Raw genomic sequence first — 57,671 nt, forward strand, 5'->3', positions numbered from 1 at the left:
TCTTTGGTTAATGTAGTAGTGTCCAGCACGTTCAGCTTCTTCTTTAACTGACTCTTGTGCTTGTTTTTTAGTACCTACGAATAATACTTTACCGCCTTCTTCAGAAACAGATTTAATAAAGTTGTAAGCTTCGTCAACTTTTTTAACTGTTTTTTGTAAATCGATAATGTAGATACCGTTTCTTTCTGTGAAAATGTATTTTTTCATTTTTGGGTTCCAACGGCGTGTTTGGTGACCGAAGTGAACACCTGCTTCAAGCAATTGTTTCATTGAGATAACTGCCATGATAATTCCTCCTAATTGGTTTTATTCCGCCATAAACACTTATTATAGAAACAACTTATTTAAGTTGCACCAATCCATAATTTCCGTGATTATGTGTGAATTTGGCTTTTATAGCCGTTTTCAAATATATCATATCTTATACTGTTCATCAAGTATTTTATTTAGATAAACCTAACTCATCTAAGAATTTTTCTTTTTTAATTCTAATAAATGTACCTTTCATTCCTAAAGAACGAGATTCAATTACGCCAGCACTTTCTAATTTTCTTAATGCATTGACGATTACAGATCTTGTGATACCTACTCTATCAGCAACTTTTGAAGCAACTAATAAACCTTCAGGTGCACCAAGTTCTTCAAAGATATGTTCAATTGCTTCTCTTTCTGAATATGAAAGTGAGTTAATTGCCATATTGATTGCAGCTTTGTCTCTTGCTTCTTGTTCAATTTCATTATGTTTTTCTCTTAATATTTCCATACCAATAACAGTAGCTGCATATTCACCAAGTACTAAGTCATTGTCATTGAAATCTTGAGATACACGTCCAACAACTAATGTACCTAAACGTTCACCACCACCAAGAATTGGGAAAATAGTTGTTTGACTATCTACGAATAACTCTTTGTTTTCTGGTGGGAATACTGTTAATACTTCTTCAATTCCGATATTTGATTTAGTTTGTTCTACATGCATTAATTGATCAGTATATTCTTTAGGAATATGTCTATCTTCTAACATTTTGATAATACGTTCATTGCTTAACAATTCATTTAAGCTTGAACCTAAAATTTTACCTCTTCTTGATACGATGAATACATTTGTCACCGTTACATCACTGATAGTCTTAGCCATATCTTTAAAATCTACAGCAATACCTTTATGCTTTTGTAATAACGTATTTAATTCTCTTGTCTTTGATAATAAACTCATTTAATTTTTTCTCCTTTTTTATAGAATAAATGCGCTTAAGTCTTTATTTGTCGCAATAGATTCTAATTTTTGATTAACATATTCAGGTGTTATATCTACAACTGCATTTGGCATATTCGATGCTTCGAAAGAAAGATCTTCTAGCATTTTTTCAAGTATAGTATGCAGCCTTCTTGCTCCGATATTATCTGTTTCTTGATTAACTTGAAAAGCAATTTCAGCTAAACGATTAATGGCTTCATCTGTAAAGTTGATTGTCACCATTTCAGTTTCCAACAATGCTTTGTATTGATCAAGAAGTGATTGTTTCGGTTCTTTTAATATTTTAACGAAATCTTCAGTTGTTAAACTATCTAATTCAACACGAATTGGAAATCTACCTTGTAACTCAGGTATTAAATCACTTGGTTTAGACATATGGAACGCACCTGCACCAATAAACAAAATGTGTTCAGTATTAATTGAACCATATTTCGTTTGAACGACACTACCTTCAACAATTGGTAAGATATCTCTTTGTACACCTTGTCGAGATACATCTTGACCACCGTTACTGTTGCTCACAGCAATTTTATCGATTTCATCGATGAATACCATGCCCATTTGTTCAGTTAATTGAATCGCTTCTTCATTAACTGACTCTTGGTCAATCAATTCATTCGCAATTTCATCTGTTAAAATTTTTCGCGCTGACTTAACTGGCAAGTTTCTTTCAACTTTTTTCTTAGGCATCATTTGACTAAGCATATCTTGCATTTGAGGGTTGTTTTCCATTCCCATCATGCCAAGTGTTTGTTGTTCTTGTTCTACTTTTATTTTGACGATTTCTTCTTCAAGTTCACCGTTTAATAATTGTTTCTTAATATCTTCACGTTTTGTTTTTATTTCTTCGGTTGGTGTTTCTTCGACTTCTTCTTGTTGATTGAAGTTCGGGAATTGTCCACCAAACAATGACTCTAATGGATTATTACTATTACTTTGTGCTTTTTTCTTCATACTTGGCACAAGCAATTTCACTAATTTTTCATTAGCTTTTTGAGTTGCCTCATCAAGAACGCCTTTTTTCTTTTCTTCTTTAACAAGTCGACGACCAACTTCAACAAGGTCACGTATCATACTTTCAACATCTCTACCTACATAACCTACTTCAGTAAATTTAGTAGCTTCTACTTTTACAAAAGGTGCACCAACTAATCTAGCCATTCTTCTAGCTATTTCAGTCTTACCTACACCTGTAGGTCCTATCATTAGAATGTTTTTAGGTATGATTTCGTTTCTAAGTTGTTCATCTAATAAACTTCGTCTATAGCGATTTCTTAAAGCTATTGCTACTTTACGCTTAGCATCTTGTTGACCAATGATATGATCATTTAATCGATCAACGATATCATGCGGTGTCATTTTTAATTGATTTTGTGACAACCTTAAACCCCTCCAATTATATTTCTTCAACTTTTATTTCATGGTTTGTAAATACACAAATATCTGCAGCCGTATTAAGTGAAGCTTCTGCAATTTCTTTAGCCGATAAATGAGGTGCATATGATTTAAGCGCTCTACCAGCACTTAAAGCGTAATTACCACCAGAACCAATTGCAATGATACCATCATCTGGCTCAATCACTTCTCCAGTACCACTTACGACTAATAAATCTGTTTCGTTCATAACAATGAGCATCGCTTCAAGTTGACGTAACATTTTATCTCCACGCCATTCTTGAGCAAGCTCAACTGCAGCTCTCGTTAAATTACCGCTATATTCTTGTAATTTAACTTCAAATTTTTCGAATAAAGTAAATGCGTCTGCAACACTGCCAGCGAAACCAGCAACAACTTTATCATGATATAATCTTCTAACTTTTCTTGCAGTTTGTTTCATGATGACTTGCTCACCTAATGTAACTTGACCGTCACCTGCCATTGCAGAATGACCATTATGTCTTATTGCAAATATAGTTGTAGCATGTAATGAAGAACTCATTATCAAATCTCCTTTACGCACGTGGATGTGCTGATAAGTATACTTTTCTTAATTGATCTTTTGTAACATGTGTATATTGACTTGTCGTTGATAAACTTTCATGTCCTAGTAAACTTTGAACACTTCTCATATCGGCTCCTTGATTCAACAAATGTGTTGCAAAAGTATGCCTTAATTTATGAGGGTGAATATGATACACACCTTGCGTTCTCTTTACGATTTCGTTGAGTGCATATCTTACACCACGTTCAGTTATAGGTTTACCTCTCATGTTTACTATCAAGAAATCATGATCTAAACGCATTTGACTTCTAAATTGTTCAATATAGTCAACGATTGCACTTTGACAATACTCTCCAAAAGGAACAATACGTTCTTTATTCCCTTTACCTAGCACTTTGACAAATGCATAATTCAAATCAATATCACTTATTTGAATATGAACTAATTCTGACACTCGAATACCTGTTGCATAAAGCAACTCAAGTATGACGCGATCTCTTATATTCGTTTTTTTACCATCATCTAGTGTCTTAAATAGCTTTTCCATTTCTTCTTCATAGAAAAAGCTTGGTAAATGATGTTCTTTTTTTGGATGTACAAGTTGAATAAATGGATTCTGAATATCACTATCAACACTCATCCAATATTGATATAAAGATCTTAATGTAGAAATTTTACGCGAAACACTCGTCCTTTTATGTCCTTTATCATACAAAAACGCAAGGTATCTCCTTGCATCTTTATATTCAAATGATTCTAAGGATAAATGTTCTGATTGTAAAAAATCATTAAATTCATTCAAATCAAGTTGATATGCATTTAAAGTATGGGTGGAAAAATGTTTTTCATAAGTTAACATATCAACAAACTGTTGTTCAATTGTATGTACCATAACTCATTCCTCCCATTTTATCTGAATTGTATCACAATTCTAAAAAATCTTAAAATAATTTACTAAAGCATTACTTTAAATGAATCTAAATGTTTTAATGCACGATTTGCAAGTGTTTCATACCGTTCTTTCTTATCTTTAATACGTTTTTCTAATGTAGGTAACAAACCAAAGTTCGCATTCATTGGTTGGAAGTTCTTATTATTATTTGCATGTGTAATGTAATAAGCCATACTTCCGATTACTGTTTCTCTAGGGAAAACAATTGGATCAAGGTCTGAAACGAGTTTACTTGCATTAATACCTGCAATTAATCCGCTTGCTGCACTTTCAACATATCCTTCTACACCTGTCATTTGACCAGCAAAGAATAAATCTTCTCTTGATTTTAATTGATAAGTTTCTTTAAGAGCATTTGGTGAATTAATGAAAGTATTTCGATGCATCACACCGTAACGTACGATATCAACATTTTCTAATCCAGGTATAAGTGAAATAACTTCTTTTTGCGCGCCCCATTTTAAATGTGTTTGGAAACCTACGATATTATATAAAGTTCCAGCTGCATCATCTTGTCTTAATTGAACAACTGCATATGGTCTTTTACCAGTTTTAGGATCTTCTAAACCTACAGGCTTCATAGGACCAAATAATAGAGTTTTCTTACCACGTTCTGCCATAACTTCAAATGGCATACAACCTTCAAAATAAATTTCTTTTTCGAATTCTTTTAAAGGCACAACTTCAGCATTTATAAGTGCATCATAAAAAGTATTGAATTCTTCTTCAGTCATTGGACAATTTAAGTATGCTGCATCACCTTTGTCATAGCGTGATTTCAAATATACTTTATCCATGTTAATAGATTCTTTTTCAATAATTGGTGCAGCTGCGTCATAGAAGTACAGTTGTTCTTCACCCGTAATGTTCATAATTTGTTTCGTTAAACTTTCTGTCGTTAAAGGACCTGTTGCAATAATTGTTGGCCCATCAGGTATCTTTGTAATTTCTTCGTTCTTTACTGTAATATTCGGATGATTTTTTAGCGTGTCTGTAATATATCCCGCAAAATCATGTCGATCGACAGCTAGTGCACCTCCCGCTGGTACACGCGCATTATCTGCTGCTTTTATAATTAATGAATCTAATTGTCTCATTTCTTCTTTTAAGACACCGACAGCATTTGTTAATTGATTACCTCTTAGTGAATTAGAACATACAAGTTCTGCAAATTTATCTGTATGATGCGCTGGTGTTTGTTTTACCGGTCTCATTTCATATAGATTAACATTGAATCCTCTCTTGGCAATTTGATATGCCGCTTCCGAACCTGCTAATCCAGCACCGATAACATTAATTGAAGTCATTATTTATGCCTCCTTGATTTTCGAATTTTTTATTCCATATTGAATTGTATAACAAATCTGAATTTAATCAAATGATAAAGTGATGATAAATTTTAAAAATTAGTGACGTTTTACTATTAAAACAATAAATCAAAAAACAAGTGCAAAAAGTTATGTTAAAAATAACTTTTTGCACTGTATGATAACTATTTTTGTTCTTGCTCTTTATAATCACAATTTGGACATATAACTTGAGCTGATTTTCCTTTCTTACGTTCAACAAGTACTGTTTCACATTTAGGACATGAACGATCTAAAGGTTTATCCCATGATGTATAATCACATTCTGGGTATCTTGAACAACCATAGAACACTCTGTTCTTTTTAGATTTACGTTCGACAACTTCTCCCTCTTTACACTTAGGACATTTAACGCCAATCGTTTTAATGATTGCTTTTGTATTTCTACAATCTGGAAAATTTGAACAAGCCATAAACTTACCGTATCGGCCCATTTTATAAACCATTGGTGAACCGCATAATTCGCAATCCTCACCGGCAGGTTCATCTTTAATTTCAATTTTCTCCATTTCTTCTTCTGCTCTTGCTACATCGATTTTAAAGTTTTCATAGAACATATCTATGACTTTCTTCCACTCAATTTCACCATCTGCTACTTTATCGAGCAATGTTTCCATATTAACTGTAAAGTCAACATCGATAATTTCAGGGAAGTATTCTTTAACTGACTCATGTACGATTTCTCCTAACTCTGTAGGCACAAATCGTTTCTGGTCTAATTTTACGTAGTTTCTTTTTTGAATCGTATCGATTGTAGGTGCATAAGTTGAAGGTCTACCGATTCTTAATTCTTCTAAAGTTTTAACTAAACGTGCTTCAGTGTATCGTGGTGGTGGTTGAGTGAAATGTTGCTTTGGATCGATTTTCTCAGCCGTAACGATATCACCTTTTTCTAACGGTGGTAATTTACCTTCTTTTTCTTCATCAGTATCATCTTTAGCTTCAACATATACTTTCATGAAACCTTTAAATTTGATTGTTTGACCATTTGCTCTGAATTTTAAATCGCCTTGTGTAATATCTGCTGCAACTGTATCAGCAATAGCAGGTGCCATTTGACTTGCCATAAAACGTTCCCAAATCAATTTATATAATCGATATTGATCTCTAGATAAGAATGTTTTCATTTGATCTGGTGTACGTTCCACACTTGTCGGTCTAACTGCTTCATGGGCATCTTGTGCGCCTTGTTTACCTTTTGTTGCTTTTGCCTTAGATAAATACTCTTTACCGTACTCTTTTTCAATAAATGATGCTGCTTCAGCTTGAGCACTATCAGCTATACGTGTAGAGTCCGTTCTCATATAAGTAATCAAACCAACAGTACCTTGTTTTTTCAAATCTATACCTTCGTATAATTGTTGTGCTAACATCATCGTTTTTCTAGCTTTAAAATTCAACTTACGTGATGCTTCTTGTTGTAAAGATGAAGTTGTAAATGATTTCGCAGGATATCTTAATTTTTCTTTCTTAGTGACTTGTGTAACTTCAAATTTATCTCCATCTAATTGTGTTGTAATTTTTTGTACGTCTTTTTCATTTTTTAATTTAACGGGTTTACTTTTCTCATGTAAAAACTTCGCACTAAATGTTTTAGTTTTATGTTTAAATAAACCTTCGATTGTCCAGTATTCTTCTGGATTAAAATTATTAATTTCGTTTTCACGATCTATAACGAGTCTTAATGCAACAGATTGTACACGACCTGCTGATAAACCTTTTTTAACTTTCTTCCATAACACTGGAGAAATGTTATACCCAACAAGTCTATCTAATACACGTCTCGCTTGTTGTGCATCAACTAATTCATGTTCAATTTCTCTAGGATGCTTAAAGCTATCTTTTACTGCATCTTTTGTTATTTCGTTAAATACGACTCTTGATTTTTTATTTTCATCTATATCTAATATATGTGCTAAATGCCACGCAATTGCTTCACCTTCACGATCGGGGTCACTTGCGAGATAAACGTTTTTTGCTTTTTTTGCATAGCGTTTTAAATCTTTTACAACTGGCCCTTTGCCGCGAATCGTAATATATCTAGGTTCATAATTATTTTCAACATCTACGCCCATTTGACTACGAGGTAAATCTCTAACATGCCCCATAGATGCAACGACTTTATATTTTTTTCCTAAATATTTTTCAATGGTTTTTGCTTTTGCGGGCGATTCAACGATGACAAGATTTTCTGCCAAAGTAAGTCCCCCTTGCTATTCTATTGATTACAAATGTAAATGATAAACTGATAAATTCAGCTTTGTCAATTAAAACATTTTATAAAATTTATTTTTGTTCAGTAAATATACAATAATCCTCAATGATATCTTGAGCATTTTGTACGAGCTTAGCACCTTCTTTTATTCTATTATTGCCACCTTTGCTTAAAGATTGAAAAATCGTGCCCGGGCAACAATAAACATTTCTATTTTGTTCCAATGCCAAGTCTATCGTGATTAAAGAACCACTCCGTTCATTTGCTTCAGTGACTAATACACCTTGTGACAATCCACTAATAATACGATTTCTTTCTGGAAAACGCCATTTTTGAACTTTCGTTGTTGGATAATACTCAGATATGACGAGGTAATCTTTACGCATCAGTTCACTTATATATTGTGTCGCTTTAGGATAATGATAATCTAAACCAAATGCAGCAACACCTATAGTTTGACCACTATACTCTATCGCTTTTAAATGCGCAAAATAATCTGCACCCATCGCCATACCAGAAACAATCGTAATATGCGACTTAACCAGTTCTGGCACGATAGCATCACAAATTTGTTCTGAATATTGTGTAGCCTTCCTTGAACCGACTATAGCCAATTTTTGTTTATTTTGCAATAACGACATATTACCCATTCCAAAAAGTACAAGTGGATAATCATAAATTTCCTTTAGTAAAGTTGGATAACAATCCTCATCAGAAAATACCATTTGAATATTTCTTTTCTCTAATGAAGCACGTATTTTATCTATATTACTATCATTATATTTGTGATACATCGTTAATATTGTTCTCTCTTTTAAACCACTTTTATGTACAAAATCAATAAACGTAGTTCTATATGAAAGAAAATTTAACTCAGAATCATAACGAATCATCTTGTGAATTTGATTAGTCGTAAAACCACTGTAAACTAATTTTAAAATTGATTGTTGATAATCATTCATAAATATACACCTCTTATAATGTAGATTTTTTCTATTTTTTGGCGGGCGGCTAACGATCTTGTTTTGGTTTCTTATATTTGGAAATTTATAAAATTCTGAGCGTAATAGTACTTGCGAGCGGTTTGGTATGTGGTTTCTTAGTGTAAATGTGGGATTTGAAAATACTAAATAGTGATGTATTGGTAGATTTAGATTTATTTCTTGAAGTATTGATTGGAGGGTATTTTTAGCTTTGTATAATTGTACAAATGGTGATGTGTAACGTTTATTATAAGAACTCTTTATATAGTTGTCATAGATTTCGAAATCACCATAGTAGTGTTTAACTTCTAATATACTTATTTGACTATTATGTATGATTAAAAAATCTATTTGTACTGCATTTGAAGATACAAATTCAAGATTATGACTAAACACAATTTGATGTTGTTGCTTTAGTAGATTTTCTACTAGTTGTTCGCCTTCATAACCTTTAAACTTATTCATGATTTCAGAATCATGACAGTCTTCACTTAATCTTGATGTTAGTGCATTTACATATGCTATTTCATAGTTGTGATTCATGCCTCACTCCTGTTTGTTAATATTTTACATATATTATAGTTTATGCATTTAATATTGTCCACGAAAAAACCACTAACAAACTAAAATTTAGTTCATTAACGGCTATATAAATTTAAACACCAAATAAGCACAGTGCTTTTCTATTGAAGAAAGACACTGTACTTATATATATGGTTATTATTTAACTGTTAGACATTTTTCGTATAAACCGTCTTCTTTTTTAATACGGTTTATAAGTGTTTCAGCGATAACAGATGGTGTATCTGCTGTATCAATACCACAGTCATTTAAAGTTTTGATTTTTTCAGATGCAGTACCTTTACCACCTGAAATGATTGCACCAGCATGACCCATACGTTTTCCTGGAGGTGCTGTTTGACCACCAATGAATCCTACTACTGGTTTTGTCATGTTAGCTTTAATCCATTCAGCTGCTTCTTCTTCAGCAGTACCACCGATTTCACCAATCATAACAACTGCATATGTTTCGTCGTCTTCATTAAATGCTTTTAATACATCAATGAAGTCTGTACCATTAACTGGGTCTCCACCAATACCAACAGCTGTCGTTTGACCGATACCTGCTTGAGTTAATTGATGAACCGCTTCATATGTTAATGTACCTGAACGTGAAACTACGCCTACGTGACCTTTTTTATGGATGTAACCAGGCATAATACCAATTTTACATTCATCTGCAGTGATCACACCAGGACAGTTTGGTCCTACTAAGCGTGTTTTCTTACCTTCTAAGTATCTCTTAACTTTAATCATATCAATAACAGGAATATGTTCTGTGATACAAATAGCTAAGTCTAATTCAGCATCTGCACTTTCAATAATCGCATCAGCTGCAAATGGAGCTGGTACATATATAACTGAAACAGTTGCGCCAGTTTCAGCGACTGCTTCTTCTATAGTGTTAAATACTGGTACACCTTCAACCACTTGCCCACCTTTACCAGGTGTTACCCCAGCAACGATTTGAGTACCATATTCTAGCATTTGTTTAGTATGGAAAAGTGCTGTTGCACCCGTAATACCTTGAACTAATACTTTTGTATTTTTATCGATGTATACACTCACGTAACTCTCCGCCTTTCTTATCGTTCTTGAACTAATTTAACAATTTTTTGAGCACCATCAGCCATGATAGATGCTGGCTCGATTGCTAAACCAGATTCTTTTAAGATTTGTTTACCTTGTTCAACATTAGTACCTTCAAGTCTTACAACTAAAGGCATGTCTAATTCAACTTCTTTAGCAGCAGCTACGATACCTTCAGCAATGACATCACATTTCATGATTCCACCAAAGATATTTACAAAGATACCTTCAACTTGTGAATCACCTAAGATGATTTTGAATGCTTCAGTAACTTTTTCTTTTGTTGCGCCGCCCCCAACGTCAAGGAAGTTAGCCGGATTACCGCCAAAGTGATTAATTGTATCCATCGTAGCCATAGCTAAGCCAGCTCCGTTTACCATACAACCGATGTTTCCATCAAGTGCGATATAAGATAAGTCGTATTTAGAAGCTTCAATTTCTTTTTCGTCTTCTTCTTCTAAATCGCGCATTTCAACGATATCTTTATGTCTGAATAAAGCGTTATCATCGAAGTTTACTTTTGCATCAAGTGCTAATACTTCACCACTTCCTGTTGTAACAAGTGGGTTAATTTCAACAATTGAGCAGTCTTTTTCTACAAACACATTATATAAAGACATCATTAATTTAACAGCTTTGTTAACTGATTCTTTAGGGATGTTAATATTAAATGCTATTCTTCTAGCTTGGTATGGCATTAATCCAGTAACAGGATCAATTACTTCTTTGAAGATTTTTTCAGGAGTTGCTGCTGCAACTTCTTCAATTTCAGTTCCGCCTTCTTCTGAAGCCATTAAAGTAATTCTGTCTGTAGCTCTATCGATAACGAACCCAATGTAATATTCTTTTTGAATATCGCATCCTTCTTCGATAAGAAGACGTTTTACTTCTTTACCTTCAGGGCCAGTTTGATGTGTAACAAGTACTTTGCCTAATAATTCTTTAGCATATTCACGTACTTCATCAATTGATTTAGCAATTTTAACGCCACCAGCTTTACCACGTCCGCCAGCATGGATTTGCGCTTTAACAACATATACATTTGAATCTAATTCTTTCGCTTTTTCTACTGCTTCAGCAGGTGAAAAAGCCACTGAACCATTAGGTACAGCTACGCCCATAGAGCGAAAAATCTCTTTACCTTGATACTCATGGATATTCATTCTCCATCCTCCTAATACATACAATAATGTTTGCTTACTTCTCAATTATAGAAAATGTAAGCGTTATTGTAAACAAGGAGAGTCCAATTTTACGAATTGTTAGACTAATATTTCACTTTTGATTTGATAGGTTCAAAAGTTTTACGGTGTATCGGTGTAATACCATAATTTTCGAGCCCTTCTAAATGTGCTTTTGTTCCATATCCTTTGTTTTTATCAAAATCATATCCAGGATAATCAATATGGTATTGAGACATTAATTTATCACGATATTCTTTAGCAATCACACTCGCTGCTGCTATTGAGACACTATTTAAGTCTCCTTTAATAATAGATGTTTGTGGAATGTCATTATCTAACTTCATCGCATCTATTAATAAGTGGTCTGGTTTGATTAACAATTGGTCTATTGCTCGCTGCATCGCTACCTTTGTTGCTTCATATATATTGAGTTCATCAATTTCTTCTACCGTTGCAATGCCAATACCTACTGCACGTGCACGATTATATATTTCTTGTTCGAAATAAGAACGTTTAGCTTGTGATAAAGCTTTTGAATCTGTAATGCCTAAATATTGATGGTTTTGTTCAAGAATAACCGCACTTGCTACGACCGGGCCTGCAAGTGGACCTCTCCCTACCTCATCAATCCCACAAATAACAGCATCTTTGTTTAAGTCTAATACTTGTTTTTCATATTGATTCATTTGAATATATTTATCATGAAGTTGTTCTATTTTTTCTAACTGCTTGATTCGCTTACTTAATGCACTTTGAACACCTTTACGTTCATCTTCGTTATAAGGTGATGCTTCAACTTCTTGAATCGTTAAATATTGTTTAATCTCTTCAACAATTTCTTTAATGCTCTTCTGTTTCATGCATGCCATCCTTCATTTCTTCATATATATCGAAGCAGTAATGACCAATTTTAGCATTACGTAAATCTCTAATGATTAACTCCGTGACAGACTCATAATCTACTTCGTTACCACGTTTTAACATACCTCTTCTTTTACCAATTTGATCAAACAAACCAATGACGTCACCGTCTTCAGGTAATTCAATTTGATAAAATTGTTTTAATTTTTCTGGATCATGATCGATTAAAAAGTTTAATCCATATATCGCAACTTCATCTAAATGTACAATACTGTCTTTAATTGCCCCTGTTAAACTCAGCTTTTTACCAATCGTTTGGTCTTCAAATTTCGGCCATAAAATACCTGGTGTATCTAACAATTCTAATTCTTTTCCTACTTTAATCCATTGTTGTTTTTTCGTAACACCTGGTGTATTACCTGTTTTAGCAATTGATTTTTTGGCTAATTTATTGATAAGTGTGGATTTACCTACATTCGGAATACCAACTATCATAGCTCTGATTGCTCTCGGACGAAGACCTTTACGTTTTTCTCTATCAAATTTTTCTTTAGTGGCAGCTTGTGCAGCTTTCATAAGCTCACCTAAATGTTTACCATGTTTCGAATCAATTTGAACTGGGAAAAAGCCTTGATTTTTAAAGTATTGTGTCCATTTATCTGTCTCACTTTGTTTTGACATGTCTTTTTTATTAAGTATTACAACACGAGGTTTTTGTTTAACAATGTCATCAATCATCGGATTTCTTGAAGATAGCGGAATACGTGCATCGACTAATTCGAATACCACATCTACCATTTTTAATTGTTCTGTTACTTCGCGTCTCGCTTTGGCCATATGACCTGGAAACCATTGAATTGTCATTTATATTTATCCTTTCTTATCTTAAACTATCGAAATATGATATATTAACCATATCTATATAGGAGGTTTGTTATGTTTATTTCAATTATAGTTCCTCTTTATAATGAGGAAACTAACATCTCTATTTTACATGAAAAAGTATCAAACGTCTTTTTAAATTTGCCGCATCAATTCGAAATCATTTTTGTTGATGATGGTTCTACAGATGCTTCTTTGAATTTAATTCAATCACTATCAGAAAAAGACAATCAAGTTAAATACATATCTTTCTCTAAAAATTTCGGCAAAGAATCTGCTATGTATTGTGGACTTGAACACAGTATAGGCGATGCTGTTATTATTATGGATTCAGACCTTCAACACCCACCCGAGATAATCCCACAAATGATTGAATTACATCTTGAAGGCTATCAACAAGTTGTCGCATTACGCAATCGCGACAAAGAGTCATTTTTCAAGAGAATTCCAGCTAAAATATTCTATAAATTATCTAGAAATATGATTGATGTTAAGTTAAAAAGTGGTGAAGGTGACTTTCGATTAATATCTAAAGAAGTTGTTGAGTCTATCATTAAAATGACAGAGTATAACCGATTCTCTAAAGGTATATTTGAATGGGTTGGTTTTAATAAGACAACTATTACATATGATCATCTAGATAGAAATCAAGGACGTTCTAAATATTCCAACTTTAAATTAATCGATTACGCAATTGATGGTATCGTTAGTTTTAATAATAAACCGCTTCGACTATGCTTTTATTTTGGTGGTATTACAATGTTTATCTGTCTTCTATATATTTTAATTACATTTATAAATATTATGATACATGGCATCGAAGAACCCGGTTATTTCACAATTATTTCCGCCATTTTATTCCTAGGTAGCCTTCAATTATTTAGTTTAGGTGTTATAGGTGAATACATTGGTCGTATTTATTATGAAACAAAAGATAGACCAAAATATATTATTCAACAAACAAACCTTAAATCTCACGAATAACACATATAGGTGAATCAAATGATAAATAAAATAAAAACATTTTTTTATAACAACGCTATTTACAAATACATTTTGCTTTTCGGTGTTTTAGCCATTTTAGGTCATACTTATATACTTTATCGCTATTTTAAAGATGGTATTATCTTTACTGGACCAAATGATGGTATCGAACAAATGTTACCAATTCAAATGTATTTATATGAACATTGGACACATGGAACATTTTTCTATTCAACTGATTTAGGTCTTGGTGGAGATATGTTTATGGATTTGTCCTATTACTTCTCTACGAATATTTTGTTCATTATCAATGTCATTTTTGTTTGGTTAGGCTCATTTATCTTCCATTTTAATACGGATCATATGTTATTTTGGGCTCAGAATGCCATTGTCATATCAATCGTAAAGTCATTTTTAATTATGAGTTTTACCTTTTTATATGTTAAGAAGATTGGCTTAAATCGAACTGCTTCAATAGTTGCAGCTTTTCTATTTGCAGTTTCTCCTATTTATTTTAGGTTTACTGTATATTGGCCATTCTTTAGCGATGTCTTTATGCTATTACCATTATTATTATTCAGTATTGAAAGATTTTTAAAAGATAAAAAGATTGGCATGTTTATCGTAATCGTTGCCCTAACGTTTATCAATAACTTTTATTTCGCATACTATCAGTTTTTAACAGGACTCATTTACTTTTTCTATCGATTTATTTTTCAACATAAGGCTGATATCGTACCAAGAATACAACAACTTAAATTACTTGTAGTAGCGAGTATACTTGGTCTTGGAAGTAGTTTATTTATTTTCTTCCACTCTGCCCATAGTTTCATTGGGAATAATCGTGCAATTTATAATGGAACGATTCCATTACTGTCTAACTTTAATAAACATGACAATATATTCTATGACAATTATTTAATTGTAGTACTTTTTATAGCCATTCAGGCGCTTTTAACAATAAAGCTTTACAAACATTATTATTATAGATTATTTAGCATTTTTACGATTATTTTAATGATTGCAAGCTTTATACCTTATGTAGATAGTATTTTTAATGGCTTTTCTGCACCACAAAAAAGATGGCATTATTTATTAACGTTCTTCTCTAGTGGTTTAATTGCGAGTTACGTATATTACTTTAAATCGATTAGCATCAAGCAATATATCATCACCGCCATACCAGGTTTTATTATCATTTTTTCAAGTTATTACGTAACTAAAGATTATGTCAGTTGGATTTGGATGGTACCTATTCTATTTGTAATAGGATTGCTCGTATTAACCATAAAGCGTTTTACACGTTTATTAACACTTGTATTTGCGACAATGATTTTGTTAACTTCTTTCTTAGTCTCAAAAGATCATAGTAAGAACCAAATCTATCACGAAGATCATGAAAGACGTGCAAATAAATTCTTTATTCAAGCAAGTACGTTTGATAGTGGTTTACAACGAAGTCATGTATCACATTTAAATCAACAATTGAATCCTGATGAAAGATTAGGATGGCGCGTATTAACACAAGACAATACACCTATGTATCAACATTTTAAAGGTCTTAGTTTATACTCTAGTATTTTTGATGGCGGTTTAAATCAATATCTTTTTGAAGATGCAAAAGTTAATCTACAAAATGAATCGTTAAGTCGTTATAGCGATATGCAAGATAGATCAAACTTATACAGCCTTTGGTCAACAAAGTATATAATGAAGAAATCATATCAAAAATCATCGCCAGCAAACTTTAAATTGATTCAAGACGATGGCAAATATCAAATATTAGAAAACGAGCAACCGTTACCTGCAGTTAAAGTAACCGATCAATATTATGATGCCAATAATATTCATAAACCGTTAGATCTTGAACATGCTATGATTAAAGGTGTTGTTACAACAGATAAAGATAAAGTTAATTCAGAAATAAACAAAGCACCGAATCTTTTAAATCAAACTACCATTACAACACGTGATGCCGATTATCAACACAATATGTTGACCGTGCCTCGAAATGGAGATGGTTTAACGATTCAGCTACCTAAAAAGTTAACGAATCAATATCAAGATTTATATTTAATGTTACATTTAGAACGGGAATTACCACAATCAAACTTTACAATTCAAGTAAATGATTATCCAAATAATCGTCTCTTCCAAGATTCAAAATATCGCATGAATCAAGATGATTTACTTTATCGTGTGCCAGTACCTAAAGATGGTAAAATATTTATCTCATTAACGAATGGGAAATATATTTTACAATTACAAGGTTTATATGGTGAAAATTATCAAACGTTGAAGCAAGCTCATAAAGAGAAACGTTATACTTACCATGAAAAAAACGGGAAAATTAATATATCTTTAAAAGAACACAAAAAAGGAACAGCAGTCATCAATATACCGTATAGAGAAGGCTTAAAGGCTAAAGTAGACGGTAAAGACAAAGCCATTCACAAAGTCAATCACATTATGTCAGGTATTGATGTAGAACAACAAGACAAAGATATAGAAATCACTTATCAACCACCCTATTTTAAAACGATGATTTTGGTTTCATTTGTTTCAATTATTTTAAGTATCGTCTTCACAAGAAAAGTGAATAGGAAGCTGCAAACTTAAATATATTCGACCCTTATTAGTCAATAAAAAATAAGCATATCACCAGCAACTGAGTAATCAGTTCAGTGATATGCTTATTTATTTTGTCTCGGGATATATGTCCCAATCACTTAAACGCTTAGCAAGCAATGCCAAGGTTTATATTATCTAATTTCTTTAATACGAGCAGCTTTACCACGTAGGCTACGTAAGTAGTAAAGTTTCGCACGACGTACTTTACCGCGACGTTTAACTTCGATTTTCTCGATTTTTGGAGTGTGTACAGGGAATGTACGCTCAACACCAACACCGTAAGAAATTTTACGAACTGTAAACGTTTCAGAAATTCCGCCACCACGACGTTTAATAACTACACCTTCGAACACTTGGATACGTTCGCGGCTACCTTCAACGATACGTACGTGTACAGTTAAAGTGTCACCAGCACGGAATGTTGGAATATCCGTACGTAATTGGTCTTTTGTTACTGCTTCGATTAACTTATTATTACTCATTATATTCTCTCCTTCTGACTATGTTCTTGCCCAATGTAATTGTTTCATATAAATGCTAGCAGCGGATCATAGTGAATTTGTGCTCACACACTTATATTAATATATCACATTGTACAAGTTGATTCAATCTATTTTTTGTTATCATTTAAGAAACGTTTATCCGCTTCTGTTAATGGATAACTTTCTAACAAATCTGGTCTTCTCTGTTGTGTTCTTAACAATGATTGTTCATGTCTCCACTTTTCAATGTTTGCATGATTCCCAGATAATAATACATCTGGTACCTTTAAGCCTTCATAATCTGCTGGTCTAGTGTACTGAGGATGTTCTAATAATCCAGATGAAAATGAATCATCTTCATGTGATACTTGATTGCCAAGAACACCTGGTAATAGTCTTACGATTGCATCTGTCATTGTCATGCTCGCAAGTTCGCCACCCGTTAATACAAAGTCTCCAATTGATATTTCATCGGTTACACAATGTTCTCTAATTCGCTCATCATATCCTTCATAATGACCACAAATAAAAATAATATGATCACTTTCTGATAAAGACTCCGCTTTCGCTTGTGTGAATGGATCACCTTGTGGACACATTAAAATCACACGCGTGTTTTCATCTTTATCTAATGATTGAAGCGCATTGAATACAGGTTCTGGCTTAAGGACCATACCTTGTCCACCACCATAAGGATAATCATCAACTTGTGAATGTTTATTATTCGCAAAATCTCTAAAATTCACTGTATTAAATTGAACAATTTCTTTATCTTGTGCTCGTTTCATTATGGAATGATTGAGTACACCTTCATACATTTCTGGAAACAGTGTTAAATAATCAATCTTCATCAGTCTAATAAACCTTCTAACGGTTCAATTTTAATAGTCTTCAGATCAACATCAACATGTTTAACAACATCTTCAATATAAGGAATTAAATATTCTTTATCTCCCTTAACGACCCATACATCGTTAGCACCTGTCTCCATTATTTCGATTACTCTACCTAACGCTTCTTCATCAACGAACACTGTACAACCAATAATATCTGAATAATAATATTCATTTTCTTCAAGTTCAATCGCTTCATTTAATTGTTCTTGGTAAATTTTAGAACCTTTTAAATGTTCGATATCATTAATGTTATGAATACCTTCAAACGTTAAAAGATGAAAATTCTTGTGCATTCTATGTGATGCTATAGTAAATGAAAATGATTCATTATTTTTCTTAACTGTAATAAGTTGACCTTTATGAAATCGTTCATCGGTAAAGTCAGAATCTGATAATACTTTCACTTCACCTTTAATACCATGTGTATTAACAATTTTGCCTATTTCAACATTCATTGAGCTGTGCCTCCTCAACTGTTTCATTAATTATTAACATTAAAAAAGAGCACCAATTAGGTACTCTTAATTAACTTCTACAAACACTTTCTTGCCTTGCTCGTTCATTGAACCAGACACAATTGTACGAATTGCTTTAATCATTCTGCCCTTCTTACCAATAATTCTGCCAATGTCTTCTTCATGAACGTCTATATTGAACGTAATGCTAGAATCTTGTTCATCTTTAGATATATTGATGTTCTCCGGATAATCTACGAGCGGTACTATAATTGTTTGTATTAATTTTTCCAATATAATCTACGCTTTACTACTTAGAAAGTTTAGAATTATGGAATTTCTCCATGATACCTTGAGTTGATAAGATATCACGAACTGTATCAGTAGGTTTTGCACCGTCAGCTAACCATTTTAAAGCTAACTCTTCGTCAACTTTGATTTCTGCTTCTGGTTTAGCAACTGGATTGTAAGTACCGATTGGTTCGATAATACGACCATCACGTGGAGAACGTGCATCTGCTACTACTATACGATAAAATGGGTTTCTTTTTGACCCTTTACGTGTTAAACGAATTTTAACTGCCATGTTTAAAAAACTCCTTACTCATTTATAATTTCTTTTCTACAAGTAAATACTATAACAGGATATAAATTGTTTGTAAAGTGTTTTCTCTTTACCAATTTAAATTTCATACAAAATAAGAGAGCAAAGCTGGCATTATCCCTTAAAGGTTGCTGCCATAACTTTGCTCTATATTAAAGTTGTATCATACTTCTATTAGAACGGTAAGTTCATTCCTTGGAATGGATTTCCGCCTCGCTTACCTTTTTTACCTTTTTTATTGCTACCTGTAAATTGTTTCATCATTTTCTTCATATCGCCAAATTGCTTGATCAATCTATTTACTTCTTGTAAAGAACGACCTGAACCTTTAGCAATACGACGTTTTCTAGAAACATTTAAAATGTCAGGATTATTTCTTTCTTCTAAAGTCATAGAACGGATAATCGCTTGAACATTATCGATTTGTTTAGGATCCATGTTAGCATTTTTCATGCCTTTCATTTTGTTAGCACCTGGAATCATATTCATCAGATCATCTAACGAACCTAAACCTTTAACTTGTTCTAATTGTTCTAAGAAATCATCAAACGTAAATGAAGATGTTCTCATTTTCTTTTCTAATTCTTTAGCTTTTTCTTCATCGACACCTTGTTGGGCTTTTTCAATTAAACTTAATACGTCACCCATACCTAAAATTCTAGATGCCATACGTTCTGGATGGAACAATTCAAGTCCATCTAGCTTTTCACTCATACCAATAAATTTAATTGGCTTTTCAGTAACAGAACGGATCGAAAGTGCTGCACCACCACGTGTGTCACCATCTAATTTAGTTAATGTTACACCTGTTACATCTAATGTATTATCAAATGATTCTGCAACATTTACAGCATCTTGACCTGTCATAGAGTCTACAACAAGCATAATTTCATCTGGTTTAGATACTTCTTTAACGTCTACAAGCTCATTCATTAATGCTTCATCAATATGCAGACGACCTGCTGTATCGATAATAACAAAGTCTAAATGTTCTTCACGTGCATATTTCAACGCATTCTCAGTAATTTGTTTTGGACTTACTTGATCGCCTTCAGTATATACAGGTATATCAATTTGCTTACCAACCGTTTGTAACTGTTGAATCGCAGCTGGTCTATAAATATCACATGCGACAAGTAATGGCTTTTTGTTATATTTTTTTCTCATTAATAATGCTAATTTACCTGCAGTTGTTGTTTTACCTGCACCTTGTAAACCGACCATCATCACAACAGTAGGTGGTTTACTGCTCATGTTAATTTTACTATTTTCTCCACCCATTAAAGTTGTTAATTCATCTTGAACAATCTTGATGACTTGTTGTCCAGGTGTTAAAGATTGCATAACATCTGCACCTAACGCACGCTCAGATACTGTGTTTACAAAAGATTTAACAACTTTAAAGTTAACGTCTGCTTCTAATAATGCTAATCGTACTTCACGCATCATTGCTTTAATATCTTGCTCTGTAACTTTACCCTTACCTTTGATGCGTTGCATCGTGGCTTGAAGTCTTTCGGATAACCCTTCAAATGCCATAACTTTCTCCTCCTATTCAAGAATTTCTAAGCGTTCTATCGCCTGATTAAGTTCTTGATTATCTCCTGACAATCTTTTTAATTCATCAATAATAGATTGTCTTTCTTTAAATTTTTTAAAGAGCTGTAATTTCGTTTCGTACTCTTCTAATAATTCATCTGTTCGTTTTATATTATCATATACTGCTTGTCGACTCACATGAAATGTCTCTGCAATTTCACTTAGTGCATAATCTTGTAAATAATATAATTCTAAATAATTGCGTTGTTTTTCAGTTAATAATCCTTGATAAAAATCAAATAAGTAATTCATTCTCATTGTTTTTATAAGTTCATTATTTTCCGTCATTTTGATCAGCTTCTTCAGTAGTATTTTCAACAGATTCATTCGCATCTATCATATCTGCAAATAATCCATAAACATAGCTTTCTGCATCAAATGGTTGTAAGTCATCAAGTTTTTCACCGAGTCCTACAAATTTAACTGGAATTTGTAATTCATTACGTATTGCTAACACGATACCACCTTTTGCTGTTCCGTCAAGTTTCGTTAATACGATACCTGTTACTTGTGTCACTTCTTTAAATGATTTAGCTTGTGACAATGCGTTTTGACCAGTTGTAGCATCTAATGCTAATAATACTTCATGTGGTGCTCCAGGTACATTACGATCAATAACTTTTCTAACTTTTTGTAATTCATTCATCAAGTTTGCTTTATTTTGTAATCGTCCTGCTGTATCACAAATTAAAATATCAGCACCTCTATTTTTAGCAGCATTTACAGCATCATACATAACTGCTGCTGGGTCAGAACCTTCTTTTTGACTAATCACTTCTACGCCAACACGTTCTCCCCATACTTTCAATTGTTCAATAGCACCTGCACGGAAAGTATCTCCAGCTGCTAACATGACTTTTTTACCTTCTTGCTTATAACGGTGTGCTAATTTACCAATTGTCGTCGTTTTACCGACACCATTAACACCAACCATTAATATAACATTTAATCGGTCATTTTCAATATTCATTTGATCAATATCTTCATCATCTTGCACATATATTTCGACTATTTTTTCAACGATGACTTCTCTTAATTCAGATGTTTCACTAATATTTTGGCGTTTAGCTTCCATACGTAATTCATCAACAAGTTCCATAACTGTGTTAAATCCAACATCTGCTTGAATTAACATTTCTTCTAATGCTTCAAAGAAATCTTCGTCAACTTTACGGTAAACAGCTAATAAATCATTTAATTTATTTTGGAAGTTCTCTCTAGATTTTTCTAATCCTTGTTTGAACTTAGCACCAAGTTGTTCTGATTCCCATTCTTCAAACTCATCTAATGACATTAATCCATCGTCAAACTGAATCGCTTCAGGATTTTCTTTTTCATTATACTCAGGTTCTAAGTCTTGGACTGGTTGTTCTTCTTGGTTTTCAATTTCTTTGTTTTTTTCTTCACTAGGAGAGAATTTATCCTTTAATCGTTTAAAAAAACTCATGATTGTAATGCCTCCAATTCTTCTTCTTTAATTGATTTTAAGTTAACACTCACAAGTTTAGAAATGCCTGCTTCTTGCATTGTAACACCATATAAGCTATCCGCGTATGACATTGTGCCTTTTCTATGTGTAATGACGATAAATTGAGTTTCTGATTTAAGTTGATCTAAATATTCTGCATATCTTATCACATTTTGTTCATCTAATGCAGCTTCAACTTCATCTAGTATTACAAAAGGCGCTGTACGTGCTTTTAATATTGCAAAGAGTAAACTGATTGCAGATAGCGCACGTTCCCCACCACTAAGTAGCGATAAGTATTGTCGATTCTTACCTGGAGGTTGTACGACAATTTCAACACCAGCATCTAAAATATCTTTATCTGTAAGTTGTAACTCAGCACGTCCACCATTGAAGAGTGATTTAAACACATTTCCAAAATGATGATTCACTTCATCAAAGGTTTCTTTAAATCTAGTAGATACTTCGCCATCCATTTCTAATATGACTTGTTCTAATGTTTCTTTTGCTTCTAATAAATCTGTTCTTTGGTCACTTAAGAATGTATATCTTTCATTAACTTCTTTAAATTGTTCAATCGCATTTAAATTTACATGTCCAAGTTCATCTATAGACATTTTCGTTAATTTAACTGTTTTTCTTGCTTCTGAAATATCTTCTGGCATTTCATACAATGATTGTGCTTTTTCAAAAGTTAATTGATACGTTTCATTTAAGTGTGTCAATTGATGCTCAATCATAATATCTATTTTAGAGTGCTTACTCATCATATCTTGTAAGCCTGTTTCTAAACCAGAAATGCTTTGATGCATAGATTGCGTATCGCGCTCAATTTGCTCAATTTCTTCTTGAATAGATTTATATTTATTTTGATTATCCATCATTTTCGTTTCTATTTTTTGCTTTTTATCTGTAAACAGTTGAATTTGACTTTCGACTTTTTCAAATTGACCACTACCCATATAATCATCGGAATTGATTAATTCAATTTGGTCATTAATCTTAGTTAACGTATGTTCATATTCGTTTAAATCTTCTTTAAGTCGTTTCTTGTCTTGTTCTTTCAAACGATTTCGTTCTTTTTCAACTGCAAGATTTGAACGCTTTTCATTTAATGTATTTTGAATTGTTTTTTCACTATCTTTACTATGTGAAAGAGATGCATTTAATTGATTAATTTCGTTATCAATTTTCTCTATATCTTGTTTAATATTTACAAGTTTATTTTGCTTTTCTTGTAATGTTTCTTGACCTTTCACAAAGCTATAGCCATCATTCTTCTCAAATTCAAACGTTTCATTTTCGTCTTTTAATCGTTTTTCTTTAGCTAATACTGCATCTAATTGTAACGTTACTTCATGCTCTTTAGATCTTAATTCAGTACCTTTTTCTTGTGTTTCAGTTAAGGACTGTTCAATATTTTGAACTTCTTGTTTTAATGCTTTGACATTCTCTTCGATTTGAGTTGTTTGTTGCATAAAGTTCTGATACTTATCTTCAGTCGTTTTCAATTCATCTTTTTGTGATAACAAACTTGCTTTCTTTTCTTTGCCACCACCGGTCATAGCACCACCAGGCGTAATCACATCACCTTCAAGTGTCACAATTCTATGCTTGAACTGAATTAACCTCGCAAGTTGATTGGCAGTTTCTAAATCTTTAGCAATAATTGTACTACCTAACAAATGCTCTACAATATTTCGATATTTCTCGTCATATTTAACGCCATCAGAAGCTACTGTAATGAAACCTTGTTGATTATTAATTTGCTCGATAACAGATTGTGGTATAAATCGTTTTTTAACCACATTCATTGGTAAGAATGTAGCACGGCCTAGCTTTTTATCTTTTAAATATTTAATCGCTAATCGTGCATCTTTTTCTTCTTTTACAATGATATGTTGTAAAGAAGCACCTAGCGCTATTTCTATTGCTGTTGTTAATTTAGAGGGTGTATCGATAATTTCTGCAACTGCACCTTCTATACCATTGAGTGACTTTTCTTTCAGCACATGCTTCACACCAGAATAAAATCCAGAGTATTCATCTTGCATACTCTTTAACGTATTAATACGCGTCTTCATTTGTTCTGTATAACGGTATGCTTGATACAGTTTTGACTCCGTATCTTTATATGCTTGTTCTTTACTTTTCAACAACTTATGATCAGATTTGTATTTTTCAGTTGTTTCTTGAAGTTCTTTTTCAACAGATTGTAGCTTTTCGGTATAAGTCGATTTATCTTCCCAAACACGTTGAAGTTCTTCGTATACTTCTTTTTGTCTGCCATCTAATCTTGATTGTTTTTCTTGATGTGTTGCTAATTTGTCTTCTAAAAATCTAATATCATTATTAATGTCTGATTGTTCTGTCATGAGTTGATAATAACGATCTTTCAATTGTTCAATTTTCTCTTCAAATGTACCTTCTTTATTCGATAATTGACCTTCAAGTCCATTAATTTCTTGCACTAATGCTTGATATCTATCTTTAAATTCTTTCAATTCCACATCTATTTCTTTAATTTGTTCCGTAATTTTGTTAATTCTCATTTGAGAAGCTTGCTTTTCTTCTTCTAGTCTTTCATTTGTCGCATCACTATTTTTTTGACGTTCTTTTAAGACTTCTAATTGACCAGTAAATCTTTCTAATGATTCAGTCGCATCAACTAATGCCTTGTTATCATTTTGAATTTGATTAGAAATCTGATCTCTCGATTTTTTCTTTTCATTTAATTCAAATGTCATAGCGTCTAATTCATTTGTTTTTTGTTCTTTTTGATATTGAAAATGCTCGATCTCTTGTTCAAGCTTTTTAAAATCTTTATTTAAACTTTCAATATCATATACCGTTACAGTAATATCACTCTTTTTCATTTCTTCTTTTAAAGCAATATACTCTTCAGCAATCGCAGCTTCTTCTCTTAGAGGCTCAACTCTTGCCTCTAAATCGAATACAATGTCTTCAACACGATTTAAATTTTGTTCTGTTTCGTCTAATTTTTGTGTCGCTTCTTTTTTACGTTTTTTATATTTTAATACGCCAGCTGCTTCTTCTATGAGATATCTTCTATCACTAGGTTTAGCATTTAATACTTCATCAACTTTACCTTGAGAAATAATACTAAAAGCTTCTTTACCAAGACCTGAATCTAAAAATAGATCTAGGACTGATTTTAAGCGTGTTCGTTCTTTATTTAAATAATATTCACTGTCACCATTTCTATATAAGCGGCGTTCAACTGTTATTGTATCTTCATCTATATTTAATTTTCTTGAATGATTATCCAATGTTAATTTTACTTCTGCATATTGGCACTTTTTACGTTCTTTCGACCCATTAAAGATGACATCTTCCATCTTAGATCCACGTAAACTTTTTGCTGATTGCTCACCGAGAACCCATTTTATAGCATCCGTAATATTACTTTTACCACTACCATTTGGGCCTACAATAGCTGTCACACCATTATCAAAGTCTACATGTGTATGTTCAGCAAAAGATTTAAATCCATATGCATCTATTGATTTTAAATAAACCATAAACTACCCCTTATTGACCATTATTCAACGCTTTTTTAGCAGCATTTTGTTCTGATTCTTTTTTCGTTCTACCTTTTCCTGTTTCTAAAGGTTTGCCATTTAATAGTACTTCAGAAGTAAACATCTTGTGATGTGCTGGACCACTTTCATCTAATAAATGATACGTAATATTACCTTTATTATGACGATGCATATATTCCTGCAATTCTGTTTTATAATCACGATTTGCAGTATAATTTTCATCAACGACATGTGGAAATACAACTTTTTCTAAAAATTGCTCTACAATTTCAAGTCCTTTATCTAAATACAAAGCACCAATAAATGATTCGAATGCATCGGCGATTAATGATGGACGTTCACGACCACCTGTTTTTTCTTCACCTTTACCAAGTAAAAGTAATTCGTTCATATTTAAACTCATTGCAAATGTTACAAGTGATGGTTCACATACAATTGATGCGCGCAGTTTAGTGAGCTTACCTTCTGGAAGTAATGGAAATTTCTTAAATAAAAACTGTGACACCGTCAATTCTAACACCGCGTCTCCTAAGAATTCTAAACGTTCATTATGACTTAATTTATCTAATTTAAAGTCATTAATAAAACTTGAATGCGAGAATGCTTGAACATAAATATCATATTGTTCAAATTCGATATCTATTTCTTTCATAAACGCATCGAATTGAGCTTTAAATTGTGCTATGATTTGTGCTTTATTTTTAACCATGCCTGTCCTCCCTAATATTATGTTTCCTATCTATTTTACGTTATATTTCATAAAAAAAAAAGAATATTATCATAAACGACAATATCCATTGACACAATATATAAAACGTCTGAACAAATTGCATTGTTCAGACGTCTATTTCACTTTATGTAATCATCATTGATTGCTTAATTTGGTCTTATAAACCACATTTCAGTTTCATAATCATGCGTGATACGTTGTGCAACTTCTGTCTTGTCAGCGCCGCCACCATACCAGTTTTGATCTAAACTTGTAAATTGCATCACGTTGCCGTCCGCATTACCGTTTAACACAATCGCTGTATGTCCGGCACCTGATCCGAAATCTTCATTAAATACAACAACGTCTCCAGGTTGTGCTACAAATGATGGTGTATTTTTGTACACTGTTGCTTCACCACTAAAATTATTAGCAGTTGGAATATCTTTTGCATAATCACCGTGTAAACCGTGACCATATAAATAATTCCAATAATAATTCACTAAATCAAAACATTGCCAACCGTAGTAGCCATCAAAATCCCAACCCTTGCCTTCCAATGAATAAACATAATTCATTGCAGCCGTTGAAGATTTCGCAACTTCTTTTTGGACCTTGCTCGATTTCTTATCATAATCTCTATGTTCAACCTCTACGTTCTGTATCTTAGGTGTCTTATCTTTAGATGTATCACTACCGCCGCCATCTTTAGCGTCAGCATGCAAATTCAAATTCAATGCAGTCAAGCTCGTAAATGCAATAGCTAACAATAATTTGCTTTTAATCTTCATACATCCCCCTAATAAATATGTTTTATATATATTCATAAATAATATATTAAAACATTTTATCATATATAAAGTATACTGGATAGGTTATAAAGATTAAGTATTGATTACAAAAAGACCACTAAAAGTATACAGTGGCCTTTACTATGAACATCATTTATCGAACTAACAAATCCATTTAAATAACTGAGAATTAAATCAGATCCTTTATTGCATATAACTTAAATATCGTCATTTACGCTTATTATTTTTTTCGTTACCACGTTTAAAGTTACCAGTAGCTTTTGCTAATAAAAGTTGAACTTCAAAATCATCATAATCTACATCTTCCATTCTACCAATTAATTGCTCTGCTTTATAATTTTTTAAAATAGTTACTGGCTTACCAAAATAAAAAATTCTTATCGTTTTCTTTTTAGTAATATTAAACGTAAATGGCTGCTCTACTAACTTATTACGATTATCAATATTCTTCATATTTATGCGCTCCTATATCAATCGTTTTTTTATTTTGATTGAGATATAGGCATTATCTTTATTTTCTTAAATCCTCTATATCCCATGTTGATGCGAAATCATTAAAAACTTTCATCAAATCGCCCCCTACTCTTTATTAAAATTCATTATAACACTTGTTGAGAAAACAAAAATGCCCCACCAATTAAGGTCGTAATATTTTTACTTTGCCTTATCATATATAAAATCTCCAATAATTTTAGAAGATTAGCTCTTTTTCATTTTTACATAATAATAAAAAGCCCGTAACCATTGGTATACGGGCTTTTGTAATATGAATTATTTTTCTAATGATGAAATAAATACGTTTTTCGCATGAGTTTATGCTAGTTCAAGAGTGCCAAGAAATGCACATTTTTAAAGGTTTTCTACATTAGAAATTTCATATTAGTTCATATGAAAACAAACTATTTGCCCCCTTTTTGCCCCCTGGCTTTTATGTTATCAACTTCACTTTACAAAACAGAACGTTTGTTCGTATAATGTAACTACTAATTATACGAGAGGTGTTTAAAATGAAAATCATTAACCCAGGTATGCCCGAACCTTATAAGTATGAAACAGATTACAGAAAGATACCTAAGGAATATTTAAATAGCAATATCCCAGAAGGTCGTAAGATGATTAAGTGGGCACCATTTGCAACAATGCCACAACAATATGAAACGATTAACGGTTTTATCGAAGACCAAAGCAAAGTAGATAAACCTGTGTTCGATGAATTAGCGTTACGTGATTTGAATGATGTGTTGGCACAGAAATTATTTTATGATCCACCTGCTACTATAAAGTATTGGGAGAATGGGTATTATAAAACGATTGAGTGTAAAATTAATAAGTTTGATAGTGAGCGTAACAAGTTAGAAGTATTGCAGAATGGCGAAAAAGTGTTACTAAGTATGGATTGTATTGTGGAGATAGAGTAGAATTGTAACTATTAATTATTTTAAAAGGGGACTTTCTATGTTAAACATTTTACAAGCGATTGGTTCAATTGGTACGTTTATTATGGCGATTTTATATTTCATTTCAGTAATGATACAAATAAGACAAATTAAAATTTCTTTTATACCATTTTTGGCCTTTGACCAGATTATAATTGAAAAATCAAAGCGTTTAAAATTAAAGAATTTAACTGAAACTGATTCTGACTACGTTAATACAGCTTTTAAACTACAAAATTTAGGCGGTGGAACTGCTAAAAACATAGATATAACAGTTTATTTAAATGAGAATGAAGTATTACAAGAAAAACACATTAATGTTTTACCTAGTAATAAATTTTATCTAATGCCTATTAATAAAAAAGCATTTGAAGAATTTGAAGATACAATAGAAAATAATGGTTATACAACTAATATGTATATAAATATAAGATATTATAGCCAAATATCTAAAAAACAAAATAGTATCACATATAGAGTAAATATTGAAGAGTTTGTTAATTTAGATGATAAAGACTTATATGAAATGACATTTGAGACTACTAATTCATAAAATCTTGAGAATTATAAGAACTTGCAAAAATTTTTATTATCAAAAAGGAGCAGAAAATGATATTTAAATTAGATAACAAAGACAAAGACACCCTAAACAAACTAGGAACAATCTGGTTGAATTCCAATATAACCACTCATAATTTTATTGATGCCCAATATTGGCATAATAATTACGAAGATGTCCTTAATGCATTCGAAGAGGCGGAAATAGTTGTATATACGAAAAATGGAAATATTTTAGGTTTTTGTGGTTTAGTTGATAATTATATAGCAGGTATGTTTGTTGATGAGAAAGAAAGAAATCAAAAAATAGGAACAAACTTATTACAATATCTTCAAAAAGAAAAAGAATACCTATCTCTAAAAGTATATAAAGAGAACATAAAAGCAGTTAATTTTTATAAGAAAAACCACTTCACAATCGAAGAATTAAGTGAAGATGAAACAGGAAACGATGAATATACAATGTATTGGAAAAATAAAAATAAATTCACTAAGCAAAGGTAATTTTAACAATAATAAACAAAATACAAATAAAAAGATTACCAAGTAACATAGTTGGTTATATGTCCTTAAGACCTCTTCCGCCTAAATAAATTATAGCATAAAAAATAACCCACCAATTAAGGTGGGTTTAACGTTTTAAATATATGGACTATATTTTGGAGATAGAATTATAATAAAATACAATTTTTTATACATTTTCTTTAATCAAGTATATAATCAGTATGTATTTAATATGATAGGAGTGTTTTAAATTGAAATACAATATTTCTTTTCAAAAGCCTTTAGTTAAGGATTACATTGATATTATAGAAGCATGCGATTTAATTATTAAGGATGAGAAAGCTGTAAAAGTTGGTCTGGAAAATGCATTATTTAATATCACAATTTATGATCAATCAAAACTAATTGCAATGGGAAGAGTGGTTGGAGATGGTGCTACGGTATTTCACATAGTGGATATTGCTGTTCATCCAAAATATCAAAAGCAAGGACTTGGAAAATTAGTTATGGATCATATCATGTCATATATAGAAGAAAATAGTTTCAAGGGCACCTATGTCAACTTAATTTCTGAAACACCTGCAAACTTTTTATACGAAAAATATGGTTTTAAATATGTTGAAGAAAATACACCTGCAATGTATATCGAATACTAATATATAGATAAAATATTAAAAAAAGGCGACTGTCTGTAACAGCCACCACAATATATACTTCTAACCTCTTCCGCCTAATTAAATTATAGCATAAAAAAGCCCACCAATTATTGTAGAATTTACTTATTCGTATAGATGTTTTTTCCAAATTTTCTAGTTCTTTTGAAAACTATTCTTGACTTTTTTACAGTTTGATAGCACTTAAGTAAGACTAGATAATCCAATATATAGCTTCCATTAAAAGAGGGAAAAATTCAATCATATGAATTTCTCCCTCAATTTGTAGTTAGCACTTTAGGCAAAGAGTATTACTAATTTTTATTGTATATCAATTATTTTAGATGTTTTGTTAATAGAATTTAGTTTGGGAACTGATACATGTAGTACACCATTCTCAAAATCTGCTTTAATATTGTCCTCATCTCCATTTGGTAAATGATAATACCTACTTATTTGTGATTTTGATCTTTCTGTAAACACAGTGTTCCCATTATTATCTTTTTGTTCATTTTCATTACTTTGTATAGCACTTAAGTACAGTGTATTGTCTTCATAAGTTAAATTAATATTTTCTTTATTGATACCAGGTAAATCAATATCAACAATATACTCGCTATTTGTTTCCCTTAAATCTGTTTTTGGAATAGCTGTATTAAAATATTTAAAAAGCGAATTAAAATGATCATCAAATATTCTTGATGGTGAAAAGTCAAAAATATTTTTATTAAATGGTGTTAAGTTTGACATATAACTTCACTCCTTATTTAAATTTGTTTTATCATTTTGATAAACTTTAGAAAAATCTAAAAAAGGTAGTTTGTCATTTTCGACGTTTTTAAATATATCATTAGTTTTAATTTTACCATCTTTATATTGATTTATAGTTTCAACAATATCTTTTAAAAACAAGGTCAATCACCACTTATTATCAGTAATCTAATTGACTTAACGCAGTTAACAAATCTTTATCATTTTTTAATGCTTCATTATCAATTGTTCCATCTATTTGTATATATGGTATCAGTTGGTTTACTATAGATACTTTTTCATAATCTTTATGAATATTCTCTATAGCCTTTTGATAATCTTTAGTGATTTTAAGGTTTTTAGCTTTTTGTTTTACATATGCCTTTTCTAATAAATTAAATTGGTGAGATGAAACATGATTTTCTGAATCTGTAACTCCCAACACTGTTGGTGTTATTTGATTACCTAGAGCTTGGTGTCTTGAAAACTCCGTTGGAGACATATGACAAGACTTAGCTATTTGTTTGATTTTTTCATATTCCTTAGTTGTTATTTTAAATGTAATTGCCTTTTGATCGCTTCTAGTCATATACTACTCCACTTCTTAACTTATAATATCGAACAACCACGGAATATGTTTAGAAAAATTAGTGTCATTAATTTTCACACCACCTCCTAAAGTTGTTTGAGTTATCAAATGATAATTATTTGAATTATTTTTTCTCAATATTTTTCGATATATCTATAGCTTTTTTGTATGAATCCCACGTAAGTGGCGAAGAAAATTCAATAAATTTATTATTATTGGATTCTCTAGACAATAAATCAATGCTTTTTAACTCAGTAATTCGAGGTGAATAGTTAATGTAATAAGAAGTTTTTGGTTTATCTTTTAACATAATATCTACCTCCAGTTACTTAAAATTATCATTTGATAACTTTCAATTATTTTATAACATATTTTTCATTGTAATGCAACCATTTTTTAAAACTTTTTTTAGTTATTCAAATTTTATCATCGCAATATATATAACCTTCATATTATCAATGTGCTCACGATTAAATCAGTAATCAAAAAATGCGCATTCGGTATAAATAAAAACTTGATATTTATGGCTTATTAAAAGACTACTTTAATGCAATAAAAACCCCATCACAGAATGTGACAGGGTAAGTAATGGAATGTTTATTATGAAACAGAAGCACTATAAAAGTGCTTATATATAGTAATACTACACTATTGATATTAAAGCAAATGAAACCCCCTTACATCATGGCATTGTGCAAGGGGCATTTTAGAGAATCACGTTACTATATAGAATATATCATCTTTTTGAGTTATAAACAATTAACACCCTACTTATTAGTAAGGTGCAAAGGATTTTTAAATATGAGTTTAAATCTAAAACGGAGATAATAGATTCAAACTATAGAAATTATATCATTAATATTACATAATCCAAAATAATAACCTACTCAATTACATGAGTAGGCTCGCCATTATATTGTGTTTAATATGTCTGCTTATAGACTAACATATTTAATATTTTTAAACAAAAATAGTTTAAGTCAATTTCGATTTGGTTATACATAATATAGTTCATATTAAGGAGGAAATTATTATGGGATTTATTTTAATGTTAATTGTTGGAGGATTAATTGGTTGGCTTGCAGGCGTCATCTTAGGTAAAGATATACCTGGAGGTATAGTTGGTAATATTATAGCCGGATTAATTGGTTCAGCAATTGGTGGCTCTCTATTAGGAGATATAGGTCCAGTTTGGGGCGGAGTCGCAATCTTCCCTGCACTAATTGGTTCAATTATTCTAATATTAGTTCTTTCGTTTATATTAAAAGCTATAAGAAAATAAATGAAAAATAACCCCATCTAGCGGCAACTAGGTGGGGTTTAGTAATAGAACTTTACTTTTTAATTTTTTAAATCTACTTTTTGAATTTGTCGATTACATCAGTTGCTTTTTCTTTGACATTTTCAACGACTTCTTTTGCTTTACCTGATGTTTTATCTTGTTGTCCTTCTTTTTCAAGTTGATCACTTCCAGTAACATTACCTAACGTTTCTTTAGCGTTACCTTTAGCTTGTTCAAACTTACCTTCATTACTCAAAATAATCACCTCTTTCATGCATTATTTGTACACAACAGTTACATTTATATTATATCCATTTTAAGTAAAAAGTCCAATTTTTTGTATGTATTTGTTAAACTATATTCTGTATCAAAACCATTCAACAAAATAATGTAAATTATATATATAGTATTCTAATTTAATTTTTAATTCATTTCTGATTTCTCTTTCATGTACACAATATTTGTAATATTCCCTCTGATTTAAGAAGTATTTCGTTCTATTAAAATTTTTAATTACTTTACCACTGTTTAAACCGTTTTTAATGATTTCTCCAATCCTATATGCTGTATATATTTCAAATATTTCATTTTTAGATAAATTATTGGTATAAGTCTTTAGTTCTTCACAATCATTAGAATAATATAAATAAGCTAAAAGTTTTATTTTTTCTTTAACATCCACATCAATCACCCAATAATAAATTACCCATTATACAAAAAAATACTCCAGCCTATTTTAGTATGACTGGAGCGTGTAATAAATAAAAGTTTGTTATTCGGAGATTAGCCAAATTTTACTAAGTATAGCTATAATTAGCTATATAAGATTTTTACCCGATTTTATTTACGATAAACAAAAATAACCCCACTCTGCGTAAAAGAAGTGGGGTTTGTGTGTATGAACTATCTAGCGGTTAAACTAAATAGGGTAAACATATAATACTACTTTTTACTTGTAATCTTCAAGTCAAACCATAGTTTTGTTTCTTTTTCTAACTTCTCATCTTTATGTGTAATAGGTCCTAATGCACAGTAGAAACGTCCGGCTTTAGGATTAGTTGGGTATTCAAACTCTGCCCACCAGTAGCCATCTTTTTTAGTTACTGAGAAGAAGTTGATATATTGACCTGCTAAGATATTATTTGATGATGGTAATGCTGGTTCGTTTAAACCTGGTTTCTTCTTAGTTGCGATTGGGTCTACACCTTTCTTAGCTGTTGCTTTACCAGACCATTTCCACGTTGTTTTTTTACCACCATTGTAATAATGTTTAAACGGTTGCCATATGCCTTCATATGGTGGAATTTGAGTATAAGGTTCATTAGGATAATCCCAATCACTTATAACTGTTCTAGGTGTGCCATCATACAAATATACGGTTTTTGCCATGGTTAATTCCCTCCTACTTCGTCTATTATCCAACTGAATTCGCCAACAATATAATGACCTAGTAGCCATTTAGCTTTATCTGTTTCATTAACATAAAACATCAAATCACCTGTCACATCTACTAATACGACTGCTGGATTCATTGTGACAGGTATTCTAGCATAAAAACGTTCTATTCTTGGTACCATATGTGAAGGAATTGAACCAAAAGCAGTTTGAGTTACAAGATTGTTGACGTTCACTCTTAAATGCGCAATCTTTATGCCATTAACCATTCTAATTCGATATTGACATTGTAGAGCGTTAGGGTCATCTGTTTGACGTTTAGTCGCATCATTTTTAATTTCCCAATCTACCCAACCTGTATCATTATTTAACGCTTCAAATTCTTCGGCATTCTGTACACGTTTCCAGCCACTAAATACATTATTAGTATGAATGGTCGCTCTGTATTCGTTATTTCTATAGTTTGCTATTAACTTTAATTGTTTACGTCCATTTTCAGACTCAGTTACATCTATTTCCGCAATATAAGAACCACCATTAGGGTCTTGAGGCGCATTAACACTAAAAGCATCAGAAGGGATGGTACATTCATATTTACCACCCGGTAATTTAAGAACATCACTATAAGTATTGCCTTCTTGTCCGATAGTACCAAGCCATTTTCGTTTGTTAGTATCAGCTGTTTGCTTAGCAGTACTCGCAATATCATCTATTCGACCAAAGTCTTCATTAAGTCTATCTTGTGCAAGTTCATGTAACTGCCCTTGTGTATCAACACGCATATCTTTCACTTCAGCAGTTGCGTTATCATTCGAACCGATAATTTGGTTTTTTACTCTATTATTTAATTTCTTAATTTCTGTTTCTACCGTAGATTTTCCATGCTTGATATCACGAGATTGGTTTGATTGTCTGTATTCTTTAACCATGTTATATAATACTTCTCTATCTCTTTGAGACATTCTCGCATTTTCAACCACATTCCCACGGAATTGATCATTGATTTGTCTAGGAAAATTATCCTTATAACGTTCCATTTAAACCCTCCTTTATTCTGTCCATTCAAAGCACCATTCCCTCGAATTTCAACCATAATGGGTTGTCTACCACTACCCGACCTAGAATAAAAAACTTACGTATATTTCATAAAGCCATTAGGTAACTGTACGATTTGTTCACCGTTTGAAGAATTACGTATATTAACACGAATCATTTTTCTTGTGATAGTTTTCTCACCACGCTCACCATATTGATGAACGATTTCACGAATACCACAACTAAAACCGTCTGTAGCATATAATCCATTTTTGGGTGGACCCACTTGATACTCTATTCAACCTGAATCTCTAATAGATGTCGCTAAATCGTAAATACTATTTTGAAGGTCTAATTGCCATTGATAGTATTCTTCAAAACCATCAATATGTGCTCTTGTATAGAATTGTTCACCACTGTCATCACGCCCATTTTGATTTCTACATCTCTACTCATCTACTGTCACCACCCCAGTTGACACCCAACTAGTGCCATTAACTACATTGTTAGCAGTACCACTACCATACTTGAGTGCACTTTTGAAATTACGCACATTACGATTAATAAGTTGTTGTATCTGTACAATATCTTTACGTAAATTACTGAATTCTATTTCAACAGGTACATTCATAATTGGATGTGACTCTGTTAACTTCACGACTTTTAAGTCCGTGTCATATTATAGAGGTTTTTGTTTAAGGTGTACTTTATGATTCTCTTGAATTTGTTCAATGCCAGAAAGGTTAATTGTTACAAATGAGTTATGGACCGCTGAACTGATAGTACATTATTTTAAAGTAACATATTTAGAAGCATATAAAAGACTAGAAATGTTAATAAACAGAAGTAAATCGCATCGATTAGTTGGTATTAAATCGATTTGATGTTTTAAGGAGGTATAGAAAATGTGGTATGAGGAAAGGATTTTAAAAAACGGTAAAACAACTTATAAATTTTACGAAAGATATAAAGATCCGCTAACTAATAAAAGTAAAAAAGTAAGTATTAGTATGAATACATGTACAAAAAAGGCTAAAAATGAAGCTGTGTTATTACTAGATAAAAAAATAAATTCTATTATTTCAAATAGTAATACGCAACAATTAAGTACTTTAACTCTTTTTGAGGTCTGTGATGAGTATTTTAAACACTACAAAGCGACTTCAGGTAATAAATACAATACATTTTTGAGTAAAGAAAGTGAACTCAAAGTATTAAAAAAATTATTTAATAGTGATGTGCTAGTTCAAAAGTTAAATTTATCATATACACAAAAACAATTTGATAAAATTCTAGAACTAAATATTACCCATGAATATAGTTACAAAATATTATCCTTATTTAAAAACATTATGCGATACGTTAATAAATTTTATAATCTTGAAAATATATCTTTCATTGATAACATTACTCTACCAAGAAAAAGTTTATCTATAGAACAAATTAGAAACAAACAATCATTTTTCTTGGAAAATTCAGAAGTTAAATTAATAATTAATAAAATACTAGAAGATTACCAGGCACTTGTTAGATTAGATAGTAAAAGAATTCGTTTTGTAACTGCTTATATTATTGAATTTATGTATTTAAATGGCATGAGGGTTGGAGAACTATTAGCTATTAAAAAGGAAAATATAGACTTTGATAAAAAGGAATTAATGATAGAAGGAACTATTAACTGGAAAAAGTCTAATGGTGGTTATGGTGTAAAAGATACAACTAAAAATGAATATAGTACACGCAAAATTAATATAAATAATAGAAGTTGCCAAATATTAAAAACACTTATACATGAAAATAAAAAGCTACAACTTTATAATAAGTCGTATATTAATCGAGGTTTTATTTTCACTACAAGTAAAGGTAACCCTATTTTTATTTCCCAAATAAATAAAATATTAGAAGAGGCTGTAGATAAAATTGATTCAATCAATAAAAAAGTGACTACTCATATATTCAGACACTCACATATAACCCTTTTAGCTGAAATGGGTATTCCTTTAAAAGTTACTATGGATAGAGTTGGTCATAATGATCATGATACTACTTTAAAAATATACTCACACGTATCCGAAAAAATGTCTAAAGAGTTAGTAAATAAGTTAGAAAATATTAAAATCGTATAGATTTTGCCCCCTTTTTGCCCCCTTTCAATAAAAAACCATAATAAAAAGCCCGCAACCATTGGTATACGGGCTTTTGTAATATGAATTATTTTTCTAATGATTCAATATATTTTACAGCGTCACCAACTGTGTTGATTTTTTCTGCTTCCTCATCAGGGATTTCCATATCAAATTCATCTTCTAATTCCATTACTAATTCAGCGATATCTAAAGAATCAGCACCTAAATCATCTTTAAATGAAGCTTCAGGCGTTACTTTTTCAGCGTCTACACCTAGACGATCTACAATAATGTCTTTAACTTTGTCGAAACTTGCCATTCCATTCACCTCCTTTAAATGATTTAAATCTTATATAATAAGAAATTCAATTTCTCTTACTATCCTATTCTACTATAAAAGTAGCTTTTATTGCATATACATTCCGCCATTAACGTGAATTGTTTGGCCAGTAATATAGCTTGCTTTATCACTTGCAAGAAATGCTACTGTATGTGCAATATCACTATCTTCTCCAAATCGTGCAAGTGGAATTTGTGACTTCATTTGTTCTTTTAATTCATCAGATAATTGATCTGTCATATCTGATACGATAAATCCTGGTGCAACTGCATTACAAGTAATGCCTCTAGATGCTAATTCTCTAGCAAATGTTCTTGTCATACCTTCAACACCTGATTTAGTTGCTACATAGTTCACTTGTCCTGCATTTCCTAGTGAACCTACAACACTTGATAAGTTAATGATGCGACCAGATTTTTGTTTTAACATTGGTCTAGTTACTGCTTGAACACAGTTAAATACACCTTTTAAGTTTGTATTGATCACGTCATCCCATTCGTCTTGTTTCATACGCATCAATAAATTATCTCTTGTAATACCTGCATTATTGACTAATACATCAATAGTACCAAATTGTGATGTTGTTTCTTTAATCATAGCTTTTACTTCATCTTGCTCACTTACGTTTGCTTGAAATGCAAATGATTCTACACCAAATGATTTAATTTCAGAAACGACTTCTTCTGCTTTTTCTTTATTTCCTGCATAGTTCACAACTACATTGTAACCTTCTTTACCAAGTTCTAATGCAATTTTACGACCAATACCTCTAGAAGCACCTGTAACGATAGCTGTTTTTGTCATTATTCATTCCATCCTTTAATATCATCAATTGTTTGAATTGATGTTATTTTAACATCACGACTAATTTTTTTAACTAACCCAGATAATACTTTGTTAGGACCGACTTCGATAAAGTGATCTACACCTTGATCAATTAAATACTCAACAGATTGACTGAATTCAACTGGTGAGAATAATTGTTTAACCATGTTCGCTTTAATAACTTCATGATCTGTTTCAGGTTTAGCATATACATTTTGTACAATTGGGTGTTCAGCATCTTTCCACTCAAATTGATTAATGTAGTTTTCAAAATCATCTGCTATAGTTTTCATCATTGAAGAATGAAATGGACCTGAAACTTTTAATGGCATAACACGTTTAGCACCAAGTGTTTTACCTTCAGCTGCAAGTTTATCAATGAGTTCTGTATGACCAGATACAACGATTTGACCTGGACAATTGATGTTTGCTGGTTCAATAAGTTTGTCCTCTGTTGATAATTGTTCACAGATTTCTCTCACTTTTTCAATGTCTAAACCTAATACCGCAGCCATAGAACCTACACCTTGTGGAAAAGCTTCAGACATTAATGTACCACGTTTATGTACGATTTGAACGGCATCTTCAAACTTTAATACACCTTCTGATACTAATGCTGAATATTCACCTAAACTATGTCCTAATGCGTAGTCATAATTTAAATCTTTTAAAGCATTCATTAAAGCTGAGCTATGCGTTAACAATGCTGGTTGTGTATATTCAGTTAATCCAAGAATTTCTTCTGGATCTTTAAACATAATTTCAAGTAAATCAAATGATAAAGATTCATTTGCTCTTTCTAGAATTGATGTTGCATTAATTTCTTCTTGATATAAATCTTCAGCCATTCCTACTTTTTGTGACCCTTGACCAGGGAACATGATTGCAACTTTACTCATTTATTTCACCTACTGCTTTCTTCATTTTATCTACTATTTTAGTATCTGCAGCTAGCTTAGCTTGTTTAATTGCATTATAGAATGCACGTTGATCTGATGATCCGTGTGCCTTAACAACAACACCATTTAATCCTAATAGGACTGAACCACCGTATTCTGCATAGTCCATTTTATTGCTAATCTTTTTAATATCTTTTTTCAAAGTAAGTGCAGCAAGTTTATTTTTAGTTGAAGCAGTCATCGCTTCTTTTAACATTTTAAATATACCTGTCGCTGTTCCTTCGATTGTTTTTAACACCATGTTACCGTTATAACCATCTGATACAACGACATCACATGCATCTAACAATAAAGATTTTGCTTCAACATTTCCAATAAAGTTATCAAATTGTTCTTCTTTAAGTAATTGATAAGTCTTTTTCGTTAAAGCATTACCTTTTGATTCTTCAGTACCAATATTCAAAAGTGCTAATGAAGGTTTTTCAATACTTCTAATTTGTTTGGCATAAATTTCACCCATTTTAGCATATTGCACAAGATGTTCAGGTTTAGCATCTGAGTTTGCACCAATATCTAAAAATACAAATCCTTTACCTGTCACTGTCGGGAAAGTCGCAACTAATGCGGGTCTTTCAATACCTTTTATTCTGCCGACAATAAATAAACCACTACTCATTAGCGCACCAGTATTACCAGCTGATACACATGCTTCAGCTTTACCTTCTTTAACAGCATTTGCCATTAAAACCATTGAAGCATTTTTCTTTTTCTTAATTGATCTAACAGGTTCGTCATCCATTGTTATCTTTTCATCAGTATGATAAAAAGTGATACGTTCATGTTTGTAATCAAATTGTTTTTCATCACCATATAACAAAATCTCTAAATCTGGAAAATCATTAACTGCTTGTTTAACCGCTTCTATTACGATACCTGGCGCGTCATCTCCGCCCATCATATCTATCGCAATCTTAACCATTATTTTCACCCTCGCTCGAATAATACATTTCAAATTGTCCTTGGAAAACAGTTTCTCCATGAACAGTGCTTGTGACATCTACTTTAGCTATATGTTTCGATTTATGAATCACAGTAGCTTTAGCAATGACTCTTTCATTTAGTTTTACTGATTTTTTGAATTGAACATTACTTTTAGTTGTTAATGCTAATTCATCATTAATCAATGCTACACATAATGAGTTAGCTTGGGCAAATAAATAGTGTCCTCTAGCAATACCGTTACGTGTAAAAACATGTTCTTCCTTAATATCTATAATAGATATTGCTGATTTATCTAGTTCAATATCTATAATTTCCCCAATGACATCTTCAATGGGTAATGATTTAATTTCATCATGATTTTGTGTTGCTACATCTTTGATGCGGCGTCTTAATTCTGGAATACCTAGCTCCATTCTATCCAGTCTAATAGTTTGGATGCTTACTTTAAAATATTCACTTAAAGTTTCGTCAGTTATGAAAGGTTCAGCTTTCAAACGATTTGTTAATTCCCTCTGGCGATCTGCTTTTGATAATTTCATTTCATCCAAATCCATTCTATTATGTACTTATAGCTAAAATTAGCACCTGCTATCATGACCTACCTTACTTATACTAACACGGGTATAACAATATACTCAACAAATTATACAATAAAAAAGAACGAAATTTACAAATTTGGTCATAAGACTTACATAATAAGATGTAAAGACTAGGTGGAATGAGTGAAATTGGGGAGGTCGGGATTATTTAGGTGTTGGGGGTGATTAGACCTTGGATTCGAGGGGATTGGATTGGAGAAACTCATGGCTTAATGCAAGACTTATGCCATGACTTGGCTTTATTTAGTAGTTAAGCTATGACTTGGTCCATCTCTTGGCTTTATTAAGAAGTTAAGCTACGACTTGGACGATTTTTTATGTAATCAAAAATGTTCATTTCTAAATAATCATTTAATTTTTGATAAGATGTGAGTTTATTACTTCTTTAACTCACATCTTTTAGAATATCTCAAATTCTCCTTTCGCCCCCCCACGAATCCATCCAACTATATCTCGAATCCTCCACACCAAAATCTTGAATCCTCCCTCCGACCTCTCATATCCAATTCATCCAACTCATTTCTTCCAACAAAAAAAGAGCAAAATTTCAAATTTTGCTCTTCCCCCTCAAAGTTATGCTGCATTTTCTTCTACTGCTGTATATATCATGCGCTCTTCGAACAATAATGTATCTGGATTATAATTATCACATGTTATTAACGTTAATTGATTCGGTTTACCTTTATGTTCATCTAATACTTCCACTTGATTTGGTTTAACATTTTTAATGTTTTTAATTTTATATGTTTTTTTACCTTTTAATGTGATGAGTTCTACTTTATCGCCAACTTTTGCGCGATCGAGATAGTTAAATCTTATTCCTGCGCCTTCTACACGATGTCCTGCTATTGCGACATTCTGCTCACTTAACTGTTCATTCTCATCTACTAATGACAAACCATTTTTTAAATTTTGTTCTGTTGCTGGCCCTTTAAATATTGGCTCTGATATATCTGCTGCTGGTACTTTTAAATAACCAACCATATGTTCATTTACTTTTAAGTTATCTGTTTCTGTTTTAGTAATCCATGATTCTATTGGATTTATTTTAACGCTGTCATCATGATTTACATACGACTCGATGACCTTATCATTAACACGGTCTGTAAAATAAGTTCTAATATCATTCCAGAAGAAAATAGATATTGCCGTCATGATTAATAAGATACCTATAATTTTATATAACCATCTCATGTTTCTAACCTACTCTCAAAATATGGTAATTCAAATTTATACAATACGTGTACCAATGTCAATCAAAATTTTGTTCTGACATAGATTCTTGTACTAATAATCTCAATTTATCATATTCAGGTTTGAAAAATTCACCTGATTGAACTAATTCACTCGCTTCATCTCTTGCGACTTCTAACATTCTATAATCCTCTACGATATTTGCAACTCTGAAATCAGGCAAACCACTTTGTTTAACGCCAAAGAAGTCACCAGGTCCTCTCATTTCCAAATCTCGTTCCGATAAATAAAAGCCGTCTGTGGATTCAGTCATAATGTGCATACGTTCTACACCACTCTCAGTTTTGGGTGATGCTACTAAAGTACAGTAACTTTGATGATGACTTCTACCAACACGACCTCTTAATTGATGTAACGTAGATAAACCAAAACGGTCGGCATCATAAATAATCATAAATGTTGCATTAGGTACGTTCACTCCAACTTCAACTACAGTGGTAGAAACTAATATCGCGATTTCATTATTACTAAATTTATTCATGATTTCATCTTTTTCATCTGCATTCATTTTACCATGTACAAGTCCAACTTTATCAGCACCGAAACGTAACTGTAATTGCTCATAGATTGCGACCACATTTTGAACATCTAACGCTTCACTTTCTTCTATTAATGGACAAATGACATATGCTTGTCGACCTTTTAATATTTCTCCATTCAGCTGATTTAATACATGATCAATTTCTTCATGTTTTGCCCATGACGTCAAAATTTCTTTTCTACCTTTAGGCATTTGTTTAATCGATGTTACATCCATTTCACCGAATGCAGAGATAGACAATGTTCTCGGTATTGGTGTTGCTGTCATAAACAAGACATTTGTATCTGCACCTTTTTCACGCAACTTCTTACGCTGATTTACACCAAATCGATGTTGTTCATCAATGATAACTAATCCAATGTCATTAAATGCCACGTCATCTTGTATAAGTGCATGCGTACCTACAATGACGTCAACTTCTCCTGCTTCTAACTGTTCAAGTAATAATTTTCTTTTTTTACCTTTAACTGAACTTGTTAATAAAGCGACATTCAATTGTCCACCAAATAACTCATCTAAGCTGATCGCATGTTGTTCAGCTAATATAGCTGTCGGAACCATAAGCGCACTTTGCTTACCAGCATTAAACATTGCATAAATCGCAATGGCTGCAACAACCGTTTTACCCGAACCTACATCACCTTGTAATAATCGATGCATTTTAATAGGTGCTTTTAAATCTCTAAAAATTTCATTCACACTGTTTTTCTGAGCATCTGTTAATTCAAATGGTAATGTTTCGATAAAAGATTTTACCGCATTGACATCATAATTTAAACCTTCTATTTTATTAGACTCTTTTTCTAATTTGCTTAACCATTTCATCTTTAACTGAAATAAGAATAATTCATTAAATGAAAATGTTCGTCGTGCTAATTTAAGGTGATTAAATTGAAGTGGTTTATGTAAAATTGGAATGACATCTTTTAATGGCATTAATTTGTACTTATCCATTAAACTTGGTGATAACCATTCATCAATTTCAACAAGTTGCAATGCTTGTTCAATGTATTTATTAAGTTGTTTTTGTTTTAAGCCTTCTTTTAATCGATAAATAGGTGTTAACGTATTTCCACCGTCTTCTTTTTCAGCCATTACTTTTTGACCAGCAATAATTTGTTTCTTTTGATTCCATTTACCTTTGATTGTAACTAATTCACCCATTACGAGCCTTTTTTTCAAATAAGGTTGATTAAAGAAAGTGACTTTAACGGCAATTTGATCAATTAGCATGTGACACGTTAATTTAGATTTATTCCTACCAAAAAATGCAACAGTCGGACTAGAATACACTTCTCCAGTAACAGTGACAACATCACCATCAGTAGCTTCATTTAAATTAATGACAGATTCATCTTCGTAACGTGTTGGTAAATACAACACTAAATCTTCTAATGTATAGATATTTAATTCATTTAATAACTGTAAACTTTTTGGTCCAACACCTTTAAGTTCTTGCAAAGTTCGCTCTGTATATATCAGATGTTGCTTATTCATTTTTATCACCTATATTTATTAATACTCTAATTATAGAACAAATATATGATATAAACCAATCGAATTCACCAAAATGAGATTTATACAAAAATATAAAGGCCAGGACAATAAATTATGTCCCAGCCTTTATGTTGATGTTTTCGTTAATTTCCAAATATCTCTTGTTTTAATCTTTCACCTGTTGGCGTACCTGCTAGACCACCACGACCTGTTTCACGTAGTGCTGAAGGCATTGTTTGGCCAATTTTATACATAGCTTCTATTACTTCATCAGTAGGAATTCTTGATTTCACACCTGCTAAAGCCATATCAGCTGAAATAATTGCATTTGAAGCACCTGCAGCGTTTCTCTTAACACAAGGTACTTCTACTAAACCTGCAACTGGATCACAAACAAGTCCTAACATATTTTTTAAGCTAATTGCAAATGCTTCTGCAGATTGTTGAGGTGTACCGCCAGCCATTTCTACTGTTGCAGCAGCACTCATCGCAGCTGCTGAACCAACTTCAGCTTGGCAACCACCAGCCGCACCTGATATAGATGCGTTATTCGCAACAACAAATCCAAATGCACCTGTTGTAAATAAGAAATGTAACATATCTTCTCTAGTTGGGTTTAGTCTTTTTTTCAGCGCAAATAACACACCTGGTGCAACCCCTGCGGAACCGGCAGTTGGTGTTGCACATATTTTACCCATTGCTGCATTCACTTCATTCGTCGCAACAGCTTTACTGACTGCATCAATCATTAAATCACCTGAAAGTGATTGACCACTTTCTAAATAATCTTGTAAAAGTACAGCATCCATTCCAGTTAAACCAGTTGTTGAAGTTACACCATTGATACCACGTTCAATGGCTTTTTCCATTGTATCTAAATTACGTTCCATATTTTGATAAACTTCTTCTTTAGAGAGTTTAGACACGCGCATTTCTTGTTCAATCATGACTTCATATATTTTTTTATTTTCTCTTTCACAAATTTCAATAAGTTCTTTTACACTTTGAAACATGATAACCCTCCTTTTATGATTCCCCCATTAATGTGACTGTTTGTACACCATCAATTTCTTTAATTTTATTTAAGACTTCTTGTGGAATATCATCATCTAATTCACACGTCATTAATGCAAGTTCACCTTTCTCTTTACGGGCCACTTGCATACTACCAACATTAATACGATAATCACCAAAGACATTGGTCACTTTCCCGATCGTGCCAAAAGTATCCTTATGAAAAACAAGTAACGCAGGATAATTCCCACTAATGGCAATTTGAAATCCATTTATCGCAACGATTTCAACTTTACCGCCACCAATTGAAATACCTTCTACTGAGATTTCCATTTCTTTATTTCTCATGTTGATAATTGCAGTGTTTGGATGTGATCGCTCTTCAAACATTTCGATAAAGTTTACATCAATCTGTTGTTGCTCAGCATCTTGAAGACTTGTTTTGATTCGATCATCATCTGTATCATAGCCTAAAATACCACCGACTAACGCAACATCTGTACCATGTCCTTTATAAGTTTCCATGAAAGACCCATATAAATATATATCAATATGTTCTGGTTTACCATCAAATAAACCTCTAGCTATTAATCCAATTCTTACTGCACCAGCAGTATGTGATGAAGATGGCCCGACCATTACTGGGCCAATAATGTCAAAGACACTTCTATATTTCATCAATAATCACTCGTTTCTCTTTTAATTTCACCATACCATTATAACAACTTTCGTTCGTTTTGTAAGCGTTTTACAACACAAAAGACAACAACGCTTTTGTTTAACATTGTTGTCTTTTATCTTGAGATTATTCTACTGAGAATAAGAATGAGTAAATTGGTTGGTCACCTTGATGTACTTCTACTTCAACTTCATCATAGTTTTCTTCAACATATGATACTAATTGATCGACTTCTTCATCAGTAGCGTCTTCACCTTTAATAATAGTTAAAATTTCACTGTCTTCATCAATCATTTCATCGATAAGCTTTTTACTAGCTGTTATGTGGTCAGCATCACTTACTTTAATGCTGCTTTCATGGATACCCATGAACTCACCTTTTTTAATTGTAATACCATCTATATTTGTATCTCTAACAGCATACGTTACGGAACCTGATTTAACAAAACGCATTGCGTCTTCCATTTGTGCTTTATTCTCTTCGATTGATTGCTCTAAGTTAAGATTTAACATTGCTGACAGACCTTGAGATACTGTTTTTGATGCTACAACAGCTACAGGTATATCAACTAAATGTTCAACTTGTTCAGCTGCCATAATAATATTTTTATTATTTGGTAAGATGATTGCATTTTTACAACCTGATTGTTTTACAACTTTTACGATATCTTCTGTTGAAGGATTCATTGTTTGACCACCACTGATGACATGTGTTGCACCAAGTGATTTAAATAATGTCGTGATTCCTTCACCCATTGAAATTGTAATGACTGCTGTGTCAATTGTTTCTTGTTCTTGTTGCTGTTCTTGTTTTATTTTTTTATCTGCGCTTTTACGAAGTACTTCTCTATGTTGTTCACGCATGTTTTCGATTTTAATTTTAATCAGTTCACCATATTGGCTTCCGTATGATAATACTTCGCCTGGTGTTTCAGAATGAACATGTACTTTTGCAATTTCATCGTCAGAGATTACAAGTAATGAATCACCGAATTGACTCATATCTTCTCTAAATTGTTCTTCATCGAATGCTTTTTTATCTTTTCCAAAGCGAACCATAATTTCTGTACAGTAGCCGTAGACGATATCTTCAGTATTCATAACGCCACCGAAATCGTGGTCATCATTGATAAATTCATCTGTATCTACTTTTTCTTTAGCTGGTTGAATTTTTTCGCCTTTTAATGTTGCTAAGAAGCCTTCATAAACAAACATTAAACCTTGTCCACCACTATCCACTACACCTACTTCTTTAAGTACTGGTAGTTGGTTTGGTGTGTTTTCTAATGCTTTTTGACCTTCTTCAATTACAGCTTCCATAACTGTAATAACATCTTCTGTTGATTCAGCAGCTTTAACCGCCGCTTCTCCAGCTACTCTCGCAACTGTTAAAATCGTTCCTTCAACTGGTTTCATAACAGCTTTATATGCTGTATTTACACCTGATTGGAATGCTTTAGCGAATTGTTGAGCATCAATTTCTTGTTCATTCTCAATCGATTTTGAGAATCCTCTAAATAATTGAGATAAGATAACACCTGAGTTACCTCTTGCTCCCATTAACAATCCTTTAGAAAATATTTTACCAACCTCACCGATATGTGCATTACTATGAGATTTAACCTCTGCTGCACCTGATGACATTGATAAATTCATATTTGTTCCTGTATCCCCGTCTGGTACAGGAAACACATTTAAAGAATCTACAAAATCTGCATTGTTTGATAAACTATCTGATCCTTGAACGATCATATCAGCAAACAATTTGCCGTCAATCTTATTCATACTGTATTTGCCTCCCTATGCTTCCTCATCATCATTAATAACTCTAACACCTTGGATATATATGTTGACTGCGTTGACTTTTAAATTTAATGATTGTTCTAAAGTATATTTAACAGCAGATTGGACATTGTTTGCTATTTCTGAGATTTTCGTACCATAACTCACAATTATATACATATCTACATCAAGAACACCTTCGTTTTGAGATACAATAACACCTTTGGCATAATTATCACGCCCAAGAATTTCTGCAATGCCATCTCTAACTTGATGTTTACTTGCCATACCAACGATACCATAACATTCTACAGCAGCTCCGCCAGCAAGTGTTGCAATAACGTCATTTGAAATATCGATACTTCCATACTCATTTGTAATTTCTAAAGTCATGATTACGTCCCTCCTACACATTTAAATTTTTTCGTTTTATTAACTACTTTTATATGTTCTGTTTAATTATACTTAATATCACATTCACATCGCAAGAATTCATCATTTTAATCACGTTTTTTATACAACGTTTTCACAAGATATTATTATAACAAATAAATTGAACTTTAAAATACTTTTTGCGAAATTTGTTATTATTTTTTCGCTAATTTACAAAAAATCCGTTGAATAAATTATAAGTGCGTGTTATATTATTAAAGTGTGTAAACGTAAATAAATGTGTATTTATATTTCATTAAAGGAGGATATTTATGGCTAAAGAATGTTTCGTAACAGGTCGTAAAGCTAGAACTGGTAACCACCGTTCTCACGCATTAAATGCTAACAAACGTCGTTGGAACGCTAATTTACAAAAAGTTAGAATCTTAGTTGACGGTAAACCTAAACGTGTATGGGTTTCAGCTCGTGCGCTTAAATCAGGTAAAGTTACACGCGTTTAATGAATATAAGTCACATATAATAAAGAGAACCTTTGTGTGGAAGGTTCTCTTTTTTTATTTATCTTTACTTTGTACCATCAATATATTGCCAAGTTCAACTGTCACTAATGGATGTTCATGCCCCTCTTTAAACTCATTACTAATCGTTAACGTTGAGCCTTGCGCCAAAGTTGTAAATGGTAAATCATATTTAAATTCTTCTAATTTTATTCTAATATTCGTACTTAACGGAATAAAGGACACATATTTCATACTTTCTACTTGTGAAATTCGATGATTTCCTGCTTTTAATACTGTAATTTCATTTTGCTTATCTACGAGCGTGATTTGAATATTATCTTCCAGAAATTCTGGTTTCGTTAATATTTGAACTGCACCCATAAAATGATCTAATCTGCCACCTGTCGCACCATATATTCTAATTTCTTCGTATCCGAGTTCAACTGCTAAGTTAACCGCTAATGCAAGATCGGTATCATCCTTTTCTTTCTTAACCGGATCAATATCGATATGTTCAATGATTTGTTGATACTCTTCATCTGATACCGAATCAAAGTCTCCTACTGCAGCAACAGGCTTAATATCATGTTTAATTAATTCAATTGTTCCTCTATCTACACCTATCCAATCAATGTGTTTTTCATCTTGAAGTATATGTTCATTGATATGACGCATACTACATAATAGATTTACTTTCACGATTAATCACCCTTTAATTTATGTACAGGTTCTTTGTAGTCTTCATGTTTGAAGTAATAAGATCCTGCAACTAATATGTCTGCGCCTTGTGCTTTACATAACGCACCTGTTTCTTCATTAATACCACCATCAACTTCAATTTCAAAGTTTAAGTCATGTTCATTTCTATATTCGTCTAACCAAGTAATTTTATTTAACGTAGATTCTATGAAGCTTTGACCACCAAATCCTGGATTCACAGTCATAATTAGAACAAAGTCCACGTCTCCTAAAATTTGCGATAATGATTCTACAGGCGTTCCAGGGTTGATAACAACACCTGCTAATTTATCATGCGCTTTGATTTGTTGTATCGCTCTATGAATGTGTGGTGTCGCCTCGTAATGAACAGATACCATGTCACTACCCGCTTTACAAAACGCATCAATCATTTGTTCTGGGTTCTCGATCATTAAATGTGTATCAATCGTCATATCTGTTACTTTTCTTAATGATTCTAAAATAGGTAATCCAATCGATATATTTGGTACAAACTGACCATCCATTACATCAAAATGTAAAATGTCTGCGCCAGATTCCTTAACGCGTGTTACTTCTTGTTTTAATTCTGCAAAATCACAAGCTAAAAGTGAAGGTGCTATTTTTAACATTAATATCTTACCTTTCTATTTTGAATTTCTTCGAATAATGTCAAATAGTGCTTATATCTTAACTGATAAAAATGATTATCTTGAATTAGTTCTTTTACTGCACATTTAGGTTCATTAATGTGCGTACAATTTCTAAATTTACACTGTGATTTAATGGCTTCAAATTCTGGGAATAAATCTGCGAGATCTTCCTTTTCAATGTGTGAAAAGTCTAATGCACTAAATCCTGGTGTGTCAGCTAAATAACCACCCTCTAACTCATACAATTCAACATGTCTTGTCGTATGTTTACCACGATTAAGTGCTTTTGAGATTTTGTTCGTTTCTAAATTCAAATCGTCGAACAATCTATTCATAATCGTGGATTTACCAACACCAGATTGTCCACTTAACACGATAATACCGTCAATTAAAGGTTTAATCGCATTTGATACATCATCATCATCACCTATAAATAATGTTTCATATCCAATTGATTGATATTGCGCTAATTTATCTTGTATTTGTTGAATTTCATCATCAGTCGCGAGATCTTTTTTAGTTACACATATTATAGGTGTAATATTGTATGAATGAACGACTACGAGAAATCTATCTAATAATTGTTGACTAAATGCTGGTTCTGATGCACTCATCACGACGATAACTTTATGAATATTTGAAACAGGGGGTCTTAGTAATATATTCTCACGTTCATGAATATGTTGAATATAGCCACCTGTTTCATTTTCAACTTGAAAATCAACTATATCTCCGACAACTGGAGATGTTTTCTTCTTTCTGAATAATCCTCGAGCTCTCGTAATATATATACCATCGTCAGCTTGTACTGAATAATCTCCACTTATTGATTTAATAATACGACCAGTTTTCAATATAACACCTACCTCATTTTATTTTAATTATACCAAATCATACTGCTTAAATAATCAATTATTTATGTTGCTTAAACAAAATCGTTACTTCTGTCCCTTTATCGACTTCACTTTCGAAGAAGATTTGAGCATCATGATGTTCAATAATTGAATCAACAATCGATAACCCTAGACCGTTACTATCAACATGTACATTATGAGATTGATCACCTTTATAAAATCGATCTTTAATATGTTTCAGCTGTTTCTCAGTCATACCATAACCTTCATCAATAATCGAAACTTGTACAAATTCATTTTGTTCTTTTAGATCAATTTGTATCATACTATGTTCTGGTGAGTATTTAATAGCATTACTTATTATATTATAAAGTGCTTGATAAAGTAATTTATGATTACCTTTAATAGTTAAATCATCCATATCAAATAGAACTGAGATTTCATTGTCTTCTAATAAGAAATTCAGATTTTGAACGACTTCTTTAACGACTTTTTGAACATGTACTGTTTCATTAAATGATAAATGCTCACTATTATCTAACTCAGATAACAACAATAATTGTTTCGTTAAATTACTCAAACGATATGCCCTAGCATATATATCTTCTATAATTTGTGTTCTTTTATTTTCATCTTGTTCATGTTCAAGTTCTCTTAATAAACTTAAAATAGACTGAAGCGGAGATTTAATTTCATGAGATACATTTTGAACAAAGGATTGTCTCATCATTTCTAGCTGTTTAAGTTCATCTCTCATCTTAATAAATCGGTGTTGTAATATACCTATTTCATCGTCACGTGTTACTTTGATATCGACATCAAAGTCACCTTTTCTTAATGATTCAGTCGTCTTCATAAGTCGTCTAATTGGGTTTGCTAATGAATAACTTGAGAAGAGCACGAGTACTAATGAAATTACGACTAGCAATACAAGCAATATCGCTAAAAATATTCTAAATTCGCCTAACATGGAACCCACACTAGGTCTCAAGAATAACGCATACTCAGCACCTTGATGTTGAATCTTTATACCGACAGTGTTTCTCGTTTCATTATCAAAGAATCCTGTAATAAAAATATTAAACGGTCTATTCTTAATACCATGATACGTTTTACCGTCTAATACATCTTCAACAGCTTGGTTGTCTAAATTATATTTTCTAAAGTTATCACCATAATAAGTCGGTTTCAACTTATCATTATACAATACAGCTTGATAATGTAGCTCGCTTAAGTGATTTAAATAATTATCCAACGACATTTCATTATCATGATCAATATAATCTTGAACATCTTTTAAAGTATTAAACACTTTGTGGTCATTTTTTTCTTTTAAATCTATATGATAATAAATATTTGTAAGAATAAAACCTAAAATAGCACTTACGAGCATCACAACTATTGTATAAATCGTTATTCGTTGAGCTAAAGACTTAAACCTCATGAGCAAGCACCGCCTTGTAACCAACGCCTCTGACGGTTTTAATCAAGACATCACTCTCTAACTTTTCTAATCGCTTTCTAATACGTTTAATATGTACATCAAGCGTTCGTTCGTCTCCTTCGAAATCAATACCCCATACAACTTCAATAATTTTGTCTCGTTGTATTACTTTATCTTTGTTACGCATTAAATAATCTAATAATGCAAATTCTTTCTTTGGTAAAAGCATTGTTTTCTGATTAATCGTTATTTCCATATCAACACTATTGATATGTGTATTACCTATTTGAAGTTCATTGGATGAATTAATTTTAAACCTGCGTAGAACAGCTTTTATTCTAAATATTAACTCTTTAATTTCAAATGGTTTTGTCACATAATCATCTGTTCCAGCGAGAAATGCATTTTCTTTATCACTCAACTCATCTCTTGCCGTTAACATGATAACTGGAATATCAAAACTATCCTTAAGTATTTGACACAATTCAAAGCCGTCCATACCTGGCATCATAATATCTACAACAGCAATATCAATATATTTATGCTCTACAACTTCTATAGCTTCCTCACCACTGAGACTTGTTATAACATTTATATGTTCACGTTCAATTTCTCGCTTCAAATCATTTAAGATAAATTTATCATCATCTACAACTAAACAAGTTACCATGTCATCACCTCTTTACCTATGATACCAAATATCTTTTAGAATTTTCATATATACATGAATTCAGGCTGAAATTTCGAATGAAATTTCAGCCTGAATAATATTATTATAATGAATCAATTCATGATTAAACTGATTCTACGTTACGGTTTACTAATGCATTTACATTTTCAATGATTGTACCACTTACGACACGACCTGGTAATTTATTTAAATTAACAGATAGATCTTGGTCTTTTTTCATATCATATGAAATGTTTCTAGCGAAGTATTTCATAGATTCTTCCATGATGATAATTGTCATCCACTCACCAGCACAACGGTGGTTTGTATAATAATCGCCACCACCTTGAGGGATTAAATCAAATGGACTTCCGTCCCAATCGCTAAAGCGGTTTGGATAGAACCTTTCTGGATTCTCCCATAAGCCGTCTCTATGCAATGTTCCGTAAATATCTAATACTAAGAAAGTATCTTTCTCAATCGTATAGCCATCAAATTCGATATCTACTGCTGCTTTACCAGGTAAATAAGGTACGAATGGATAGAATCTTCTAACTTCTTGTACAAATTTATAAGCATAGTCATTTTCATTATTGAAGACTTTTTCTGCTTCTCCTGGATAATCATGTAATGCTTTCACACCGAAACTAATAAAACGATTAATCGCGACTAGAGGACGCACAACGTTCATTAAATCGATCGCACACAATCTAGAATCCATTAAATTACCTTCAAAATCTTCCCAGTGACTAAATTCATGTAATGCTGTACCTTGTGGAGGTGTTAATTTACCTTCACGTACTGCAATAATTTGATTTTCTAGGAATGTTTCCACTCTATCTCTTGCTTTTTTAGCTTCTCTATACCCTTTGAATGCAGTACCGATATTTTTAAATGAATCAATCATTGTGTCCATATCTCGGGCACAGCTTTCAATTTCTTCAGGAGACGCGATAACGCCTGCCCATCTAAATCCAACTTTAGTTAATAAGATAATAGATTCTTTATAAACGTTAACTTCGTCCATTCTTTCCATACGTTCAGTATTCATGAACCAAGTACTACGTGTAAGTTCTCTCAAATATTCTAAATTTTCTTCAGTCATTAATGACATAAATAGAGCTTTACGGTCTATGTGTTTTTTACCACCAGTAGTATGTATAGCGCCTTTACCGAATAAAGTATTAACAACACGTTTTGGTAACGTACCTTGTCTTTCAATTAAATCGTTATTATAAAAAAGCTCTGCTGCTTCTTTACCACTGATTACAACTGTTCTTCTTCCGCCTAATGCTCTTAATTCAAAAATATTTGTATCAAATTTCTCAAGTCTATTTGGTACATATTTATAGCCTTCTTTCAAAACTTTAAATGTACTGTCTAGACCTCTATCTTTTGGTATTTGCTTACCCATAAAGTTAATGCCCCCTAGAATTTTTGTAAATTTCATATACTTACATATTATTTCATTTTCTGTGAAAATAATCAATCAACTACTATTATCAATTGAAAATTTAATATCTTTGTCAACTAATGCATGTCTTTTTGACCACTCAATTAGCGTATCTGGATAAACGACATCATCTTGAATCGATTGATTTAGATTTTCAACTGGAAAACTGAGTATAAATCGTTGATCAATAATTTCATCAACAATATTTAAAAACGCTAGATTTCCATTCGTTGGTCTTCCGACAAGATTGACTATTCCCGATTTTACTACTTTATAAACGAGCCATTCAGCTGCATAAGATGTATCTTTATCAATCAAAATCACAATTTCTTCAAATCGACTTAATCCGATAAAATCAATTTTATCATCATCAAAGAATTTCCAATCACCAACAGGTTGATCTAAAATATTTTGATAAAAAGCTTGTTCATTCATTTCACTGCATGCTTTATACAAACGTTCTAATTTTTGCTTAAATAACGACTTATGACGCTCCCGCTCAACCTTTACTTGTGTGTCTTTCGTTAATATTGTTTCTTGATTGCCAATCTCATAAAAATAAGGCATAAGAAACTCTGCGATACTCAAATTTTTAAATTGTGCATTTCTAAAATCAAAAATGACTTTTTTAGATGATGCTTGAATTTTGGATAATTTGTATAACGCTTCAACAGCTTGTTCAAAACGAATATCACCGTTAAATTCTAATATTGGTACATCATCCTTAACCGTCACATCAATCGTATGTTCTGTACTCACCGGATAATGTCTCAATTCAAAGTGATAAGTTTGATTCGCTCTTTTTACTTCTACTTCATTTTGGAAAGTTAAAATATGTCCCCATTCTTCTCTATGGTATGGTTCATCTTTTAATAAACGATGATATCTCATTCTACAATATTCAATAGAATCCCCTGATAACTGTGTAATTTCATCACCAACAACAAAGCGTATATCATCCAGCACTTTCGTAACAACTAAAGCATCTTTAGTAGCTCTTACCTTAATTCCAACTTGTTTGTCAGGAATTTTCAATGCTTTAATAGACGTACTCAACAAGCCTATATCATAAAAGAAATTATTCATAACTTCTATAAAGACTTGATCAGACAGATGAGATGAGGTCACAATATTTTTATACTCTTCATAAATAGCGTGCTTTTGATCAGCATCTACAATAGCATGTTCTGTTTGACGATATACATATTCATATAAAGACACATAAGGAAGCATATTTTTCACCCCAGACTCATTTTCTAAATTTTACTAAGAACTAAACATTAAATCAATAGTGTATAAAAATAGAGACTGAAACACTGTTTAATGTTTCAGTCCCTCAAATAGCTATATACTTTTCATATATTTAGAAATCATCGTAATCAATTGTGTTACTTTCAACCTCTTTACCATCTACTTCAACGCGATATTCTGCTGATTCGCCTTTTGGAATCGTGAAATTAATGCTTCTTGTTGTATCTTTTTTAATCGTAAAGGAATCTGCAACTTTTTTGATATCATTTGATTTATCTTTAACAAAGATCTCTACTTTCTGACCTTTTTTACTATCAGAACCTGTAAATGGTATATAAACGGATTGTGTATATGTTTTATCTCTTGCGTTATCATCACTGTCATCTTTTTTATCTTTATCATCTGATTTATCTGAGTTAGAGTCTTTATCTTCACCTTTAGATACATCAAAATAAATCGTTGATTCGACTGGCAATTGTCCATCTTTAAATGATTGTTTAACGATTGTATCTGCTGGTTCATCACTTTCAACTTCAGATTGTTCTACTTTAAATCCAAGCGCTTCAAGTTCAGAAGTTGCTTTACTAATTTCTTCACCTGTATAATCTTTAACGTATTCTTGTTTTACGCCGATTGATTTTGTCAAAATAATCATCGTATCTTTAGGTACAACTTTAGAACCTGGTTCGATATTTTGATTAATCACTGTGCCATTCATCGCTTTATCATACTGTTCTTTTATACGGACAGATTCAAAGCCTTGTTTTTCTAATTGCTTTTTCGTTTTGTCTGCTGATTTTCCAACATAATCTTCTATGGTAAACGTCTTAACACCTTGAGATATCACTAAATCAACTTTAGTCATTTCTTTAACCTTACTACCTACTTTAGGTGTTACTTTCATAACTTCGCCTTCTTTAAAGCTATTACTATAGGCTTCTGTTATTTTACCTTTGCTTAAACCTTTTTCATCTATTAAAGCTAAGGCTTCACCACGTGATTTACCTAATAAGTTAGGCACGTCTACATATTTAGGAGCCGTTAAGGCAAAACCAATTGCACCTACTAACATACATAATAGTAAAATGGGTACAAAAACGATTAACCATTTATTACGCTTACGTTTAGGTTTATTTGTTTCCATATTTTGCTGTTGTGCATTAGCATTTTGTTGCGTCGTTGCAATTGGAACAGTCTTTGTATCACTTTCTTCTTCATCAGCTTTTATAACGGGCATTGTTTTAGTATCTGAATCAGACTCATACCTAGGTAATTCATCTTTACGTTCATCGTCCAATGCTGTTAAAAGGTCATAATACATTTCATTTGTATCACGGTACCTTAGTGATTTTTCTTTACGAGTTGCTTTCATAATGACATTTTCTATACTTTGAGGTATAGATGGTCGTTCTTTTCTAATAGATGGCAACTCTTCTTGAATATGTTTAATGGCTACACTTACAGGCGTTTCCCCATTAA

The 57,671-nt window shown here is 32.0% G+C and carries 62 protein-coding genes (2 of these 62 running past the window's edge); 10 read left to right on the plus strand and 52 right to left on the minus strand.

Annotation, left to right across the window (positions count from 1 at the left end; all coding sequences use genetic code 11):
* From rpsB to ylqF, 12 genes are all read right to left on the minus strand, one after another.
* Nucleotides 1-285: the start of a 30S ribosomal protein S2 gene (gene rpsB, locus ACJTHF_RS07880; protein WP_048542565.1), read on the minus strand. 492 nt of this gene lie to the left of the window's left edge; 285 of the gene's 777 nt are visible here — the first part of the coding sequence; it begins with the start codon at nt 283-285; its stop codon lies off the left edge, out of view.
* Between the two features lie 157 nt (nt 286-442).
* Entirely contained in the window at nt 443-1,216 is a 774-nt protein-coding gene (gene codY, locus ACJTHF_RS07885; RefSeq protein WP_025905322.1) for a GTP-sensing pleiotropic transcriptional regulator CodY, read from the minus strand.
* An 18-nt stretch (nt 1,217-1,234) separates the two neighbouring features.
* The gene (gene hslU / locus ACJTHF_RS07890) at nt 1,235-2,617 is read right to left on the minus strand and encodes an ATP-dependent protease ATPase subunit HslU (RefSeq protein WP_048542780.1); all 1,383 of its coding nucleotides are present in this window, start codon (nt 2,615-2,617) and stop codon (nt 1,235-1,237) included.
* Nucleotides 2,618-2,654: 37 nt separating this feature from the next.
* Entirely contained in the window at nt 2,655-3,197 is a 543-nt protein-coding gene (hslV, locus tag ACJTHF_RS07895; protein ID WP_037560086.1) for an ATP-dependent protease subunit HslV, read from the minus strand.
* A gap of 13 nt (nt 3,198-3,210) precedes the next feature.
* Nucleotides 3,211-4,092 (minus strand): tyrosine recombinase XerC, encoded by an 882-nt coding sequence (gene xerC, locus ACJTHF_RS07900; protein WP_048542559.1) that lies wholly within the window; start codon nt 4,090-4,092, stop codon nt 3,211-3,213.
* A 62-nt stretch (nt 4,093-4,154) separates the two neighbouring features.
* The gene (gene trmFO, locus ACJTHF_RS07905) at nt 4,155-5,459 is read right to left on the minus strand and encodes an FADH(2)-oxidizing methylenetetrahydrofolate--tRNA-(uracil(54)-C(5))-methyltransferase TrmFO (RefSeq protein ID WP_058591381.1); all 1,305 of its coding nucleotides are present in this window, start codon (nt 5,457-5,459) and stop codon (nt 4,155-4,157) included.
* 185 nt (nt 5,460-5,644) lie between these two features.
* Nucleotides 5,645-7,717 (minus strand): type I DNA topoisomerase, encoded by a 2,073-nt coding sequence (gene topA, locus ACJTHF_RS07910; RefSeq protein ID WP_048542555.1) that lies wholly within the window; start codon nt 7,715-7,717, stop codon nt 5,645-5,647.
* Between the two features lie 88 nt (nt 7,718-7,805).
* Nucleotides 7,806-9,260 (minus strand): DNA-processing protein DprA, encoded by a 1,455-nt coding sequence (gene dprA, locus ACJTHF_RS07915; protein WP_084754753.1) that lies wholly within the window; start codon nt 9,258-9,260, stop codon nt 7,806-7,808.
* A gap of 177 nt (nt 9,261-9,437) precedes the next feature.
* The gene (gene sucD, locus ACJTHF_RS07920) at nt 9,438-10,346 is read right to left on the minus strand and encodes a succinate--CoA ligase subunit alpha (protein ID WP_025905314.1); all 909 of its coding nucleotides are present in this window, start codon (nt 10,344-10,346) and stop codon (nt 9,438-9,440) included.
* 17 nt (nt 10,347-10,363) lie between these two features.
* Complete coding sequence (sucC, locus tag ACJTHF_RS07925; RefSeq protein WP_025905313.1) at nt 10,364-11,530, minus strand: ADP-forming succinate--CoA ligase subunit beta; 1,167 nt, start codon at nt 11,528-11,530, stop codon at nt 10,364-10,366.
* A gap of 104 nt (nt 11,531-11,634) precedes the next feature.
* Nucleotides 11,635-12,411 carry a ribonuclease HII gene (locus tag ACJTHF_RS07930; RefSeq protein WP_058591380.1) on the minus strand — a complete coding sequence of 259 codons (777 nt, stop codon included), beginning with the start codon at nt 12,409-12,411 and terminating at the stop codon, nt 11,635-11,637.
* The gene (gene ylqF, locus ACJTHF_RS07935; RefSeq protein WP_025905311.1) at nt 12,392-13,276 is read right to left on the minus strand and encodes a ribosome biogenesis GTPase YlqF; all 885 of its coding nucleotides are present in this window, start codon (nt 13,274-13,276) and stop codon (nt 12,392-12,394) included. The genes ACJTHF_RS07930 and ylqF overlap by 20 nt, the downstream gene beginning before the upstream one ends.
* Before the next feature lie 72 nt (nt 13,277-13,348).
* Here ylqF and ACJTHF_RS07940 point away from each other — a divergent pair, with 72 nt between their 5' ends.
* Nucleotides 13,349-14,278: a glycosyltransferase family 2 protein gene (locus ACJTHF_RS07940; RefSeq protein ID WP_058591378.1), complete on the plus strand. Its 930-nt coding sequence runs from the start codon at nt 13,349-13,351 to the stop codon at nt 14,276-14,278.
* Nucleotides 14,279-14,296: 18 nt separating this feature from the next.
* Entirely contained in the window at nt 14,297-16,897 is a 2,601-nt protein-coding gene (locus ACJTHF_RS07945; protein WP_058591377.1) for a YfhO family protein, read from the plus strand.
* 143 nt (nt 16,898-17,040) lie between these two features.
* On the opposite strand, the gene rplS is transcribed toward ACJTHF_RS07945, so the two are convergent.
* From rplS to ACJTHF_RS08005, 12 genes are all read right to left on the minus strand, one after another.
* Nucleotides 17,041-17,391, minus strand: a complete 351-nt coding sequence (gene rplS, locus ACJTHF_RS07950) for a 50S ribosomal protein L19 (RefSeq protein ID WP_025905308.1) — start codon at nt 17,389-17,391, stop codon at nt 17,041-17,043.
* 128 nt (nt 17,392-17,519) lie between these two features.
* Nucleotides 17,520-18,242, minus strand: a complete 723-nt coding sequence (gene trmD / locus ACJTHF_RS07955) for a tRNA (guanosine(37)-N1)-methyltransferase TrmD (protein ID WP_058591376.1) — start codon at nt 18,240-18,242, stop codon at nt 17,520-17,522.
* Entirely contained in the window at nt 18,242-18,742 is a 501-nt protein-coding gene (gene rimM, locus ACJTHF_RS07960) for a ribosome maturation factor RimM (protein ID WP_058591375.1), read from the minus strand. Before rimM ends, trmD begins: the two co-directional genes overlap by 1 nt.
* Before the next feature lie 66 nt (nt 18,743-18,808).
* On the minus strand, nt 18,809-19,036 hold the full coding sequence (locus tag ACJTHF_RS07965; protein ID WP_025905305.1) for a KH domain-containing protein: 228 nt from the start codon (nt 19,034-19,036) through the stop codon (nt 18,809-18,811).
* A 16-nt stretch (nt 19,037-19,052) separates the two neighbouring features.
* Complete coding sequence (rpsP, locus tag ACJTHF_RS07970) at nt 19,053-19,328, minus strand: 30S ribosomal protein S16 (RefSeq protein WP_016910739.1); 276 nt, start codon at nt 19,326-19,328, stop codon at nt 19,053-19,055.
* A gap of 192 nt (nt 19,329-19,520) precedes the next feature.
* Nucleotides 19,521-20,885 (minus strand): signal recognition particle protein, encoded by a 1,365-nt coding sequence (gene ffh / locus ACJTHF_RS07975; protein ID WP_049319125.1) that lies wholly within the window; start codon nt 20,883-20,885, stop codon nt 19,521-19,523.
* A gap of 12 nt (nt 20,886-20,897) precedes the next feature.
* Nucleotides 20,898-21,233 carry a putative DNA-binding protein gene (locus ACJTHF_RS07980; protein ID WP_025905303.1) on the minus strand — a complete coding sequence of 112 codons (336 nt, stop codon included), beginning with the start codon at nt 21,231-21,233 and terminating at the stop codon, nt 20,898-20,900.
* On the minus strand, nt 21,220-22,392 hold the full coding sequence (gene ftsY / locus ACJTHF_RS07985) for a signal recognition particle-docking protein FtsY (RefSeq protein WP_058591374.1): 1,173 nt from the start codon (nt 22,390-22,392) through the stop codon (nt 21,220-21,222). The genes ACJTHF_RS07980 and ftsY overlap by 14 nt, the downstream gene beginning before the upstream one ends.
* Entirely contained in the window at nt 22,389-25,955 is a 3,567-nt protein-coding gene (gene smc, locus ACJTHF_RS07990; protein ID WP_232157188.1) for a chromosome segregation protein SMC, read from the minus strand. Before smc ends, ftsY begins: the two co-directional genes overlap by 4 nt.
* Before the next feature lie 10 nt (nt 25,956-25,965).
* Nucleotides 25,966-26,685: a ribonuclease III gene (rnc, locus tag ACJTHF_RS07995; RefSeq protein WP_048542532.1), complete on the minus strand. Its 720-nt coding sequence runs from the start codon at nt 26,683-26,685 to the stop codon at nt 25,966-25,968.
* A 167-nt stretch (nt 26,686-26,852) separates the two neighbouring features.
* A complete protein-coding gene (locus ACJTHF_RS08000) occupies nt 26,853-27,476 on the minus strand; it encodes a CHAP domain-containing protein (protein WP_025905299.1) in 624 nt (207 codons plus the stop codon).
* A 228-nt stretch (nt 27,477-27,704) separates the two neighbouring features.
* Nucleotides 27,705-27,950 carry a hypothetical protein gene (locus tag ACJTHF_RS08005; protein WP_058591372.1) on the minus strand — a complete coding sequence of 82 codons (246 nt, stop codon included), beginning with the start codon at nt 27,948-27,950 and terminating at the stop codon, nt 27,705-27,707.
* 554 nt (nt 27,951-28,504) lie between these two features.
* Here ACJTHF_RS08005 and ACJTHF_RS08010 point away from each other — a divergent pair.
* The 4 genes from ACJTHF_RS08010 (at nt 28,505) to ACJTHF_RS08025 (ending at nt 30,651) form a co-directional block, all read left to right on the plus strand.
* Nucleotides 28,505-28,915, plus strand: a complete 411-nt coding sequence (locus tag ACJTHF_RS08010) for a YolD-like family protein (protein WP_106417518.1) — start codon at nt 28,505-28,507, stop codon at nt 28,913-28,915.
* Between the two features lie 37 nt (nt 28,916-28,952).
* Nucleotides 28,953-29,486 (plus strand): hypothetical protein, encoded by a 534-nt coding sequence (locus ACJTHF_RS08015; protein ID WP_103362128.1) that lies wholly within the window; start codon nt 28,953-28,955, stop codon nt 29,484-29,486.
* Between the two features lie 56 nt (nt 29,487-29,542).
* Nucleotides 29,543-29,995: a GNAT family N-acetyltransferase gene (locus ACJTHF_RS08020; RefSeq protein ID WP_232157190.1), complete on the plus strand. Its 453-nt coding sequence runs from the start codon at nt 29,543-29,545 to the stop codon at nt 29,993-29,995.
* Between the two features lie 251 nt (nt 29,996-30,246).
* Complete coding sequence (locus ACJTHF_RS08025) at nt 30,247-30,651, plus strand: GNAT family N-acetyltransferase (RefSeq protein WP_232157192.1); 405 nt, start codon at nt 30,247-30,249, stop codon at nt 30,649-30,651.
* Nucleotides 30,652-30,969: 318 nt separating this feature from the next.
* On the opposite strand, the gene ACJTHF_RS08030 is transcribed toward ACJTHF_RS08025, so the two are convergent.
* The 3 genes from ACJTHF_RS08030 to ACJTHF_RS08040 form a co-directional block, all read right to left on the minus strand.
* Nucleotides 30,970-31,398, minus strand: a complete 429-nt coding sequence (locus ACJTHF_RS08030) for an Hsp20/alpha crystallin family protein (RefSeq protein ID WP_107603560.1) — start codon at nt 31,396-31,398, stop codon at nt 30,970-30,972.
* 181 nt (nt 31,399-31,579) lie between these two features.
* Nucleotides 31,580-31,987: a plasmid mobilization protein gene (locus ACJTHF_RS08035; protein ID WP_107603527.1), complete on the minus strand. Its 408-nt coding sequence runs from the start codon at nt 31,985-31,987 to the stop codon at nt 31,580-31,582.
* Between the two features lie 124 nt (nt 31,988-32,111).
* Entirely contained in the window at nt 32,112-32,297 is a 186-nt protein-coding gene (locus ACJTHF_RS08040) for a hypothetical protein (RefSeq protein WP_016998735.1), read from the minus strand.
* 723 nt (nt 32,298-33,020) lie between these two features.
* Here ACJTHF_RS08040 and ACJTHF_RS08045 point away from each other — a divergent pair.
* Complete coding sequence (locus ACJTHF_RS08045; RefSeq protein WP_106417832.1) at nt 33,021-33,269, plus strand: GlsB/YeaQ/YmgE family stress response membrane protein; 249 nt, start codon at nt 33,021-33,023, stop codon at nt 33,267-33,269.
* A 73-nt stretch (nt 33,270-33,342) separates the two neighbouring features.
* Here the strand turns inward: ACJTHF_RS08045 and ACJTHF_RS08050 are convergent, their stop codons facing one another.
* From ACJTHF_RS08050 to ACJTHF_RS08075, 6 genes are all read right to left on the minus strand, one after another.
* Entirely contained in the window at nt 33,343-33,525 is a 183-nt protein-coding gene (locus ACJTHF_RS08050; protein WP_232157194.1) for a CsbD family protein, read from the minus strand.
* 111 nt (nt 33,526-33,636) lie between these two features.
* Nucleotides 33,637-33,951 carry a hypothetical protein gene (locus ACJTHF_RS08055; RefSeq protein WP_106417830.1) on the minus strand — a complete coding sequence of 105 codons (315 nt, stop codon included), beginning with the start codon at nt 33,949-33,951 and terminating at the stop codon, nt 33,637-33,639.
* 260 nt (nt 33,952-34,211) lie between these two features.
* A complete protein-coding gene (locus ACJTHF_RS08060) occupies nt 34,212-34,658 on the minus strand; it encodes a hypothetical protein (protein ID WP_232157196.1) in 447 nt (148 codons plus the stop codon).
* 2 nt (nt 34,659-34,660) lie between these two features.
* Nucleotides 34,661-35,701 (minus strand): hypothetical protein, encoded by a 1,041-nt coding sequence (locus ACJTHF_RS08065; RefSeq protein ID WP_107609531.1) that lies wholly within the window; start codon nt 35,699-35,701, stop codon nt 34,661-34,663.
* Between the two features lie 95 nt (nt 35,702-35,796).
* Nucleotides 35,797-35,985 carry a hypothetical protein gene (locus ACJTHF_RS08070; RefSeq protein ID WP_107603524.1) on the minus strand — a complete coding sequence of 63 codons (189 nt, stop codon included), beginning with the start codon at nt 35,983-35,985 and terminating at the stop codon, nt 35,797-35,799.
* A 162-nt stretch (nt 35,986-36,147) separates the two neighbouring features.
* Complete coding sequence (locus tag ACJTHF_RS08075; protein WP_142397468.1) at nt 36,148-36,357, minus strand: hypothetical protein; 210 nt, start codon at nt 36,355-36,357, stop codon at nt 36,148-36,150.
* Nucleotides 36,358-36,430: 73 nt separating this feature from the next.
* Between ACJTHF_RS08075 and ACJTHF_RS08080 the strand changes: the two genes are divergently transcribed.
* Nucleotides 36,431-36,583 carry a hypothetical protein gene (locus tag ACJTHF_RS08080; protein WP_158259723.1) on the plus strand — a complete coding sequence of 51 codons (153 nt, stop codon included), beginning with the start codon at nt 36,431-36,433 and terminating at the stop codon, nt 36,581-36,583.
* A gap of 21 nt (nt 36,584-36,604) precedes the next feature.
* Complete coding sequence (locus ACJTHF_RS08085; RefSeq protein ID WP_107610219.1) at nt 36,605-37,825, plus strand: tyrosine-type recombinase/integrase; 1,221 nt, start codon at nt 36,605-36,607, stop codon at nt 37,823-37,825.
* Nucleotides 37,826-37,910: 85 nt separating this feature from the next.
* Here ACJTHF_RS08085 and ACJTHF_RS08090 read toward each other — a convergent pair whose 3' ends face one another.
* The 11 genes from ACJTHF_RS08090 to ACJTHF_RS08140 all read right to left on the minus strand — a co-directional run bounded on the left by ACJTHF_RS08090 (nt 37,911) and on the right by ACJTHF_RS08140 (nt 48,650).
* Nucleotides 37,911-38,144, minus strand: coding sequence for an acyl carrier protein (locus ACJTHF_RS08090; protein WP_017000113.1), 234 nt, complete (start codon nt 38,142-38,144; stop codon nt 37,911-37,913).
* 87 nt (nt 38,145-38,231) lie between these two features.
* A complete protein-coding gene (gene fabG / locus ACJTHF_RS08095; protein WP_048542526.1) occupies nt 38,232-38,969 on the minus strand; it encodes a 3-oxoacyl-[acyl-carrier-protein] reductase in 738 nt (245 codons plus the stop codon).
* Complete coding sequence (fabD, locus tag ACJTHF_RS08100; RefSeq protein ID WP_058591370.1) at nt 38,969-39,889, minus strand: ACP S-malonyltransferase; 921 nt, start codon at nt 39,887-39,889, stop codon at nt 38,969-38,971. The genes fabG and fabD overlap by 1 nt, the downstream gene beginning before the upstream one ends.
* Nucleotides 39,882-40,868 (minus strand): phosphate acyltransferase PlsX, encoded by a 987-nt coding sequence (gene plsX / locus ACJTHF_RS08105; RefSeq protein ID WP_048542522.1) that lies wholly within the window; start codon nt 40,866-40,868, stop codon nt 39,882-39,884. The genes fabD and plsX overlap by 8 nt, the downstream gene beginning before the upstream one ends.
* Nucleotides 40,861-41,445, minus strand: coding sequence for a transcription factor FapR (gene fapR, locus ACJTHF_RS08110; protein ID WP_228097514.1), 585 nt, complete (start codon nt 41,443-41,445; stop codon nt 40,861-40,863). The genes plsX and fapR overlap by 8 nt, the downstream gene beginning before the upstream one ends.
* 618 nt (nt 41,446-42,063) lie before the next feature.
* A complete protein-coding gene (locus ACJTHF_RS08115) occupies nt 42,064-42,684 on the minus strand; it encodes a class A sortase (protein WP_106417437.1) in 621 nt (206 codons plus the stop codon).
* Nucleotides 42,685-42,742: 58 nt separating this feature from the next.
* Nucleotides 42,743-44,782, minus strand: coding sequence for an ATP-dependent DNA helicase RecG (recG, locus tag ACJTHF_RS08120; protein ID WP_106417436.1), 2,040 nt, complete (start codon nt 44,780-44,782; stop codon nt 42,743-42,745).
* A gap of 143 nt (nt 44,783-44,925) precedes the next feature.
* Nucleotides 44,926-45,795 carry an L-serine ammonia-lyase, iron-sulfur-dependent, subunit alpha gene (gene sdaAA, locus ACJTHF_RS08125; RefSeq protein ID WP_058591368.1) on the minus strand — a complete coding sequence of 290 codons (870 nt, stop codon included), beginning with the start codon at nt 45,793-45,795 and terminating at the stop codon, nt 44,926-44,928.
* Nucleotides 45,796-45,808: 13 nt separating this feature from the next.
* On the minus strand, nt 45,809-46,474 hold the full coding sequence (sdaAB, locus tag ACJTHF_RS08130) for an L-serine ammonia-lyase, iron-sulfur-dependent subunit beta (protein WP_025904553.1): 666 nt from the start codon (nt 46,472-46,474) through the stop codon (nt 45,809-45,811).
* A gap of 127 nt (nt 46,475-46,601) precedes the next feature.
* The gene (fakA, locus tag ACJTHF_RS08135; protein WP_058591367.1) at nt 46,602-48,260 is read right to left on the minus strand and encodes a fatty acid kinase catalytic subunit FakA; all 1,659 of its coding nucleotides are present in this window, start codon (nt 48,258-48,260) and stop codon (nt 46,602-46,604) included.
* Nucleotides 48,261-48,275: 15 nt separating this feature from the next.
* Nucleotides 48,276-48,650, minus strand: a complete 375-nt coding sequence (locus ACJTHF_RS08140; protein ID WP_016911554.1) for an Asp23/Gls24 family envelope stress response protein — start codon at nt 48,648-48,650, stop codon at nt 48,276-48,278.
* A 311-nt stretch (nt 48,651-48,961) separates the two neighbouring features.
* Between ACJTHF_RS08140 and rpmB the strand changes: the two genes are divergently transcribed.
* On the plus strand, nt 48,962-49,150 hold the full coding sequence (rpmB, locus tag ACJTHF_RS08145) for a 50S ribosomal protein L28 (protein WP_017000124.1): 189 nt from the start codon (nt 48,962-48,964) through the stop codon (nt 49,148-49,150).
* A 54-nt stretch (nt 49,151-49,204) separates the two neighbouring features.
* Here the strand turns inward: rpmB and ACJTHF_RS08150 are convergent, their stop codons facing one another.
* The 8 genes from ACJTHF_RS08150 to pknB form a co-directional block, all read right to left on the minus strand.
* Complete coding sequence (locus tag ACJTHF_RS08150; protein WP_058591366.1) at nt 49,205-49,849, minus strand: thiamine diphosphokinase; 645 nt, start codon at nt 49,847-49,849, stop codon at nt 49,205-49,207.
* Between the two features lie 2 nt (nt 49,850-49,851).
* Complete coding sequence (gene rpe / locus ACJTHF_RS08155) at nt 49,852-50,499, minus strand: ribulose-phosphate 3-epimerase (protein WP_058591365.1); 648 nt, start codon at nt 50,497-50,499, stop codon at nt 49,852-49,854.
* A complete protein-coding gene (gene rsgA, locus ACJTHF_RS08160) occupies nt 50,499-51,374 on the minus strand; it encodes a ribosome small subunit-dependent GTPase A (protein ID WP_048542506.1) in 876 nt (291 codons plus the stop codon). The genes rpe and rsgA overlap by 1 nt, the downstream gene beginning before the upstream one ends.
* Nucleotides 51,375-51,432: 58 nt before the next feature.
* Complete coding sequence (locus ACJTHF_RS08165; protein ID WP_058591364.1) at nt 51,433-52,818, minus strand: sensor histidine kinase; 1,386 nt, start codon at nt 52,816-52,818, stop codon at nt 51,433-51,435.
* Nucleotides 52,808-53,488 (minus strand): response regulator transcription factor, encoded by a 681-nt coding sequence (locus ACJTHF_RS08170; protein ID WP_058591363.1) that lies wholly within the window; start codon nt 53,486-53,488, stop codon nt 52,808-52,810. Before ACJTHF_RS08170 ends, ACJTHF_RS08165 begins: the two co-directional genes overlap by 11 nt.
* Nucleotides 53,489-53,612: 124 nt before the next feature.
* Nucleotides 53,613-54,902: a cytochrome P450 gene (locus ACJTHF_RS08175; protein ID WP_058591362.1), complete on the minus strand. Its 1,290-nt coding sequence runs from the start codon at nt 54,900-54,902 to the stop codon at nt 53,613-53,615.
* Between the two features lie 75 nt (nt 54,903-54,977).
* Nucleotides 54,978-56,174 (minus strand): hypothetical protein, encoded by a 1,197-nt coding sequence (locus ACJTHF_RS08180; RefSeq protein ID WP_058591361.1) that lies wholly within the window; start codon nt 56,172-56,174, stop codon nt 54,978-54,980.
* A 130-nt stretch (nt 56,175-56,304) separates the two neighbouring features.
* Nucleotides 56,305-57,671: the 3' portion of a Stk1 family PASTA domain-containing Ser/Thr kinase gene (gene pknB / locus ACJTHF_RS08185; RefSeq protein ID WP_107603163.1), read on the minus strand. It continues 625 nt past the right edge of the window; the window shows 1,367 of its 1,992 coding nt (coding positions 626-1,992); its start codon lies off the right edge, out of view — the gene reads right to left on this strand; its stop codon occupies nt 56,305-56,307.

The sequence above is a fragment of the Mammaliicoccus sp. RAM2 genome, assembly GCF_045897195.1.
GTDB classification, from domain to species: Bacteria; Bacillota; Bacilli; order Staphylococcales; family Staphylococcaceae; genus Mammaliicoccus; species Mammaliicoccus sciuri.

Bases quoted from the DNA above. Each gene is read 5' to 3' on its own strand.
- codY (WP_025905322.1), bottom strand. From the start codon at position 1,216: ATGAGTTTATTATCAAAGACAAGAGAATTAAATACGTTATTACAAAAG.
- hslU (WP_048542780.1), bottom strand. From the start codon at position 2,617: ATGACACCGCATGATATCGTTGATCGATTAAATGATCATATCATTGGT.
- hslV (WP_037560086.1), bottom strand. From the start codon at position 3,197: ATGAGTTCTTCATTACATGCTACAACTATATTTGCAATAAGACATAAT.
- xerC (WP_048542559.1), bottom strand. From the start codon at position 4,092: ATGGTACATACAATTGAACAACAGTTTGTTGATATGTTAACTTATGAA.
- trmFO (WP_058591381.1), bottom strand. From the start codon at position 5,459: ATGACTTCAATTAATGTTATCGGTGCTGGATTAGCAGGTTCGGAAGCG.
- dprA (WP_084754753.1), bottom strand. From the start codon at position 9,260: ATGAATCACAACTATGAAATAGCATATGTAAATGCACTAACATCAAGA.
- sucC (WP_025905313.1), bottom strand. From the start codon at position 11,530: ATGAATATCCATGAGTATCAAGGTAAAGAGATTTTTCGCTCTATGGGC.
- ACJTHF_RS07930 (WP_058591380.1), bottom strand. From the start codon at position 12,411: ATGAAACAGAAGAGCATTAAAGAAATTGTTGAAGAGATTAAACAATAT.
- ylqF (WP_025905311.1), bottom strand. From the start codon at position 13,276: ATGACAATTCAATGGTTTCCAGGTCATATGGCCAAAGCGAGACGCGAA.
- ACJTHF_RS07940 (WP_058591378.1), top strand. From the start codon at position 13,349: ATGTTTATTTCAATTATAGTTCCTCTTTATAATGAGGAAACTAACATC.
- ACJTHF_RS07945 (WP_058591377.1), top strand. From the start codon at position 14,297: ATGATAAATAAAATAAAAACATTTTTTTATAACAACGCTATTTACAAA.
- rplS (WP_025905308.1), bottom strand. From the start codon at position 17,391: ATGAGTAATAATAAGTTAATCGAAGCAGTAACAAAAGACCAATTACGT.
- trmD (WP_058591376.1), bottom strand. From the start codon at position 18,242: ATGAAGATTGATTATTTAACACTGTTTCCAGAAATGTATGAAGGTGTA.
- rimM (WP_058591375.1), bottom strand. From the start codon at position 18,742: ATGAATGTTGAAATAGGCAAAATTGTTAATACACATGGTATTAAAGGT.
- rpsP (WP_016910739.1), bottom strand. From the start codon at position 19,328: ATGGCAGTTAAAATTCGTTTAACACGTAAAGGGTCAAAAAGAAACCCA.
- ffh (WP_049319125.1), bottom strand. From the start codon at position 20,885: ATGGCATTTGAAGGGTTATCCGAAAGACTTCAAGCCACGATGCAACGC.
- ACJTHF_RS07980 (WP_025905303.1), bottom strand. From the start codon at position 21,233: ATGACGGAAAATAATGAACTTATAAAAACAATGAGAATGAATTACTTA.
- ftsY (WP_058591374.1), bottom strand. From the start codon at position 22,392: ATGAGTTTTTTTAAACGATTAAAGGATAAATTCTCTCCTAGTGAAGAA.
- smc (WP_232157188.1), bottom strand. From the start codon at position 25,955: ATGGTTTATTTAAAATCAATAGATGCATATGGATTTAAATCTTTTGCT.
- rnc (WP_048542532.1), bottom strand. From the start codon at position 26,685: ATGGTTAAAAATAAAGCACAAATCATAGCACAATTTAAAGCTCAATTC.
- ACJTHF_RS08000 (WP_025905299.1), bottom strand. From the start codon at position 27,476: ATGAAGATTAAAAGCAAATTATTGTTAGCTATTGCATTTACGAGCTTG.
- ACJTHF_RS08005 (WP_058591372.1), bottom strand. From the start codon at position 27,950: ATGAAGAATATTGATAATCGTAATAAGTTAGTAGAGCAGCCATTTACG.
- ACJTHF_RS08010 (WP_106417518.1), top strand. From the start codon at position 28,505: ATGAAAATCATTAACCCAGGTATGCCCGAACCTTATAAGTATGAAACA.
- ACJTHF_RS08015 (WP_103362128.1), top strand. From the start codon at position 28,953: ATGTTAAACATTTTACAAGCGATTGGTTCAATTGGTACGTTTATTATG.
- ACJTHF_RS08020 (WP_232157190.1), top strand. From the start codon at position 29,543: ATGATATTTAAATTAGATAACAAAGACAAAGACACCCTAAACAAACTA.
- ACJTHF_RS08030 (WP_107603560.1), bottom strand. From the start codon at position 31,398: ATGTCAAACTTAACACCATTTAATAAAAATATTTTTGACTTTTCACCA.
- ACJTHF_RS08035 (WP_107603527.1), bottom strand. From the start codon at position 31,987: ATGACTAGAAGCGATCAAAAGGCAATTACATTTAAAATAACAACTAAG.
- ACJTHF_RS08040 (WP_016998735.1), bottom strand. From the start codon at position 32,297: ATGTTAAAAGATAAACCAAAAACTTCTTATTACATTAACTATTCACCT.
- ACJTHF_RS08045 (WP_106417832.1), top strand. From the start codon at position 33,021: ATGGGATTTATTTTAATGTTAATTGTTGGAGGATTAATTGGTTGGCTT.
- ACJTHF_RS08060 (WP_232157196.1), bottom strand. From the start codon at position 34,658: ATGGCAAAAACCGTATATTTGTATGATGGCACACCTAGAACAGTTATA.
- ACJTHF_RS08065 (WP_107609531.1), bottom strand. From the start codon at position 35,701: ATGGAACGTTATAAGGATAATTTTCCTAGACAAATCAATGATCAATTC.
- ACJTHF_RS08080 (WP_158259723.1), top strand. From the start codon at position 36,431: ATGCCAGAAAGGTTAATTGTTACAAATGAGTTATGGACCGCTGAACTG.
- ACJTHF_RS08085 (WP_107610219.1), top strand. From the start codon at position 36,605: ATGTGGTATGAGGAAAGGATTTTAAAAAACGGTAAAACAACTTATAAA.
- ACJTHF_RS08090 (WP_017000113.1), bottom strand. From the start codon at position 38,144: ATGGCAAGTTTCGACAAAGTTAAAGACATTATTGTAGATCGTCTAGGT.
- fabG (WP_048542526.1), bottom strand. From the start codon at position 38,969: ATGACAAAAACAGCTATCGTTACAGGTGCTTCTAGAGGTATTGGTCGT.
- fabD (WP_058591370.1), bottom strand. From the start codon at position 39,889: ATGAGTAAAGTTGCAATCATGTTCCCTGGTCAAGGGTCACAAAAAGTA.
- plsX (WP_048542522.1), bottom strand. From the start codon at position 40,868: ATGGTTAAGATTGCGATAGATATGATGGGCGGAGATGACGCGCCAGGT.
- fapR (WP_228097514.1), bottom strand. From the start codon at position 41,445: ATGGATTTGGATGAAATGAAATTATCAAAAGCAGATCGCCAGAGGGAA.
- ACJTHF_RS08115 (WP_106417437.1), bottom strand. From the start codon at position 42,684: ATGAGATGGTTATATAAAATTATAGGTATCTTATTAATCATGACGGCA.
- recG (WP_106417436.1), bottom strand. From the start codon at position 44,782: ATGAATAAGCAACATCTGATATATACAGAGCGAACTTTGCAAGAACTT.
- sdaAA (WP_058591368.1), bottom strand. From the start codon at position 45,795: ATGTTTCAAAGTGTAAAAGAACTTATTGAAATTTGTGAAAGAGAAAAT.
- sdaAB (WP_025904553.1), bottom strand. From the start codon at position 46,474: ATGAAATATAGAAGTGTCTTTGACATTATTGGCCCAGTAATGGTCGGG.
- fakA (WP_058591367.1), bottom strand. From the start codon at position 48,260: ATGAATAAGATTGACGGCAAATTGTTTGCTGATATGATCGTTCAAGGA.
- ACJTHF_RS08140 (WP_016911554.1), bottom strand. From the start codon at position 48,650: ATGACTTTAGAAATTACAAATGAGTATGGAAGTATCGATATTTCAAAT.
- rpmB (WP_017000124.1), top strand. From the start codon at position 48,962: ATGGCTAAAGAATGTTTCGTAACAGGTCGTAAAGCTAGAACTGGTAAC.
- rpe (WP_058591365.1), bottom strand. From the start codon at position 50,499: ATGTTAAAAATAGCACCTTCACTTTTAGCTTGTGATTTTGCAGAATTA.
- ACJTHF_RS08165 (WP_058591364.1), bottom strand. From the start codon at position 52,818: ATGAGGTTTAAGTCTTTAGCTCAACGAATAACGATTTATACAATAGTT.
- ACJTHF_RS08170 (WP_058591363.1), bottom strand. From the start codon at position 53,488: ATGGTAACTTGTTTAGTTGTAGATGATGATAAATTTATCTTAAATGAT.
- ACJTHF_RS08175 (WP_058591362.1), bottom strand. From the start codon at position 54,902: ATGGGTAAGCAAATACCAAAAGATAGAGGTCTAGACAGTACATTTAAA.
- ACJTHF_RS08180 (WP_058591361.1), bottom strand. From the start codon at position 56,174: ATGCTTCCTTATGTGTCTTTATATGAATATGTATATCGTCAAACAGAA.